Source organism: Marinifilum sp. D737, from assembly GCF_026672275.1.
Lineage (GTDB): Bacteria > Bacteroidota > Bacteroidia > Bacteroidales > Marinifilaceae > Marinifilum.
Map to the genome: position 1 here is coordinate 57672 of NZ_JANQCD010000008.1, position 57671 is coordinate 115342.

43 protein-coding genes and 1 riboswitch (1 of these 44 only partly in view) are annotated in these 57671 nt (G+C 36.3%); of the genes, 21 read left to right on the forward strand and 22 right to left on the reverse strand.

Going from position 1 to position 57671, the window contains the following annotated elements; all coding sequences use genetic code 11:
- Positions 1-38: 38 nt before the first annotated feature.
- Together NQ163_RS07035 and NQ163_RS07040 are read right to left on the reverse strand one after the other, a co-directional pair.
- Positions 39-902, reverse strand: a complete 864-nt coding sequence (locus NQ163_RS07035) for an ABC transporter ATP-binding protein (RefSeq protein ID WP_268189589.1) — start codon at positions 900-902, stop codon at positions 39-41.
- 191 nt (positions 903-1093) lie between these two features.
- Positions 1094-1777: a hypothetical protein gene (locus tag NQ163_RS07040; protein ID WP_268189590.1), complete on the reverse strand. Its 684-nt coding sequence runs from the start codon at positions 1775-1777 to the stop codon at positions 1094-1096.
- A gap of 188 nt (positions 1778-1965) precedes the next feature.
- Between NQ163_RS07040 and NQ163_RS07045 the strand changes: the two genes are divergently transcribed.
- Together NQ163_RS07045 and NQ163_RS07050 are read left to right on the forward strand one after the other, a co-directional pair.
- Complete coding sequence (locus NQ163_RS07045; RefSeq protein ID WP_268189591.1) at positions 1966-3417, forward strand: sensor histidine kinase; 1452 nt, start codon at positions 1966-1968, stop codon at positions 3415-3417.
- Between the two features lie 2 nt (positions 3418-3419).
- A complete protein-coding gene (locus NQ163_RS07050; protein ID WP_268189592.1) occupies positions 3420-4106 on the forward strand; it encodes a response regulator transcription factor in 687 nt (228 codons plus the stop codon).
- Between the two features lie 111 nt (positions 4107-4217).
- Here the strand turns inward: NQ163_RS07050 and NQ163_RS07055 are convergent, their stop codons facing one another.
- From NQ163_RS07055 to NQ163_RS07065, 3 genes are all read right to left on the reverse strand, one after another.
- Entirely contained in the window at positions 4218-5063 is an 846-nt protein-coding gene (locus NQ163_RS07055; RefSeq protein ID WP_268189593.1) for an SDR family oxidoreductase, read from the reverse strand.
- A 110-nt stretch (positions 5064-5173) separates the two neighbouring features.
- The gene (locus NQ163_RS07060; RefSeq protein ID WP_268189595.1) at positions 5174-6028 is read right to left on the reverse strand and encodes an AraC family transcriptional regulator; all 855 of its coding nucleotides are present in this window, start codon (positions 6026-6028) and stop codon (positions 5174-5176) included.
- A gap of 77 nt (positions 6029-6105) precedes the next feature.
- Complete coding sequence (locus tag NQ163_RS07065) at positions 6106-6372, reverse strand: cysteine-rich small domain-containing protein (protein ID WP_268189596.1); 267 nt, start codon at positions 6370-6372, stop codon at positions 6106-6108.
- Between the two features lie 287 nt (positions 6373-6659).
- On the opposite strand from NQ163_RS07065, the gene pepF reads away from it, so the two are divergent.
- Positions 6660-8567, forward strand: a complete 1908-nt coding sequence (gene pepF / locus NQ163_RS07070; protein ID WP_268189597.1) for an oligoendopeptidase F — start codon at positions 6660-6662, stop codon at positions 8565-8567.
- Between the two features lie 283 nt (positions 8568-8850).
- Here the strand turns inward: pepF and NQ163_RS07075 are convergent, their stop codons facing one another.
- The 7 genes from NQ163_RS07075 to NQ163_RS07105 all read right to left on the reverse strand — a co-directional run bounded on the left by NQ163_RS07075 (position 8851) and on the right by NQ163_RS07105 (position 18502).
- Positions 8851-9831 (reverse strand): Gfo/Idh/MocA family protein, encoded by a 981-nt coding sequence (locus NQ163_RS07075; protein ID WP_268189598.1) that lies wholly within the window; start codon positions 9829-9831, stop codon positions 8851-8853.
- Between the two features lie 287 nt (positions 9832-10118).
- Positions 10119-11540 carry an efflux transporter outer membrane subunit gene (locus NQ163_RS07080; RefSeq protein ID WP_268189599.1) on the reverse strand — a complete coding sequence of 474 codons (1422 nt, stop codon included), beginning with the start codon at positions 11538-11540 and terminating at the stop codon, positions 10119-10121.
- Positions 11541-11554: 14 nt separating this feature from the next.
- Positions 11555-14725, reverse strand: coding sequence for an efflux RND transporter permease subunit (locus NQ163_RS07085; RefSeq protein ID WP_268189600.1), 3171 nt, complete (start codon positions 14723-14725; stop codon positions 11555-11557).
- Between the two features lie 35 nt (positions 14726-14760).
- A complete protein-coding gene (locus NQ163_RS07090; RefSeq protein ID WP_268189601.1) occupies positions 14761-15918 on the reverse strand; it encodes an efflux RND transporter periplasmic adaptor subunit in 1158 nt (385 codons plus the stop codon).
- 158 nt (positions 15919-16076) lie between these two features.
- Positions 16077-16592 (reverse strand): GbsR/MarR family transcriptional regulator, encoded by a 516-nt coding sequence (locus NQ163_RS07095; protein ID WP_120241117.1) that lies wholly within the window; start codon positions 16590-16592, stop codon positions 16077-16079.
- A 124-nt stretch (positions 16593-16716) separates the two neighbouring features.
- Positions 16717-17445 carry a LytR/AlgR family response regulator transcription factor gene (locus NQ163_RS07100; protein WP_268189602.1) on the reverse strand — a complete coding sequence of 243 codons (729 nt, stop codon included), beginning with the start codon at positions 17443-17445 and terminating at the stop codon, positions 16717-16719.
- On the reverse strand, positions 17435-18502 hold the full coding sequence (locus NQ163_RS07105; RefSeq protein ID WP_120241119.1) for a sensor histidine kinase: 1068 nt from the start codon (positions 18500-18502) through the stop codon (positions 17435-17437). Before NQ163_RS07105 ends, NQ163_RS07100 begins: the two co-directional genes overlap by 11 nt.
- A gap of 223 nt (positions 18503-18725) precedes the next feature.
- Between NQ163_RS07105 and NQ163_RS07110 the strand changes: the two genes are divergently transcribed.
- The 6 genes from NQ163_RS07110 to NQ163_RS07135 all read left to right on the forward strand — a co-directional run bounded on the left by NQ163_RS07110 (position 18726) and on the right by NQ163_RS07135 (position 27607).
- Positions 18726-19841, forward strand: coding sequence for an efflux RND transporter periplasmic adaptor subunit (locus NQ163_RS07110; protein WP_268189603.1), 1116 nt, complete (start codon positions 18726-18728; stop codon positions 19839-19841).
- Between the two features lie 29 nt (positions 19842-19870).
- Positions 19871-22999: an efflux RND transporter permease subunit gene (locus NQ163_RS07115; RefSeq protein WP_268189604.1), complete on the forward strand. Its 3129-nt coding sequence runs from the start codon at positions 19871-19873 to the stop codon at positions 22997-22999.
- 24 nt (positions 23000-23023) lie between these two features.
- Complete coding sequence (locus NQ163_RS07120; protein WP_268189605.1) at positions 23024-24277, forward strand: TolC family protein; 1254 nt, start codon at positions 23024-23026, stop codon at positions 24275-24277.
- 26 nt (positions 24278-24303) lie between these two features.
- On the forward strand, positions 24304-25176 hold the full coding sequence (locus NQ163_RS07125; RefSeq protein ID WP_268189606.1) for a DUF6268 family outer membrane beta-barrel protein: 873 nt from the start codon (positions 24304-24306) through the stop codon (positions 25174-25176).
- Between the two features lie 210 nt (positions 25177-25386).
- Positions 25387-27096, forward strand: coding sequence for a histidinol-phosphatase HisJ family protein (locus NQ163_RS07130; protein ID WP_268189607.1), 1710 nt, complete (start codon positions 25387-25389; stop codon positions 27094-27096).
- A 10-nt stretch (positions 27097-27106) separates the two neighbouring features.
- Positions 27107-27607, forward strand: a complete 501-nt coding sequence (locus tag NQ163_RS07135) for a hypothetical protein (protein ID WP_268189608.1) — start codon at positions 27107-27109, stop codon at positions 27605-27607.
- Here the strand turns inward: NQ163_RS07135 and NQ163_RS07140 are convergent.
- A complete protein-coding gene (locus NQ163_RS07140; protein WP_120241126.1) occupies positions 27599-27895 on the reverse strand; it encodes an antibiotic biosynthesis monooxygenase in 297 nt (98 codons plus the stop codon). The genes NQ163_RS07135 and NQ163_RS07140 overlap by 9 nt on opposite strands.
- 786 nt (positions 27896-28681) lie before the next feature.
- On the opposite strand from NQ163_RS07140, the gene hemA reads away from it, so the two are divergent.
- The 4 genes from hemA (at position 28682) to hemE (ending at position 33071) form a co-directional block, all read left to right on the forward strand.
- Positions 28682-29935: a glutamyl-tRNA reductase gene (gene hemA / locus NQ163_RS07145; protein ID WP_268189610.1), complete on the forward strand. Its 1254-nt coding sequence runs from the start codon at positions 28682-28684 to the stop codon at positions 29933-29935.
- An 88-nt stretch (positions 29936-30023) separates the two neighbouring features.
- A complete protein-coding gene (hemC, locus tag NQ163_RS07150; protein WP_268189611.1) occupies positions 30024-30950 on the forward strand; it encodes a hydroxymethylbilane synthase in 927 nt (308 codons plus the stop codon).
- Positions 30951-31010: 60 nt separating this feature from the next.
- Positions 31011-32003 carry a porphobilinogen synthase gene (hemB, locus tag NQ163_RS07155; protein WP_268189612.1) on the forward strand — a complete coding sequence of 331 codons (993 nt, stop codon included), beginning with the start codon at positions 31011-31013 and terminating at the stop codon, positions 32001-32003.
- Between the two features lie 42 nt (positions 32004-32045).
- On the forward strand, positions 32046-33071 hold the full coding sequence (gene hemE, locus NQ163_RS07160) for a uroporphyrinogen decarboxylase (protein ID WP_268189613.1): 1026 nt from the start codon (positions 32046-32048) through the stop codon (positions 33069-33071).
- 58 nt (positions 33072-33129) lie between these two features.
- Here hemE and NQ163_RS07165 read toward each other — a convergent pair whose 3' ends face one another.
- The gene (locus NQ163_RS07165) at positions 33130-34374 is read right to left on the reverse strand and encodes a GAF domain-containing sensor histidine kinase (protein WP_268189614.1); all 1245 of its coding nucleotides are present in this window, start codon (positions 34372-34374) and stop codon (positions 33130-33132) included.
- A 96-nt stretch (positions 34375-34470) separates the two neighbouring features.
- Positions 34471-35301 carry a metallophosphoesterase family protein gene (locus tag NQ163_RS07170; RefSeq protein ID WP_268189615.1) on the reverse strand — a complete coding sequence of 277 codons (831 nt, stop codon included), beginning with the start codon at positions 35299-35301 and terminating at the stop codon, positions 34471-34473.
- Between the two features lie 455 nt (positions 35302-35756).
- Between NQ163_RS07170 and NQ163_RS07175 the strand changes: the two genes are divergently transcribed.
- On the forward strand, positions 35757-36140 hold the full coding sequence (locus tag NQ163_RS07175) for a hypothetical protein (RefSeq protein ID WP_120241133.1): 384 nt from the start codon (positions 35757-35759) through the stop codon (positions 36138-36140).
- Positions 36141-36226: 86 nt separating this feature from the next.
- Positions 36227-36532, forward strand: a complete 306-nt coding sequence (locus NQ163_RS07180; RefSeq protein WP_268189616.1) for a hypothetical protein — start codon at positions 36227-36229, stop codon at positions 36530-36532.
- Between the two features lie 57 nt (positions 36533-36589).
- On the opposite strand, the gene NQ163_RS07185 is transcribed toward NQ163_RS07180, so the two are convergent.
- From NQ163_RS07185 to NQ163_RS07205, 5 genes are all read right to left on the reverse strand, one after another.
- The gene (locus NQ163_RS07185) at positions 36590-37255 is read right to left on the reverse strand and encodes a hypothetical protein (RefSeq protein WP_268189617.1); all 666 of its coding nucleotides are present in this window, start codon (positions 37253-37255) and stop codon (positions 36590-36592) included.
- Between the two features lie 122 nt (positions 37256-37377).
- Positions 37378-37890 (reverse strand): hypothetical protein, encoded by a 513-nt coding sequence (locus NQ163_RS07190; protein ID WP_268189618.1) that lies wholly within the window; start codon positions 37888-37890, stop codon positions 37378-37380.
- A 2-nt stretch (positions 37891-37892) separates the two neighbouring features.
- Positions 37893-38834 (reverse strand): pyridoxal-phosphate dependent enzyme, encoded by a 942-nt coding sequence (locus NQ163_RS07195; RefSeq protein WP_268189619.1) that lies wholly within the window; start codon positions 38832-38834, stop codon positions 37893-37895.
- A 118-nt stretch (positions 38835-38952) separates the two neighbouring features.
- Complete coding sequence (gene hemL / locus NQ163_RS07200; RefSeq protein WP_268189621.1) at positions 38953-40245, reverse strand: glutamate-1-semialdehyde 2,1-aminomutase; 1293 nt, start codon at positions 40243-40245, stop codon at positions 38953-38955.
- Between the two features lie 11 nt (positions 40246-40256).
- Positions 40257-40979: a uroporphyrinogen-III synthase gene (locus NQ163_RS07205; protein ID WP_268189622.1), complete on the reverse strand. Its 723-nt coding sequence runs from the start codon at positions 40977-40979 to the stop codon at positions 40257-40259.
- Positions 40980-41279: 300 nt separating this feature from the next.
- On the opposite strand from NQ163_RS07205, the gene NQ163_RS07210 reads away from it, so the two are divergent.
- From NQ163_RS07210 to NQ163_RS07220, 3 genes are all read left to right on the forward strand, one after another.
- Entirely contained in the window at positions 41280-43475 is a 2196-nt protein-coding gene (locus tag NQ163_RS07210) for a RelA/SpoT family protein (protein ID WP_268189623.1), read from the forward strand.
- Positions 43476-43932: 457 nt separating this feature from the next.
- Positions 43933-45699, forward strand: coding sequence for a DNA polymerase III subunit gamma/tau (locus tag NQ163_RS07215; RefSeq protein ID WP_268189624.1), 1767 nt, complete (start codon positions 43933-43935; stop codon positions 45697-45699).
- 240 nt (positions 45700-45939) lie between these two features.
- The gene (locus tag NQ163_RS07220) at positions 45940-48165 is read left to right on the forward strand and encodes an NADP-dependent isocitrate dehydrogenase (protein WP_268189625.1); all 2226 of its coding nucleotides are present in this window, start codon (positions 45940-45942) and stop codon (positions 48163-48165) included.
- 135 nt (positions 48166-48300) lie between these two features.
- On the opposite strand, the gene NQ163_RS07225 is transcribed toward NQ163_RS07220, so the two are convergent.
- Together NQ163_RS07225 and NQ163_RS07230 are read right to left on the reverse strand one after the other, a co-directional pair.
- A complete protein-coding gene (locus NQ163_RS07225; RefSeq protein WP_268189626.1) occupies positions 48301-49239 on the reverse strand; it encodes a sirohydrochlorin cobaltochelatase in 939 nt (312 codons plus the stop codon).
- Between the two features lie 58 nt (positions 49240-49297).
- Positions 49298-51553 carry a TonB-dependent receptor gene (locus tag NQ163_RS07230; protein ID WP_268189627.1) on the reverse strand — a complete coding sequence of 752 codons (2256 nt, stop codon included), beginning with the start codon at positions 51551-51553 and terminating at the stop codon, positions 49298-49300.
- Positions 51554-51648: 95 nt separating this feature from the next.
- Positions 51649-51863: riboswitch (cobalamin riboswitch) on the reverse strand.
- Between the two features lie 338 nt (positions 51864-52201).
- On the opposite strand from NQ163_RS07230, the gene NQ163_RS07235 reads away from it, so the two are divergent.
- The 3 genes from NQ163_RS07235 to NQ163_RS07245 form a co-directional block, all read left to right on the forward strand.
- Entirely contained in the window at positions 52202-54133 is a 1932-nt protein-coding gene (locus tag NQ163_RS07235) for a histidine kinase (RefSeq protein WP_268189628.1), read from the forward strand.
- Between the two features lie 225 nt (positions 54134-54358).
- Positions 54359-57061 carry a zinc-dependent metalloprotease gene (locus NQ163_RS07240; protein WP_268189629.1) on the forward strand — a complete coding sequence of 901 codons (2703 nt, stop codon included), beginning with the start codon at positions 54359-54361 and terminating at the stop codon, positions 57059-57061.
- Positions 57062-57155: 94 nt separating this feature from the next.
- On the forward strand, positions 57156-57671 hold the start of the coding sequence (locus NQ163_RS07245; protein ID WP_268189630.1) for a SusC/RagA family TonB-linked outer membrane protein. The gene runs 2817 nt beyond the window's last position; 516 of the gene's 3333 nt are visible here — the first part of the coding sequence; its start codon is at positions 57156-57158; its stop codon lies off the right edge, out of view.

The window sequence follows — 57671 nt, forward strand, 5'->3', positions numbered from 1 at the left end:
TTAAATTAAAACTAAGCTCTCTATTGTCAGCTTTTGGCTTACTTTATTGCAGAGAAATAAACATCTTCTAAATCAGGAGATACATTTACAAAGCCATTGTTTGGATGCTCTTCCTGAAGGATATGAATTAATGGCTTCCCTTCGTTTAAGTGAGAGGTGATTAATTGGTAGCTTGCCTGGTAATTATCAATTTCCTGTTTTGTGATGCGTTTTTCCCATATCTTTCCATTCAATTCGGTAATCAGATCGGAAGGACGACCATTGACTAATACTTCTCCATTGTTTATGATGGCCATGTCGTTACACAAATCTTTCACATCATCTACAATGTGTGTGGAAAGAATCACAACCTTGTTTTCGCTAATTTCGCTAAGCAGATTGTTAAAGCGATTTCGTTCTGCGGGATCAAGACCAGCTGTTGGCTCATCAACGATAATCAGTTCAGGTTTTCCTAATAGTGCCAATGCTATTCCAAAGCGCTGTTTCATGCCACCACTAAAGGTGTGAACACTTTTCTTTCTGTTTTTATACAGATTTACTTGGTTCAGCAGGAACTCTACCATTTCTTTTCGTTCCGATTTAATGTGAATTCCTTTTAATACGGCAAAGTGAGTTAACAATTCCTGTGCGCTAATGCGGGGATACACACCAAAATCCTGTGGGAGGTAACCCAAGACTTTCTTAACAGCATCTTTTTCCTTTAAAACATCTATACCATTAAAAGTGATGATGCCCTCATCAGGATCCTGAAGGGTTGCTATGGTGCGCATTAACGAAGATTTTCCTGCTCCGTTTGGACCAAGCAGGCCAAACATTCCACTACCAATGTTCAAATTCAAATTGTTTAATGCTTTTACCCCATTTGGGTAGGTCTTACATATGTTGTTGATTGTTAATTGCATGATTGTTTATTTTAATTTGTTAAGTAGGTTGATGAATCAGGTCGTAAGGAGACTATGGAACAATTCCTGAGAAAAGTCTCAAGCTCCAAGTTTCAAACTCATCGGATTAGGGTAAAAGGAGTGAAGCAAATTGGAATAATAAAGTGAACTTCCGAACTTTGCATTACTCATTACTCATTACTCATTACTCATTACATCTTCATAACTTTGCCACCCATGGCTTTCATTTCGCTTAGCTTCTCTTCCTGAAGATCCTGAAACTGTTCTTCAGTGATTTCTTGTGATTCAGCTGGAATTAGCTCTTTCTCGTCTATATCTTTAGAAAATGAAATGGCTTTAAAACTGAGGCGATCATTATCAACAGCTAGCACGGCTCCATTGAAAAAAAGAGATGGCATAGGAGTTATTTTTTTAGGAAAATCTTTGGCCACCCAAAAGCTAAATGCATCATCGCTGCTTTTGTATTCATCACACTTATAACCAAGAATGTTTTTCCTTCTTCCTGTTGGTTTTGCATCGGATGTTATTATTGGAGTTTCGGTATGGAATAGTTCATCATCCAAATCAATGTAATTGCGGAATACATTCTTTTCAAAGTTAAACCATGTGCTGTTTTTGCTACCACCCATTTGAATCATAACTCCCTTAGAAGAATCAGATTTTAATTCTTTCAGGCAACCATGCTTTTCGTTAAAAATGAATTGGAAGTTTTTGCTTGTAGTTTCCGGAATCATAGCTTTTAATGCTTGCTGATCAGGACCAAGACTTTTGTGGATGTTAATGATGTTCTCATACACAATGGTACCTTGCTTTTGAGCAAAAATTGCATATGTACTCAATACAATTGCCAATGCAGTAAATAATACTTTTCTCATAAATCTAATTGTTTTATAATTTGTAAATGGATTTCTTATTATCATATCAGCAAATGTATTGGGTGAGGAAGAGAATTTGGGTTAATGCTTTGTTATCTAGTGTTAACGTGTGTTAACGGAGGGAATAAGGCTTGGAATATGAGTGAGATTAATTGTACTTTAGTCGTGGAAATAATATTATAAATGTTATGAGTAAACGAATTCGAATTATTCTATTTCTGGTATTTGTATCAATCTTAGCTGTTGTGATCCTTCAAGGATACTGGATTAACAATTCATATAAGATTAATAAGGAGCAATTGCTTAAAGAGATAGACCTTGCGCTTGAGAAGAGTGTGAAGCAAGAGATGAATTTGCGGATGAGCCAAAAAGCCAAGGTAGTGTTCAAAGGACAGAATACTTCTGTGTTTTATGTGGGTGAGGAGTTGGAAAGTAATGTCAAAATAGACTCTATCGTAAAGCAAATGTATAAAGATGAAAGCTCTGGTCGTGCTGAAATTACAATGAATTTGAATGAGATTTCAGTGCAGAATGGAAATCTGGATTCTATTCCTGAAAACTTTGAGATACGGGTTAAGGAAATGATTACTGGTTTGTTGGCAAATGAACTGGCTGGTGAATTTAAAGTGAATACCAATATGATTGATTCATTATTTACTGATGATTTATCGAAACGGGGAATAGAGCTGTCTCATCATATTGAAATGGTGAATGAAAAAGATTCTCTGGTCAAGAGCTTTGCCAGTATTGCTTCCGATACCTTGAATACCATGTGTACTCGTTCTTTTCAGGTGGATATACTAGGAAAGGAGAAATTACGAATACGAATTCTCAATGAGCAGGAAGTGATTTTTGGACAGATGATGACTGGTTTGATTGCCTCACTGGTTTTGATTTTGTTAATATTGTTCTGCTTTTTGTACATGCTGAGAACCATTTTTAAGCAAAAACAACTGTCACAAATAAAAAATGACTTTATCAACAATATGACACATGAGTTGAAAACACCAATAGCAACGGTGTCAGCTATTGTGGAGTCTATGCAGAATTTTGGTGTATTGGATAACAGAGAGAAAACCAATAAATATTTGGATGTGTCTCAGAATGAATTGGGAAGACTTTCAGGATTGGTTGAGAAGGTATTAAACATGGCCAGAGAGGAGAGGGAAGCATTGAAAATGAGTCCTGAAGAGTTAAATGTTCGTGAGGTTTTTGACAATATAATCAATAGTCAGACTATTAAACAGGAAGTAAAGCAGGTTTCTTTCGATTTAAAGGTTGATGAGGATGCGGAGAAAGTTACTGCAGATCGTTTTCATATGGTTAATGTGATGCAAAACCTGATAGAGAATAGTATTAAATATTCTGATGATCCTGTAATGATACGTATCGCCTGTGAGCGCAATGGTGAATACCTTAAAATCAGTGTAAGCGATAATGGAATTGGAATTTCAAAAAAGCATCAGGCAAAAGTATTCGATCAGTTCTATCGCGTTTCTACCGGAGATGTACATGATGTGAAAGGTTTTGGCTTAGGATTGCACTATGTTAGGAATATTGTTGAAAAGCATGGTGGAAAAATAGGATTAAGCAGTGAAGTGGGAAAGGGAAGCACATTTACAATTAATTTACCTCTATAGTTATGAGTGAAGCAATGAAAATACTTTTTGTGGAAGATGAAGAAGCATTGGGCATGGTGGTAAGTGATAGCCTAAGAAGTCGTGGTTTTGAGGTGGATTATCATACCGACGGGGAAAGTGCTTTACAGGCTGCGCTTGAGAATCGATATGATGTACTTGTTCTGGATGTGATGTTGCCTAAAATGGATGGCTTTAGCATGGCCAGGGAATATCGTAAAAGCAATCGTTCAACACCAATTATTTTTCTTACTGCACGTTCGCAAACCGAAGATGTGGTTGAAGGTTTTGAACTTGGTGGGAATGATTACTTGAAGAAACCATTTAGCATGGAGGAGCTAATTGTTAGGGTGAAATCTTTGGCGGGACGTGTCTTAAATCAGGAAACCCGTGAATTGGAAGAATGTTTTGTTGGCAAATATAAATTCAGCATGCAAAAGCAAATGTTGGAATTGAATGGTAAAGTAAAAAGCCTGACTCACAGGGAAGCGCAAGTGTTGTATATGTTGTTCGAAAAAAGAAATCAAGTACTCGAACGCAAACAGGTATTGGACCAGCTTTGGGGAGATGATTCTTTCTTTAATGCCCGAAGTATGGATGTATTTATTACCCGCTTGAGAAAATACCTGAGGGATGATCCAAGTATTCAGATTGTAAATATACGTGGGATAGGTTATAAGCTGATGCTCTAATAAAGTACGCTAAGTTCAATGTAAAAGCTATTTGAGTAATTCTTTTTTTTGAATATAAAAACGGGAATCTCTTTTCGGAAATTCCCGTTTCTTTTACTTATTGATTTGTTTTTATTGCAAAGCCACTTTTACTGATTCCGCAATTGGAGTTGTTGGTCTTCCCAGAATAGAAGAAAGTGTGCGTGAATCATCGAATAAAGCTCCAAAAGAAGCACTTACATCCCAACTTGCCAATCCAAGAGCCAATCCCTCCGGTAGGCCAATGTTTTTTAGAATATTGGCATAATCTTCCTCTGGCAGATTGTTGTATGGGATTTTTTTTCCAGTTTGTTCCGATATCATAGCAGCCAAATTGCTTAAGGTGTAAAAATCATCGCCAGCTAATTCATAAACTTTGCCCTTGTGTGTTTCATCTGCAAGAACAATTGCGGCAGCTTCGGCATAATCAGCTCTTGCTGCCGATGAGATTTTCCCATTTTTGGCACTTCCTAAAAATGCACCTCCGCCAACTGCTCCCGGAACCGATGCAGTATAATTTTCGCTGTACCATCCATTTCTTAAGATGGTAAATTCAAGACCTGAATTTGTAAGGATTTCTTCTGTTTCTACGTGCTCTGTAGCAAGGTTTAGGTGCGAAGTATTGGCACGAAGTAAACTGGTATAAACGATCCATTTTACTCCAGCCTTTTTAGCTGCATTAATCACATTTTTGTGTTGGGTAGTTCTTTGTCCAAATTCAGTACCCGAAATCAGCAACAGATGATCTATACCATGAAGTGCCTTCGAAAGATGATCTGGTTTACTGTAATCAAACTCACGTGCCTCAACACCTAAATTTGCAGCCTTTTCAGTATTTCTTACCAACGCTACAATATTTTCATTTGAAACTCTGCATTTAAGTTGTTCAATAACCTGGCTACCTAGTTGACCTGTAGCTCCTGTAACTGCAATCTTCATATCTTTTGTTTTTTTAATGATTTGTATTCTTAAATCTTATACTACAAAAGTATAGGAGCGTGCAGCTGTTGAAAAGGTAAAAAAGTTCTCTTGAATGGTAAAATCAGACTTTATTGCTGTTTTTGATATTCTGAGGGAAGCATGTTTACTCTTGCTTTAAAATATTTTGTGAAGTTGGTAGGATCATCAAAACCAATTTCGTAGGCAATTTCCTTAATAGAAAGATTTGAATATACCAACAGTCGTTTGATTTCCAATAGAATTCTTGCATCGATAAACTGTTTTGCATTGGAATGAGCAAATAATTTTACAGCTGCATTTAATTGCTTTGCTGATACATTTAACTGATCACAGATGTCTGTAACACGAAATTTATAGCTAATGTTGTCTTCTAATGCTTTTTTAAATCTGATATACAAATTAAAGGAATCATCGCAAACAATATCTACATGTTCACGTTTGTTTCTTTCAATTTGAATCAGGAAGTTTTTTAGAAGATTTCGTTGGTACTCAGCTGTGTCGAATAACTGCTTTTTATTTTGTTCGGCAATCATCTCGTTTAGAAGGGTATATACTTCTTTATTTGCAAAATTACTGACTGGCTTTATGCTATGGGTAAAAATGGTGTAGTCATAAAGATATTGATAATCGATTCCACCTTTGATCAAAAAATCAGGAGTAAATAAAACGGCATAACCATCTAATTGTTCGTTATCAGAAAATCGCTGAACTTGTCCCATTGCAATTGGAATTACCGTATGTTCTGAGTAAGCTATCTTTTCGAAATCAACCTCGTGTACACCTACTCCTTTTTTGATAATTAGGATCTGGTAAAAATTTAATCGATGAGGCTTATGATTAGACTCATGTGAGTGTTTTAGAATTCTTTCCAGAGGAACGATTTCCAAGCCTAATTTAGTACTCTTGTTGTTGAAATTATACTTGGGAATACTGGATTCATTCATAGGTTAGCACAGTGTTTGATTAGTGGCTTAAAAATAATAAAGAGTCAGCTAATGTGACTCTTTTATTATTGGATTTCTTAATCTTCTTTTTTTCTACCCCTTTCCATTACCAGTCCCATTTTACTCATTACATGATCATAGCCATTCTTTGAGTGCGGTAAGGTGCATTCGCTACAGTTTTTAATGCCATTATCGGTATAAGTAAAGTTTCCACCGCATTGGTTCCCTAACATATACAATGGGCAAAAGCAGAACAGGCAATTGAACTCACTTTCGCTTTTTACCTTATGGCAAGGGAAATATTCACATTTTGTATTCTGAACGAATTTATAATTTTCTGACATGATTTGTTGTGTTATTTTACTGTTGACAATATTAAGATTTTTGTTTTAGAGTTTTACTTTATCAGATAAGTTTAATAGCATATCTAAAATACATGTAGGGTTTTTATTTCAAAGACATATTATAAAACCAAAAACATTATTACATCCAGCTAAATCCATTGCTTATCGGAGAATAAGTGCAATGATCTAAAAATCGCAAGATTCCAATCTGTTTAGGCATGTAATCATTCAATATCACTATATATTTGCCTTAAATGGGAAAAAATTAACTATTAATAACTTAAAAAATGAACACTAAACTAGGGAGTATAGGAAGAATTTTTACTTTGGCTCTTCTTATTTCATGTACTGTGTGGCAAGCTACTGCACAAGTAAATTACAAAACGCGCGAAGAAATTCCAGCGAAATACAAATGGAATTTTTCTGATATCTACGAAAGTTGGGAAGCTTGGGAAGCTGATTTTAAAGCCATTTCGGTAGACATGGAAAAAATTCAAGGCTTTAAAGGCAAGCTGGGAGAGAGTTCTGAGAATTTGGCAGAAATGCTGAAAATTCAGGAAGATTTAATGAAGAAGGCTTACAAAGTGTACCAATTTGTTTCATTCCAGAGTACTGTTGACCAAAAGAATATGGAGCTAATGGCTAAGCTTCAGCAGGTTCAATTGCTATTCGCTCAGTTTGGGGTGGCTACAGCATGGATTTCTCCTGAAATGATTCAGATTCCGGAAGCTACCATGAAAGAGTGGGTTGATTCAAATCCTGCTTTGAAAGATCATAAATTCGACTTAATGGACATGTATCGTTTACAAAAGCATGTTCTTAGCGAAGAAATGGAGCAATTGCTATCATATTACTCACAGGTAACTGGTACTGCCGGGAATGTATTTAAAGCGATTTCTACGGCTGATATCGAATTCCAGGAAGTAGAATTGTCTGATGGTAAAAAGGTGAAAGTTACACCAGGTGTTTACTCACAAATTGTAACCAACAACCTTAAGCAGGAAGACCGTAAGAAAGCTTACGAAGCATTGTACGATGTGTATTACAAGAACAAAAATACATACGCTGCCATTTACAATGGTATTGTTCAGGCAAACTGGGCAGGTGCTCGTGCTAAAAAATATGAATCATGCCTGGATGCAAGATTGGAAGGTAATAACATTCCTAAAGATGTTTACCTGAACCTGATTAAAACAGTGAAGGAAAACACAGCTCCAATTCGCAAGTATATCGAATTGAGAAAGAAAGTTTTAGGTCTTGAAAAATACTATGGCTTTGATGGTTCTATCAGCTTGACAGATTATAGTAAGAATTATCCTTATGAAGATGCTGTTGAAGTGGTTACTGAGTCAGTTCTTCCGTTAGGTAAAGAGTACCAGGCTAAATTGAAGAAAGCAACTGAAAGTGGCTGGTTAGATGTTTACGAGAACCCTGGTAAAAGATCTGGAGCTTTTTCTGCTGGTGTTTATGGCGTTCACCCATACATGCTATTGAATTACGATGGAACCTTGGATTATGTGTTTACTTTAGCACATGAGTTGGGACATACAATGCACACAACTCTTTCTAACGAAAACCAACCTTTTGCAACTCATAGGTATACTATTTTTGTTGCTGAGGTGGCATCTACTTTTAATGAGCGTTTGTTGTTGGATCATATGATGGAAAATACCAAAAATCCAAACGAAAGAATTGCTTTGTTAACACAGGCTATTGAAGGTATTATTGGTACTTTCTATGCTCAAACCATGTTTGCTGATTACGAATATCAGGTACACTCGATGGCAGAGCAGGGAAAACCAGTTAATGCCGAGATTTTAACTAAGGTTTGGGGTGGTATTGCTAACGAGTATTATGGCGATGCAACTGAAAAAACAAAATATTCAAACTATCCATGGACAAGAATTCCTCATTTCTACAATTCACCATTCTATGTATACCAGTATGCAACTTGTTTTGCATCATCAGCTAAATTGTACAAGGATGTAATGGAAGGTAACAAGAAGGATAGAAAAGATGCTTTGGAGAGATATTTGACTCTATTGAAATCAGGAGGTAATGATTTCCCAATGGAGCAATTGAAAAAAGCAGGTGTCGATTTGTCGAAACCAGAAACCATTATGGCTGTTATCAACCAGTTAGATGAATTGGTTGATCAATTGGCTGCGGAGCTTGAAAAAGTGAAGAAAAGCTAATTAATTAGCATTCTAAATATAGAAAGCAGCTCATTTGAGCTGCTTTTTTTGTCTGCTTATATAAATGTCTAATTAGTTACAGGCTATTGTAAGATTTTCAATACCCTTGGATCTTGCCTTTTTACTTTGTTTTTATCGATTCCCTACCACAGGTCAGCCCTTCCTGACCACCTGGCAATGTCACATTCCTGTCCGGGAAGCACTTCCTGCTGTCCGGGAGCTCATTACTTGTGTCCGGGAAGTTATAAGTCAGGCAATTAAGAGGTCAGGTTAGATCTTTCTCTTACTTTATGCCACCTAAAATTTTGTCCATTACCCATGCGGTATGGCTGGCTGACTTTCCGGTAGATGGATGATTCATTTTTCCAAGCAGGTGTTCCCTCATATTTTGTACATGGTAAAGTTGAATGTTTTCAGGATTCTCGATGAATTCTTCTTGAATACCCTTTTCATTTTCCAATAGAATAGCGAGCTCATCGAAAACCGAAAATGTCAATTTTCCTTTGCTTCCATATATTTCAACCTTATCTTCTCGTGTGTTACAGCCAAAATTCCAGCTTCCACTACCTGTAATTCCATTTTTGTGTATCCAACAAGCAGCAATGGCATCTTTGGCAGGATAAAGTTTTTGTTGATTTGTTGCAATTCCTGACGCATTTTCAATATCACCAAGCAAATAAGTGAACAGGTCCAGGCCATGACTAGCCAAATCGTCGAAATATCCCCCGGGTGCAATTTGATTATTGGTGCGCCAGTTGTATTCTCCCGATAGATCCAATGGGTTTGGTGCTTTGCTCAAATGCCAGCTAATGTGTCTTATTTCACCAATAGAATTGTTGTTGATCAGTTGTTTTACTTTATTAAATCGTGGAAGAGAACGTCGGTAATAAGCTACAAAAAGAGGTAAATTCTTTTCTTCGAAAGCATTTGTAATTTCAATACAATCGGAGTAGGATGGAGCCATTGGCTTTTCGATGCAACAAATCTTTCCGGCTTCAGCAACTTTTAAAGCATATTCTTTGTGAGAATCTGGAGGAGTGGCAATGTAAATCGCATCAATATCATTGTCATGAATTATTTCATTGGCATTTGTAGTGTACTTTAAGATATTATGTCTTTGTGCATAGCTGTGCAATAAATTTTCATTGCGGCGCATTACGGCTAAAAGTTCAAATCCTATGGTTTTCTGATAAGCTGGTCCGCTTTTGATTTCAGTAACTTTTCCACAACCAATAATTCCCCAACCTATGATTTTATCTGACATATCTTACTTTTTAATCTCACGAAGATAAATGTTTTTTGGATATTGAAGAGTATAGGGATTATACTAAAACAGCACCGGTTCAAAACGAACCGATGCTGTAGTTGATATGCTAAATGAAAGGTAAATACGATAAAAGTGTGACCAGGTCATTTGATTGAAGAACCACCTTCAACTACAATACCCACTATAACCCAAGTCCAACTATAAATATCTTCACAGTTAAACCCTTTAAAAAGTCCTATATTTATAGCTGAACTTGGGTTTTGACCTGGTCACTTCATCCCACTTTATTCTTTATTCCAACCTCCGCCTAAAGCTTTGTATAGCTCAACGATGGCATTTAGTTGTTTAAATTTTGAATCAATCATGTTAATTTCAGAAGAAAGAGCATTACTTCTGGCAGTAAGAACTTCCAGGTAAGTTGTATTTTGGTATGCATTGTTTAGCAACTCTTCCGAGTAACTTACTGCTTCTGTCAATGCTTGTAACTCTTGTTTTCTGATTTCATATTTGTTTTGCTCACTCTCATAGCTGTATAGTGCATCAGAAACCTCTTTGCTGGCAGTTAATACTGATTTTTTGAAATTGTGCCTGGCTTCTGCTTGCTGTGCCTTGGCAACTTCATGTTGTGTTCTAACTCGTCTTTTGTTGAACAAAGGTTGAGTTAGGTTTCCAACAATATTGCTGAAGATTGCTCCTGAATCAAACCAATCATCAAAATTCATGCTTTCTAATCCAGCAGTAGCACTAACGCTAATGGTAGGATAGAAGTTGCTTCTAGCCACATTCGTAAGTTCAAAGGCATTCATCAAACCATATTCAGCTAGCATCACGTCAGGACGGTTTCTTAGCAATTGAACAGGAAAACCTGTGTTCAACTCAATTTTGATGTCTTGGTTTGTAAGTTTACCTCTTTCAATCATATTAGGATTGCGTCCCAATAAAAGTGAAATTGTATTCTCAAGAAGACTCACATTTTGTTTTAAATCCAAAAGCAAAATCTGAGTACTGTACAATTGTGCTTCAGTTTGCTTTACTGCAGCTTCGGTAACCTGTCCGGCATCTTTTAAGCTCTTCATGGTCTCCAGACTTTCCTTTCTGGTTGTAACGGTTCTTTCAGCTACTTCAACCTGAGCATCCAATGCTAACAGTTGGTAGTATGCAGATGCCGTATTGGCTATCAAAGAACTTTCAACTGCTCTTTTCGAAGCTTCACTCTGTAAAAATGAAGCTTGAGCCGCTCTTTTATTACTTCTGATTTTACCCCAAATATCAGCTTCCCACGAGATGGTTCCATTCAATTGGTAATTCTCGTAGTTTGGTCCATTTCCACCAGCAGCTACTCCTGATTGGCTATTATCTGACAATTCATAGTTTCCGCCATTCGCACTTAGATTCAAGCTAGGCAAGTAACCCATTTTTCCTTGCTTGTAATATGCTTCTGCGGCATTTACACGCTCCACAGCCATTTGCAGATCAAGATTTGAATCCAGAACCTCATTGATGAGCTTCTTTAGCTGCTTATCGGTAAACAATTCTTCCCATGGCATATTGGCTAATGTGGCCGAATCAGTTGTTGATACATTTCTGTATTGATCCTGAATTTCGATATCAGGTTGTTGGTATTTTTTAGCTACAAAGCAAGACTGCAGGCTTGTTGTAGCAAAAGCTAAAAATACCACTCCATATATAATTTTCTTTGTTCTCATTGATCGTATTCTAATTATTGAACCTTAGACAGTTCTTCTACTTCAATTTCTTCCAATTCCTCTTCTTTTGGAGCTCCGCTAATTTTCTCTTGAATCATTTGGAAAATCACAAAGAAGGCAGGAATTACAAATACTCCAAAGACAGTTCCTATCAACATACCACCAACGGCTCCTGTACCAATGGAACGGTTCCCCACAGCTCCGGCACCACTTGCCAGCATCAATGGCATCAAACCAAGAATAAAGGCAAAGGATGTCATCAGGATCGGACGCAAACGTGCTTTTGCACCTTCAGCAGCAGCTTGCAATATTTCCATTCCCTGTCTGCGACGTTGAAGAGCGAACTCTACAATCAGAATGGCATTCTTCGCTAACAGACCAATCAACATGATTAAGGCAACCTGGAAATAAATGTTGTTTTCCAGACCAATGAGCTTTACAAAGAATATGGCTCCAAAAATCCCGATAGGGAGTGACAATAGAATTGAGAATGGAAGAATATAACTTTCGTACTGCGCAGCAAGAAGGAAATAGACAAATATCAAACTCAATACAAAAACAACCACTGCCTGGTTCCCTGCTTTTTCTTCCTCGCGGGTCATTCCTGAGAACTCATATCCATAAGTTGAAGGAAGTGTTTGTGCTGCTACCTCGCGAATGGCTTGAATCGCATCACCAGTACTGTATCCCGGGTTTACGTTTCCGTTAATGGTTGCTGAGTTAAACAGGTTGAATCGATTCACCACATCGGGACCATTCACTTTTTTCATGTTGACAAACTGGCTCACTGATACCAACTCATTGTTTGCATTACGAACAAATACATTGTCCATCGATTCAATGGTTTCCCTATCCTCAGGAGAAGCTTGAAGCATCACGCGATATTGCTTACCAAATCTATTGAAATCGGCAGCATACCAGCTTCCGTAGTATCCCTGAAGGGTTGAAAATAGTCCGTTAACAGAAATACCAGCCTCTTTTACCTTTTCAACATTCACTTCCATTTCGTACTGAGGGAAACCTGTGTTGAAAGAAGTAATGGCGTATTTAATTTCTGGTCGTTGATTTAGTGCGCCCAGGAATTGTCCGCTTTTTGCCATTAAGTCGTCAAAAGATCCATTTGATTTATCCTGTAGTCTCATCTCAAAACCATCGGAGTTACCAAAACCACGAACGGTAGGAGGGGCAAAGAATAGAATTCTGGCTTCATTGATTCCTGCAGTACGACCAAACAATTGTCCAATAATTGCATTTACCTTCTGGTGATCTTCTTTTCGCTCATGCCAATCTTTAAGCTTGATTACGGCAAAAGCCTTCGATCCACCATTTGTTCCACTCATCAAACTAAATCCAATCACGAACATGCGTTCCTGTACAACGTCAATCTCCTCAATAATGCTTTCTACCTTTCCGGCAACCTCAGTAGTTCTGTCAAGGGTACTTCCCGGAGGCAAAGTGATATCACAGAAGATGATTCCCTGGTCTTCATTTGGAATAAATCCTGTTGGAGTCGTTTTAAAGAACCATCCTGCCAATAGGGTAAAGCCAATAAGTATTGCTCCCGCTAACCATTTTTTGTTGATAAGGAATTTTACAGATTTGGTATACCTGTCGGTGATTGCATCAAAACCTGTATTGAAAGACGTATAGAATCTATTCATCAATCCTTTTTTGTGATCTTCACTTGGATTATGAGGTTTCAAAAGCAAGGCACAAAGAGCAGGACTCAATGTTAATGCGTTGATTGCTGAAATAACAATGGCTACTGCCAAGGTGATTGCAAATTGCTGATAAAAAGCACCAGTTGGACCTTTCAAAAAGGAAACCGGGATAAATACAGCAGACATCACAAGGGTGATAGAGATAATCGCACCCGTGATTTCATTCATTGCAGACACTGTAGCTTTCTTGGCACTTTTTGCTCCATTGTCTAATTTGGCATGAACCGCTTCTACAACCACAATGGCATCATCAACTACAATACCAATGGCCAAAACCAGGGCAAACAAAGTCAACATGTTAATCGAGAATCCAAATAGATTCAGGAAAAAGAAGGTGCCGACAATCGCCACCGGAACAGCAATTGCTGGAATCAAGGTTGATCTAAAGTCCTGTAGGAAAAGGAATACCACAAGGAATACCAAAAGGAATGCCTCAATAAGGGTTGAAATTACCTTTGAAATAGAGGCCTCAAGAAAGTCGTTGGTATTAAAAGGAATCACATATCCAATTCCCTTAGGAAAATCGACACTAGCCTTTTCCAGGGTACGTTCCACTTCCTTGATAATTTCCTGAGCATTGGAACCTGAGGTTTGGTATACCGCGATGGCAACAGATGGATTTCCATTTGTAATGTTCTTTGTTGCATAGCTAAATGCTCCTAGTTCCACTTTTGCTACATCTTTCAATCTTAGAAAGTCGCTGTTTCCTTCAGAGCGAAGAATAATGTTTTCATACTCCTCTTGAGTAGAAAGTTTCCCTTTGTAGCGAATTACATATTCGAATGACTGGCTTGAGTTTGCTCCAAATTTACCGGGAGCAGCTTCAAGGTTTTGTTCGTTTAAAGCAGCTACAACATCCTGAGGTGTTAAACCATAGGCAGCCATTTTTTCAGGTTTCAACCAGATTCTCATAGAGTAATCTCGTGATCCAAAAACATTGGCATCACCAACCCCGTTAATCCTTTTAACCATCGGGATTAGGTTGATACGAGCATAGTTTTCAATAAAGGTGGCATCAAAGTCATCATTCTCTGAGAATAGAGACAAGAACATCAATACACTAGTCTGAACCTTTTTGGTGGTTACACCGGATTGAATTACCTGCTGTGGCAGTTTACTATTTACAGTTGCTACACGATTTTGCACGTTCACCGCTGCAATATCAGGGTTGGTTCCCAATTCAAAGTATACGCTAATGGTTGCGGTTCCGTCATTACTTGAGGTTGAAGACATGTAGGTCATGTTTTCAACACCATTTACTGCCTCTTCAATGGGAACAACAACACTTTTTAGCAGTGTTTCAGCATTTGCCCCAGGGTAGGTTGCAGAGATTTGCACGGTTGGAGGTGCAATTTCCGGGAACTGCTCTCTTGGCAGGGATGTAAGTCCCAAAACCCCTAAAATTAGGATGAGTATGGATATTACGGTCGATAAAACCGGCCGTTCAATAAATCTTCTTAACATGATTTTTGTTTAATTTTTAAAACTGAAAGAACTGCTTACTTTTGAGAAAAGGCAACATTACCATCTGCTTTCGATTGCCCGCTTTGAGGGATGATCTGCATACCATCGCGAAGTTTAATCAAGCCATCAACAACATATTGCTGCCCTGGATTTACTCCACCTTTCACAATAAAATGGTTGTCCACAGTACTGGCGATGATTACCTCTTTCGATTCTACTTTGTTTTCTTTTCCTACCAGGTAAACGAATTTTTTTCCTTGTAATTCGTAAGTAGCCTTTTGCGGCAGTAAAACAATGTCGTTCATATCAGATGGCATTTTCACTTTTCCGCTAATACCACTTCTTAGAAGATTATTAGGATTAGGGAAGATGGCTCTGTAGCTGATACTTCCTGTTCTAGGATTTACCATGCCATTAATGGTTTCAATTTTCCCTTTGAACTCGTACAATGAACCATCGGCTAGTACAAGCTCAACTTCAGGCATTTTCTTGATTTTCTCATTTGCAGTATTACCATTTAATTGACGATTAAATTGTAATAATTGCTTTTCATTCAATGTGAAATAGGCATGTACATTTTTAATGTTTGAAACTGTGGTTAAAGGTTTTGCTTCAGTACGTCCAACCAAACTTCCTACTTTGTAAGGTAAGCTACCAACAATCCCTTCTACAGGACTTTTAATCATTGTATATTCAAGGTTCTCTCTGGTATTTTGATATTGAGCTTCTGCGGCAGCTAACTGTGCTTTTGCAGCATTCAAGTTACTTGTGGCTGTTTTAAGCTGAATTGAGCTAATGATGTTTTTTTCAACGAGAGGAGTAATTTTGTCAACTTCCACCTGTGCTGAAAATACTTGAGCTTCGGCTACCTTAATATTTGCCTTAGCAGCTTTAACTTGCTGGCTTAAGGTTTCTGCGCTAAGTTTAAAAAGCAATTGACCTTTTGTTACCTGATCACCTTCGTCAATATATATTTCATCGATAAATCCATCTACTTTAGGTCGAATTTCGATATTTTGTACCCCCTCAATATTGGCTGCGTATTCAGTATATGTTGTCACATCTGATTTCTCTGCAGTTTTAACAGGAAAAGGCATTGGGCCATGTCCCGCTTGAGGTTGATTTCCTTTTTTGCATGACGTAAATCCTAGTAGGAGGATTATAATACCAGCGAATAAATAATTTTTTTTCATTTGATATTCTTTTAGTTCTAATAGTTCGGATAGAAACGAACTATAGGGATGTTGATTTTTATGCTTTGTTCTAAGTATTAATTAATATTGGTTCTGTAGGTTCGGACAGAAACGAACTATTAGGGTGTTGAGTTTAATAAATATATTAATGTCAAAATTTATTTAGTAAAATGATCAAAACGAGAACATTTGGCCTCGATATCTTTGTGAAGTTGTTCTAACAGGTTGATAGTGTTTGTTAAAAAGCCTAAATAAGGCATATCATGATCGATGGTGTACTTTTTGTCATTAGACAGCTCATTTGCCAGTTTTTTGTATTCTCGAACTTGAATTAATAATTTCTGTTCGGTTCTATACATTTTAATGCTCTCATTAATTCTGGTCAAGAAACCTACAGGGTTTAATGTGAAATATTTTTTTCTATCACCAGGTTTTGTGTGATAGGTGATAATTTCATTTTTCTGAAGAGTTTTCAAATTTGTAGAAACTGTGCTTTTACTAGCTCCTATGAAATTCACCAATTCCTCAAAAGTAGAACCATTTTCCTTATTAATAAGGAGTGTCGCAAAGATTCGTGCCGCTATAGGAGCAAGTTTTTCTTGCTTCTCCATAAATAGTCCATAGCTTTCGACTAATACTTTCTTCTTGTGTTCTAAATCTTCCTGATTCTTCATTTTATTTACTTTAACGCTGCAAATATAGCTTTAGTTCGGATTGATCCGAACTAAAAAATGTTAAAAAACTTAAAAGAATATTTAGTTATGGTTTTCTAAGTTTTGAAAATGATTGTTATTGGCACTATTTTTTTAGATGTTCATTTATTAATTCCATAAAAGTTTGCCTGTAGATTTGTCCGATTGGCACCTTCTGATCACTAATTTCAATTTGATTTCCCTCTATTGCATTAATTTGGTTTAGTGCAATAATAAAGGATTTATGGACACGAGGAAATTGCTTTTTAGGGAGTAATTCCTCCATTCTTTTAATTGTCAGTTTACTTACAATACTCTTATCCTTGAGATGTATTTTAATGTAATCTCCTAATCCTTCTACATAAATAATATCATCAAAATTTAATTTGATTGTTTTTTTGTCTGCCTTGATAAATATAAACTCTTTCTGCTTGTTTGGATTTGGACTTGAAAAAATGTTGGTTTGTTCTGTTTTTGATTTTAATTTTTCTTCAATTTTAGAAACAGCTTTTAAAAACCTTGGAAAGGGAATGGGTTTGTGTAGGTAGTCAATTACATCTAGATCGAAAGCTTCTACAGCATATTCTCTATAAGCAGTAGTTATCACTACAGCAGGTGGATGTCTTAAATTTTCAAGGAAATTCAAGCCTGTCACTTTTGGCATATTGATATCCAGAAACATTGCATCGATATTTTGTTCGTTTAATACCTGCATGGCTTCCAGAGCATTTTTACAAGACTTTACAAGCTCCAGATGAGGAATATCAGAAATAAACTTCTCTAAAACTTTTCTTGCGTGTACCTCATCATCTACGACTATACATTTAATGTTCATATTCCTTGTTTAAAGTGATACAGACTAATGTTTGATATTGAGTCTCGTTTTCCGTTATAATAAAGCTGTGATTTTTAGGATATAATAAATTTAACCTCTTTTTTACATTTTGAATTCCCAGTCCACCAGGTTTTTCATTTTTAGGCTGATTAGGATCGATAGGGTTTACAATTTTCAGTTCTATTTTATCTGAATAAAAATGCAAATCTATATTGATTTCCGATTTTCCGGATTCACTATGAATTCCATGTTTGAAAGTATTTTCAATGAGCGGAATAAATAGGAGTGGAGGAAGCTTATAGTTCTGATCCTCTCCTGAAATATTAAGGTTGATATTGGCGGTGTCCTCAACACGCAGAGATTCTAGTTCGATATAATTGTTTATAAATTGCACCTCTTTTTCGAGTTTTACCTTTTCATCTTTACACTCATATAGCATGTAGCTGATTAATTGACTCAGCTTTAGAATCATCTCCGGAGTTTTTACAGAATCGTACAAACTCATAGAGTAGATATTGTTTAAGGTATTGAAAAGAAAGTGCGGATTAACTTGTTCCTTAAGTAAGTTCAATTCTGCCTCGAGTTGCTCCTGTGCTTTGGCTGTAAATTTGAGATTTTCATCTTTTAACGCGATCCACTCTTTTACAAAATGGAATAGAGTGGTGGATAAAGTAAAAATATTTAATTTAAAGAAACTAAACAGAATTAATCGCTCAGGATGCTCATAAGCCATCTTTTTGAAATGGACTTCAGGGAACAGATAGAATGTTATACTTAGAAATGAAATCATTACAATTTCACTGATTACAATTAATAAGATGTATTTTAAGTAATTTCCTTTATTCCAGTATTTGGGAATCAGAAATCTAAGGTTGAAGTAGACGAAAATTACAATTGAAAGTAATTGGAAACTTCCAAATATAATTTCATTTGGTACACGTGATGGTTCCATATCAACAAAGCGACCTAATTCCAAGAGAACAAATACGGTCCAGAAGGATAGGTGTTGTACCAATCGAATGGAGAAAAAACGGTATAATCTGTCCTTAATATTCATTTTTTATCAAATTTTAATCTAAGGAATAAATAAAAATCCTTGCCTGCATAAAATATCGACAAACTCTGTCTGTTCGTCGGCAAACCTACACAAAATTAAAGTTAACCAATAGAATCTGCACTTTGGTATTGATTAACGATGATTCTTTTTTGTTGATCGATAAAACTTAATAGACAAATAGTTAGTGCTTAATATTGTTTTGAACTTTTAAACGAAATCCATCATGTTAAAAAGAAAAAGTATCCTTTGGGGCATAGCAGTTATTATAGCCTGTGTTGCACTAAGTGTTTTATTTGCAGGGATGAAAAAAGCTCCTAAAGAAAAAGAAGCTGTAAAAAAAGAAATTGTTCTTCCTGTTCTGGAAGTTAGAAATAGTGAATTGGATCTTCATCTTTCAGTTGTAGGTAAGCTAGAAGCTTATTCAAAAATGGAAGTGTATGCCGAAGTAAGTGGAATATTGGAAAATTCCCCAAAAGCATTTTTAGAAGGAATTCGATTTCATCAAGGTGAAGCATTGTTATCTATAAGTAAGGATAAGTTCGAAGCGGAAGTGTTCTCGAATCGAAGCAGCTTTATGAATAAGATTGCGAATATCCTTCCTGATCTAAAGTATGATTACCCTGATAGTTATTCGGTCTGGGAAAAATATTTAAAAGATTTCGATGTTGAAAAGTTCATTGGTCCAATTCCTGAACCGCTCAACGAAAAAGAGAAATATTATCTGGCAGGAAAGAGTGTTTATACTGACTATTACAATTTGAAAAGTCAGGAAGAACAGTTGAGAAAATATACCATTAAAGCACCCTTTAATGGAGAGGTTATTGAATCGAATATCAAACCAGGAACTTTGGTCATGTCAGGTCAAAAGCTTGGAGAATATGTAAATACGAATGTATTTGATTTGGTTGTAGGTGTTGACTTGAATAACCTGCATGGTATAGAAGCAGGAAATGAAGTGAAGCTTTACTCGAATGCTACCAGCCAAAAATGGAATGGTAAGGTAAGACGTATTAGCAACAAAATTGATGACAAGACCCAAATGGTAAACGTGTACATATCGGTTTCAGGAAAAGGATTGAAAGAATCGATGTTTCTAAATGCTGATATTTCTTTGTCTCACAATGTGAATGGGATTGAAATTCCTAGAAAATTACTTGCCGATTCAGAACATGTATTCATTGTGAATGATAAAAAAGTTCACCTTCAGAAAATTAATGTCATCCAAAGAAAAGAGAATACAGTAATCATCGAAGGATTACCAAACGGAAGTTTATTGTCTTTAAAAACATCTGCTATCCACGAGGGATTAACAGTAGTTCCTGTTAAGAATATGCAATAATAATCACTAACGATTAAGCGAAATTAAGTATGAAATCATTGGTACAATACTTTATCAAATATCCCTTTGCTGGTAATTTGCTAGCAGGAGTATTTATCTTGCTAGGAATTTTTGGATTATTCTCCTTAAATTCTTCGGTAATGCCACAAATCGATCCTGGAATGTTAACCGTAACGGCATCTTATCCTGGAGCATCGCCAGAAGAAGTTGAAAAAGGAGTTACACTGAAAATTGAGGATAACATCAAAGGAATTAGTGGAATTGAAAAAATTACCTCTTCATCAAAAGAAAATTTCTGTACGGTAACAATTGACCTGGAAACTGGTTATGATGCGAATATTGCTTTACAGGATGTTAAAAATGCGGTGGATGGCATTAGCTCTTTTCCAGTTGGGGTGGAAAATATCAGTACAGAGAAGAGAGAGTTTACGGTTTTAGCCGCTTCTATGGCATTAAATGGAGATTTGGATTTACGTGATCTGAAAAAATATGCCAGGTTGATTGAAAATGATCTTCGTGCCATTAACGGAATTTCAAAAGTTGCTTTGTCAGGTTTTCCTAACGAAGAGATAGAAATCAGTGTAAACGAAGATGCATTAAAGGCATACAATATTAGTATAAACGAGATTTATTCGGCGGTTGGAAATGCTAATATTGAGCTGACAGGAGGAACCATTCGAGGCGAAGACGAGGAGTTGAGAATTCGAGTAAGAGAGAAGGAATATTATGCTGAAGGATTTAATGATATTGTATTGCGATCGCAAGCGGAAGGCGGAACGGTTTACTTGAGTGATGTTGCTAAAATTATAGATCGTTGGGCAGAAGATCCCAACCGAAGCTATGTGAATGGTCATTCGGCTATAAAAATATCTATAACTCAAACTTCCCGTGAAGATATTCTATACATTTCCGAAACCATCGATAAGTACATCAAGGATTTTAACAAATCTCATGAAACGGTGAGTTTGGAGTTATTGTACGATAATTCAGTATCTATAAAAGTAATGCAGGATATTTTGGCTAACAATGGAATCATTGGCTTTCTACTTGTTTTGTTGTTCTTGTCATTGTTTTTAAATCATCGTTTATCGTTTTGGGTGGCTTTGGGAATTCCTATCTCATTTATGGGAATGTTTATGGTTGCTGGAATGTATGGCTTAACACTAAATCGCCTATCCTTATTTGGGATGATTATTGTTATTGGTATCCTGGTTGATGATGGAATTGTAATTTGTGAAAACATATATCAGCATTACGAAAAAGGAAAATCTGCTTTGCAAGCTGGTATTGATGGAACAATGGAGGTATTACCAGCTGTTTTTTCGGCTGTACTGACTACAATTGTGGCTTTTGTTTCCTTCTTTTTTATCGATAGTGTAATAGGTGAGTTCTTTAGAGATTTAGCTTTTGTAGTAATTTTTGCACTGATATTTTCTTTAGTTGAAGCGTTCTTTATTCTACCTGCACATGCGGTTCATTCCAAGGCTTTGAAAAGGGATAAGAAAGAATCTAAAATTGAGAAAATATCAACTTCTGCCATAAGAAAGTTGCGCAAATATACTTTCGAACCATTGCTAAATTTTAGTCTTGAAAATAAGCTGGTAACCATAGGACTTACTATTGGTCTTTTCTTTGTTACCATTGGTGGACTGCTAGGTGGAATTATCAGAACCGGAGATAGTTCGGTAGATAATACTAACTATGCTACAGTGAAGCTGGATATGCCGGCAGGTACTCCTGAATCGGAAACCATGTATTACATATCGAAAATAGAAGATTTGGCCATTCAGTTAGGAGAGAAATGGAAAGAGAAAAGTGAAACGGGAGATCCAATAATAACTTATACGTCTATTGATATTAGTTCTTCCAACAATGCCGAATTGACCATTTACCTGTTAAGTACTGAACATAGGGATTTCCTATCTTCGGAGTTTAATGAAGAGCTGAAACAAATGGTTGGTGAGATACCCCAGGCGGAAAGATTGAATTTTGTACAGGAGAATCGTTTTGGAAAAGCAGTGAAAGTATCCTTACAGAGTAGTAACCTGGATGATTTGTATGCAGCAAAAAATGAATTTAAGGCAAGCTTAAATAAACTGGAAGGCCTAACCAATGTGATGGATAATGACCAGTTGGGAATGCGCGAAATAAAACTGACTTTAAAGGAGAGTGCTTATAAGCTGGGATTAAATTTAAGCGAAATTACAAGTCAGGTTCGTTCTGGATTTTACGGTAAAGAGGTTCAAAGATTACAGAGAGGAATTGATGAAATTCGCGTTTGGGTTCGTTATGCAAAAGAGGAAAGGTCTTCAATTGGAAATCTGGAAAATATGCGAATCAGAACCAGTAATGGAGGAGAATACTATCTTAAAGATATTGCCTATATCGAATTCGAGAGAAATCTGGTGCAAGTAAATCACCTGGGTGGACAGCGAGAAATAACCATAGAGGCTGATGCAGCCAGTACAAAGGTGAATATGACCGAAATCAATGATGAAATTGACGAGGTGATTCTTCCTGAATTGATGAAAAAATATCAGGGACTAAGAATTCGATATGGCGGTCATGCCGAAGAATTAGGTAAGGCAAAAGATTCCGGAATCATGATTGCGCCGGTAATCCTGATATTGTTGTTTTCCATCGTGATTTTCACTTTCAGATCATATACACAAACCATGTTGGTGTTTATTTTAATTCCATTTGGATTTATTGGCGTGGGATGGGGACACTGGTTGCATGGAGTAGCTTTAGATATGCCTTCTTATTTGGGAATGGTAGCACTTATGGGAGTTATGGTGAATGATTCTATTGTTCTGATTAGCACATTTAATGAAAAACTTAAATCAGGAGCAGAATTTATGTTGGCTCTAAAAGAGACTGCTTTGTCACGATTCAGACCAATTATACTTACTTCATTAACCACTATAGTTGGTATTGCTCCTTTGATAGCATCCAATCAACCAGAAGCAAAAATGGTAATTCCGATGGCAATATCGATGGCATATGGATTGATGGCCGCGACTTTTTTAAATCTGATTGTATTGCCAGTTCTATTAATTGTGGTGAATTCAAGTAAGCGTTATTTTAAATTGTTAACTAAAGGAGAGTTAGCATCTCGTGAAAGTGTTGAGCCAGCCAATAAAGTGCTAGTTGTGTAGTAGAATATCAAAAAAATAAAAAAGATGTATAAACAATTCATATTTATCGCATTAATAGTATTAAGCAGAGTTTCCCTGCTTAATGCTCAGGAAGCATTGACGCTTGAGTCTGCTATACAAATTGCTTTAAGTAATAATTACGATATAAAGGTGGCTAAAAATGGTTCTGAAATTGCCAAGAATAATGCTACAAAAGGGAATGCCGGCTTACTGCCTTCTTTAAATGCAAGTGGGGGAGTAAATTACTCGGAACACAATGAAGATGAGGTCTACTCATCGGGAGCTTTGAATTTCTCATATACCTTATTTAATGGTTTGGGAGCAAGACACACTTATCAAATTTTGAATCTGCGAAAGCAACAAGGGGAATTGACTGCACGCTTTAATATTGAGAATACAATTGCAAATGTAATTTCTGGTTTCTATCAGCTAAGTAAAGCCTATGATGAATTGGATGTGGCCTCTGAAAATTTACAGATATCCAAAGAGCGATTGCTACGAAACGAATCAAAATATGAATTTGGAAATATTAATAAACTGGAAGTTTTGAACGCAAAGGTAGATTTTAACCGTGATAGTAGTGTGTACTTGAAGTCACAGCAAAGCTATGAGGAAGCAATTAGAGAGATGAATGTTTTATTGGGGCGAAGTGCAGAAAGTAAAATGCAGTTGATAAAGGAAAAATCTAATTTTCAGGAATTTAATATGATGGAATTGAAGCGTAAGACCTTGGAAGAAAATGCGGAATATCTACTAAAAACAAGTGAATTGCGAGAAGATGAAATTGCCGTAAAGAAGGCAAAGTCAGGGCAATTACCATCACTAAGCTTAAAATCCTCATACTCTTATTATGAAAATGAAATAATGGGAACAAATTCGCATACTCAATTAACTGGAGGATTGACTTTGAGTTTCAATATTTTCGATGGAAAGAGGAAAAAAACGGAGATTGCGAATGCTAAAATTCAAAAGCAAATTACTGAATTTGAGTTACAGGATAAAAAATTGAATTTGGAAAAAGACCTGGTAAATGCCTATGCTGATTACCAATACAACCTTAAAGTTTTGGCTTTGGAAGAAGATGCATTGAATGCAGCAAGTTTAAATTTTGAACAGACCAAGGAATATTATCAATTGGGGCAAGTAACATCAACAAGCTTTCGAGAGGCACAGCTAAATTTAGTAGAAGCTAAAAATAATAAGGCAGCTGCGGGCTATAATGCAAAGCTGTCTGAATTAAATATTAAAATAGTAAGTGGCGTGTTGCTGGAGCAATAGAATAGGGTTTAATTCAGGAGAAATATATGGATCGAAAGCAAAGGAAAATCGTTATACTTCTTTTTACTCTTCTTATTTCCTCATCAGTACATGCACAAATGGAAAAAGAATTGGCAGGCGTCGATTTTGTAAGGCTTGGAAGTAATAATTCAGCCAATAGTGTAAGGTTTGATAGGTTTAGTATCAGGTTTGCCATGCCTTTAAGGTTGAAGAAAGAAGGAAGCTTGTTGATAAGTAAGTTTGAATATGCTCTAACAAATGTCGATTACCCGTTTGTTGATGCAAATTTAAACGAGTTAGAGCGTTTTCACACAATATCCTATTTGATAGGATATATGAGGAAATTAAAAAACAATTGGGCCCTGATGGCGATGGTCTCCCCGAAGATTTCATCGAATTTAACTTCTTCAGTTCAATGGAAAGATGTTCGATTAATGGGGATGTTAATGTTTATAAAAAAAATAAATCCCAATATGAACCTTCAAATTGGAGCCATGTATTCTGAGACGACAGGGATACCAGCACCTTTACCCATGTTTAGTTTCATGTGGAAATACAAGGAAAAATGGTCATTTAACCTGGGTTTCCCAAGATTTCAAATCAAATACAAAGTGGGAAAGAGTACAGAGATTGGAACCAATTTGACAATGGTAGGAGACAACTATACACTAAGCAAAACATTATACAATGAAGAAAAGAAAATGGATAATGTTCGAATCATGAATATGGGTGGAGGTTTGCAGGTAAATCAAAAGCTTTATAAGATGATAAATCTTAAGCTAAGTTCTGGATTTACCTTTAACAGACGATTTGAATTTCTGGATGATAGAGATAGAATTATGAAGTTTGATTTAGATAATGACTGGTACATGAAGCTTGGTGTTTCCATAGGTCTGTAATAATCAGTTTATAGAAATTACGAATCGGAAATGATGCTGCTATGATTTGTAAAATTAGAATTGGTGAGTCGAAGTTTTTGTAGTGGGGAACCTCGACTGGCCCGTCTTTCCTGGCTGGAAAGGCGGGTTTTTTATGCATTCTGTTTTAAACTGCTTTTAAATCCTAATCAAATGATTAATTTTACTCGACTATTAATCAAAATGACATAAATGCCACTAAATGCCAAAAATAGTCCCGAATATTTTATTTGGGAAACTCACGGAATACACGTTGGAACAGGAAATGATCATGTGAAGCATGGTGTAGATGAACTGGATAAGATTATTGAATTGGCCATTAAAAATGGACATCCCAACATTACATTTATTATTCATACACCTCGACTAACCAGGTATAGGTATGAGGCAGAAAAAAGATTGGATGTAAAATTCATTCGGGGAGATAAAGCATATTTCAACTATCCAAATCAAATTGAGGAGTTCAAAAGAAAGTATAGTGATAAGATCAACATTCGCTATGGAATTGAATTGGAATGGTTAGGACCCGATTTGGGAATGCAATGGAACAGATCTAAAATTTTTCAGGCGCAAGATGCTGATTTTGTGATTGGTTCTTTGCACTTTTCCCGAGAAGGGATACCCTACGACGGATCAAAGGAAGAGACCAATAAGCTTATAAAAATAAGAGGAGGAGTTGAGAATTATTGGTTAGGATATATTGAGGAGTTGATTGAGATGATTGATACAAGTTGGGAGATGATTCAAATTGTTGGTCACCTGGATTTGCCTAAGTTGTATGCGCCTATTCCAAAACCACTGTTGGAACTTGAAACTTCAGATCATATTCTTGCGAGAAGAATGCGCTTTCTTTTGGAGATGATTAGTGAATACAATCTGGCACTTGATGTGAATTTGGCTGGTATCAATAAAGGTTGTGGAATTTATCCTGATATGTACATTTTAAATAGAGCAAAACAACTGGATATTCCTATTTCTTTAGGTACAGATACTCATACTACACAAAATTTGGGTAATCACTATCAAACCGGAATTGAATATGCATATGATGCAGGGTACAAACATTACGTAAGTTTTTCCAAATCGATACCCGAGAAAAGACCTTTGAGAAATTCGGGATATAAAGAGGAGCAATATAAAGTAATGAATCTGGGAATTGAGATGTTAAACCTAAGATTCGAAGATCGTAAGCAAAGAAGAATTCCTAAATTCTCTTTTGGTGGAGAATACCGAACTTTTCTTGAACATCATAAGAATGCTACCTTATTAGGAGATTTTGAAGCTATTCGCATAAGAAAAGGTGATAAATCGATTACAATTAGCAATTCTTTACCTGAAAATACAAATCAAAAAATAAAAGGATTGTATTCCCACCATGAGGATAATCCAGGAGTGCTTTCGATGATTTTTAATGCATTGGCTTCTGAAGAAATTAATGTTGAAACGGCTTATTTAAATTCTAATAATGATGGAACCGCAACAGCATTTTTAACATTATCAGGAAAAGAGAAAGCTATTAATGAAGCAGTGGAATTTGTAAAAGGAACGGGAGGAGATAACTTTTTCGAAATTCATGTATGCGATAAGTTTGATATTCCAGAGCTTCAAAAAGGAAAGAATTACCTGTTGGAAGTGGATGGTGTTAATTTGCCAATTGCTATTAGTGAGCAGATGATATTATCGATTCATAACAATTCTTCCGGTATTTTATTGATTTTATTATCTGCATTGGCATCTAGAAATATAAATGTAAAAGATTTAAAATTAGGACAAAGAGGCAATAAAGGATATGCAATTTTGGGTATTGATGGAAATTCTCAATTGGTGTCTGATGTGCTAAAGAAATTAGGCCCTCAGTTTTTTGAAACTACACATTTGCAATTAACAAGCGAAGGAATTTAAGTATTATATTTTGGAAACGATAAGCGAAAAAAGAAATCAAGTTTTACAAGAAATTATAGAATTCTATAAAATACAACCAGGTGTAAGTTCTGAAATTCTTGAGAAGCTTGAGGAGTATTTACTTTTAATGAACTCAATAACTATCGAGGCCTTAAACGATTTGGAAGAATTGTCTTCTTATGAAGTTAATCTTACAGATACAATAGATGTTTTAAATACCTTTATTAATTCTATTATAGAGGAGAGTGAGAAAATATTTCCCAATGAAGATATCGAAATATTGCCTTTAAAATATACCGACGAGATGGCATTAAATGAATTACAAGTTCTGGAATACCTTAAAAACTTGAATCAAGCTGATTTGAATCGATTCAAATTAATGGATGCTTTACAAGAGTTGGATGAAAAGTTATACGAAGATGAGTTTCCAGATTTGATTATGGAGCTTGTTGAAAAACTAATATTGGCAATCAATTCAGAAAGGATTGTAAAAGTGGAAGATTTAATGTAATTGTTTGATATATTTAGAAATACCTTGTTTGTTCAGTAACTTAATGGTAAGAGGTTCGTTCACTTCAAGTTCTTTAATCATTTCAAATGATTGAGATTCAAGGAATTCTGTTACATCATCCATGCTTCTCCATTCCGATAGAACAATTAATTCATTTTTCTTACGTGGAGTTTGATAGATCTTGCAAGACAATTCTCCTCCAATTTTTCGATATTCCAAAAATCGGTCAAAGGACTCTCTCCAAGAGTTAATGTTTTTTGTTGGTTGTTTTAGTAGCAGATATACCATTACTTCATGACTATTTGTCTCAAAATTAGTTAAAATAATAAAGTGCCTAGTAATAAATTGATTATAGTCATAAAAAATAGGATGATCTTATCTTTTTTTAGTTTAAAGGTAAAATTTAATTAAACTTTTAAACTATCGATAGATTCTTGGTATTTAAATGAATAAGGCAACAGCTTAAATTTATCACAATTAATAATTTTCTTAACCTTCCATAAAATTCTGGCGTTCAAAACCATACATTTTACCGGCAATTTTATAGATATCTTTTCGTATTGGATGTAGTACAGCAAGCTTTAATCATTTCTCCAAAAATCGAATAACGATGCTTAGAAAATCATTCTCCCTAAAAAATCATTCTTCTAATTTGTATAATGGTTTGCCACTGTATTTAATTGGATTTTTTATAATTTCCTTAGTAACTTCATTAATAATGTAGGTATAAAAAAGAGGTGGAGCTTATAAATAATTCCATTTATATGTATTTTGAAACGCTTTATTCATTTAAAATGATCTAAAAATATCGTTGCTTTTAATTAAATTTATTTTGAATGATTAAATATATTAGGAATAGTAAGATTATGAAAGAAACTTGAATTATTTTGGTATTAAAGATATTAAAATCCTTTTAGAGTTTTTGGATTTTCCATAATAATTAAAGTGGTCAATATCTATTTATGTACTTACTGAAATTAGGAGGTTTTTTGAATAATTACCTTTATATTTGAATCGGTTTGTTGCATCTAGATTTAAGGATATGTAACAAATGAGTAAACAAATTCCGTTTTTATGTCATTACAAATTCGAGAAAATCTACAAAAATTATTTGTTCTAGGAATTAGCTATAGAAAAACGGCTCTGGATGTTAGGGGGATGTTTTCTTTATCTTCAGAAGATCAGGAAAACTTATTGAAGGAGGCAAAAGAGCATCAAATTGAAGGTATGGTAATCATATCTACTTGTAATCGTACCGAGATTTATGCACATTCTTCAGAGGTCGAAATCATCACAGATCTGTTTTTAAAATACTGCAAAGGAAATAGAAATGATTTAAATTATAACGGATACACTCTACATGGAAATGAATGTATTCGTCATTTATATAAAGTAACCGCGGGTTTGGATTCGCAAATTATTGGCGACTTTCAGATTGTTGGACAGGTTAAAAATGCCTATCAGCAATCAGAGCAAATGGGAATAGTTAATTCATTTTTGAATCGATTGTTTTCCTTTGTATTTCAGGCAAGCAAAAAGATAAAGAACGATACAGATATTAGCAAAGGTGCAGCTTCTGTGTCCCATGCTGCAGTTCAGTATATCAAGGATAAAGTTTCAACACTTGAAACTTGTAATTTCCTTCTTTATGGAACTGGTGATATTGGAAAAGATACTTGTGGCAACTTATTAAAACATATGAATAATCGTTCGCTTACGCTTGTAAACAGAACGATAGAAAAAGCCGAATCTTTGGCAAATAAGTACAATATTCAATTTCAGTCTATCGAAAAATTAAATCAGGAAGTTGATAAAGCTGAAGTTATTATTGTTGCTACTGGTGCAGCAAAACCAACCTTAACGCTTGATCATTTTAAAGGGGTAGAATCATGCAAATTGGTTCTGGATCTTTCAGTACCTCGTAATGTGGATACTGCCATTGATGACTTGGAAAATGTATTGGTGATTACAGTAGATGAATTATCAAAACATATTTCGGCTGCCATTGATCAACGTAAAGCTTGTATTCCTGAAGCAGAGAAAATCATTCAAGCCTCAATAGGAGAGTTTTATGGTTGGTTAGAGGTGAAATACCTTTCTCCAGTAATTGTGGCTTTGAAAGAGAACCTGCAAAGTGTGCAAAGAAAGGAGCTCGATTACCACAAAAATAAACTGTCGGAAGATGAGTTGAAAAAGGTAGAGCATATTACCAATAACATTGTGAACAAGATTGCCAGAGCATGTATCAATCACCTGAAAGATCATCACAAAAAGCAATCGAGCCCAATGGAAACACTAAATATGATTTTTAAAGATATGGATTCGTAAAGCCATTCGAGCTTTCGATAAAAAGCTGTATAAACAAGTTTTATATAGCTTTTTTATTTCCTAAAATAACTACGAAATACTATCCTAAATGTCAGCTAAGAAGAAAATAAGAGTTGCAACTCGCCCAAGTTTGCTTGCTTATACTCAAACAATGCAAACTGTTGAATTGTTGCAGAAAGCCAATCCTGATGTTGAATTTGAGGTAATTAAATTTAGCACGCAAGGTGATAGAGTTTTGAACCGATCGTTAACAGAATTTGGAAGCACAGGTTTGTTTGTAAAAGAATTGGAACATGCGCTTCTGGAAGGTGAGGCTGATATTGCCGTTCATAGTTTAAAGGATGTCCCAAGCTTTCATCCTGACGGATTAAAATTGGTTGCTTTTCCTGAGCGTGAAGATGTGCGCGATGTATTCTTAAGTCGCGACGGAAGTACAATTGATCAAATGCCTGAAGGTTTTGTTTTGGGAACGGGAAGTCCTCGAAGAAGAGTTCAATTGGCAGATTTGAGACCTGATACCAACTTTAAAGAGATCAGAGGGAATATCGATACCAGAATGCAAAAGTTAATGGATGGCGAGTATGATGCCATTATTCTTGCTGCTGCAGGTATGAATCGATTGGGGAAGGAATTTCAGGAGAAATTACTTTTAGATGTCGATCAGTGTATTCCAGCAATTGGTCAAGGAGCAATTGCCATTGAATGTAGAGACAATGATGAGGAAACCATTGCCGTTGTAGAAAAGGTAAATCATGAACCTACCAAGTATGCAATTTTAGCGGAACGTGCTTTTATGGCAGAAATTGAAGGAGGTTGCAAATTTCCATTGGCAGCACATGCTGTGGTGAGCGAGGATCATTTGACAATGATTGCGATTGTTGGCGATTTAAAGACCAATCAGTTCATTGTTGAGCAAATAGAAGTTGCAGTAGAAGATTCTGTTGAGAAGTCGACAAAATTGGCGCAACAAATGAAAGATACTTGTAAGGCAAAAGGAATAAATTTTTATCTTTAGGAGTCTTACAGTTAAACAGAAAATAATTTCAATATATAAAAATTACAAAATACACACACTATGAGTTTACGTCCACTTTTTCCTGATACACGAATGAGAAGATTGCGTTACAGCAAAGTTGTTCGTGATATGGTTGCAGAAACGTCACTTTCTGCTGATGATTTAATCATGCCACTTTTCGTTTGTCCGGGAGAGAAGGTTAAGAATCCGATAAAAAGTATGCCAGGTAACGACCAGTTGTCAGTTGATTTATTGGTTGAAAAGTGTGGCGAATTATTGGAATCAGGTGTTAAATCTGTATTGTTGTTCGGTATTCCGGAAACGAAAGATGCTGATGGAACGGTTGCCACCCACGATCATGGAATTGTACAGCAGGCTACTCGAGCAATCAAGGCAAAGTATCCTGAAATGTATATTATTGCTGATATCTGTAATTGTGAATATACAACACATGGTCACTGTGGAACCATTGTAGATGGTGATGTAGATAACGATCAAACTTTGGTTACGCTTGCTGCACAAGCTGTATCATTGGCCGAGGCAGGTGTTGATATGGTAGCACCAAGTGATATGATGGATGGTCGTATAGGATATATGAGAAAAGCTTTGGATGAGAATTGTTTCGAGAAAATTCCTATCATGGCTTATTCGGCTAAATATGCCTCTGGATTTTACGGTCCGTTTAGAGATGCTGCTGAAAGCGCACCACAATTTGGCGATCGTTCAACTTACCAAATGGATCCTAGAAATAGTGATGAAGCAATACGTGAAGTGGAAATGGACATTGCTGAGGGAGCTGATATAGTAATGGTAAAACCAGCCTTAAGTTATTTGGACGTGATTTATCGCACAAAGCATGAATTTAATGTGCCAGTTGCAGCTTATAACGTAAGTGGAGAGTTTTCGATGGTAAAAGCAGCAGAAGCTAACGATTGGATTGATGGAAAACGTGTAATGATGGAAATCATGATGTCAATTAAAAGAGCTGGAGCTGATATTATTATTACTTACCACGCTCAGGATGTAGCAAACATCTTAAACGGGAAAGCATAAGTTACCACAAGCTAGTTATGAATCACTAACGACTAATTTCACATGAGCCTATTTTTAGATACAATTAACGGAGTTAAAAGAGAAAGACCACCGATGTGGTTTATGCGTCAAGCGGGTAGAGTATTGCCATCGTACATGAAACTTAGAGAAACCTATGGTTTTAAAGAGATGATGGAAACTCCGAATTTGGCTGCTGATGTTACCATGTTGCCAATTCACGATTTAGGAGTTGATGCTGCAATTCTATTCTCTGACATTCTTGTGATTCCTGAAGCTTTGGGAATGGAGTTAAGTTTTGAAGGGAAAGGCCCGAGTTTTGCAACCGCTTTGAAAGATGTTGCGGATCCTTTGTCATTCTTAACCGAAAAGCCTGAGAAATTGGATCATATTTATGCTGCTATCGATAGAATTCTTGAGATTAAGCCTAAGGATATTCCATTGATTGGTTTTTGCGGAGGTCCTTTAACTACGCTTTGTTACATGTATCAGGGTTTTAGTAGAAATCAAAATTTTCCGGATTTTGTTCCGGCGATTTATCGCGATAAGGAATTGATGAAGAAAGTGGTGGCCAAGATCACCGAAATGAGTATTCATTATGCACTAAAGCAGGTTGAGCATGGTGTTCAGGCATTTCAGTTGTTCGAAACTCACGCAGGTTTAATTCCTGTTGAATTGTATAAGGAAGTATTCTTGCCATCGGTGAAAGCTATTTTGGGTGCAGTTCGTGAAGCCGGAGTAAAAACCATTTACCTGCCTAAAGGATTAGGAACAGGTATCAATATGGTAAACTACGACTTGTGTGATTGTGTTAGCGTTGATTGGCAAATGCCATTGCACGAAGTGAGAAGTATTGTAGGTGAGGAGATGATTCTACAAGGGAACTTCGATCCGAGAATCCTGGAATCGACTCCAGAAGCAATCGATCGTGAATTCGAATACTTTTTGAACTATGGTAGAAAAGATCACAAATGGATTTTCAACCTGGGACATGGTTTATTGCCATCAATTCCTGTTGAGAATGTGGAATATCTCGTGAAGAAAGTAAAAGAATCTGACTGGGGCAGATAAGCAGATGAAATAAATTGAATAGAGGTGGGATTTATATCCCACCTTTCTTTTTCCTATTCTATTGATTTGGCAGTGTAAAATAGAAATTAGTACCTCTGCCAACTTCTGATTTTAACCAAATTTCACCACCTAGCAACTCAACAAAAGCTTTAGAAATGGAAAGCCCTAGACCAACTCCTCCATACAAATCACTTATTGTTTCGTTGGTTTGCGTAAATCGATTAAAGATTTCATTCTGCATATTTTCAGGTATGCCAATGCCACTATCTTTTACGTAGAATTCGCAAACATCATTTTTAAGCTCAACTCCAAATTCGATAGAACCATTATCGGTGAACTTGAATGCATTGTTTAGCAAGTTTGTGATAATTTGGTTCACCTTTGTTTTATCTGTTTTGATTTTACGTCCTCTAAGACTTTCTGGAATTTTCTTAATCAATTCAATTCCTTTTCCATCATATTTTTGGCGGTAAATGTCTTCAAGATCTTGTAATAAAGAATCCAGACAAGTATCTTCTATATTTACCTTTTGCTGATCTGTTTCAATGGCCGAAATAGTTAATATATCAGATATAATAGATAGCAATTGATCCGAATTTTTTTGAATAATTGAAGCAAAATAATCTCTTTTCTCATTAGTTAAATCGGGCATAGTTAATAGCTCTGAAAACCCTACGACTGCATTTAGGGGAGTTCTTATTTCATGAGAGATATTTTGCAGAAAGGCTGATTTTAAGCGACTGCCTTCTTCTGCTTTTTCTTTGGCTATTTGTAGTGCTTTGTTTTGTTTTTTTAGTTTATCCTGTTGTTCTTTAATGGTCTGAATCATTTCTGAGGATTGAAACTCAAATGAAGTAACCAAGGCCAAATCTAATTCAATTACTTGCTTAAACTGTAAAAGAATTTTTTCATGAAGCACAGAAAAATGATTCTCCTTATTGTCCAGAATGCAAATTGTACCAAAAGGTGATTTATTCGGATAGAATATTGGATAGCCAAGGTAGGCAACCATTCCCAATTCAATGTCTGGATTTCGATCCCAATCCTTATCTGTTAATGCATTTGCTACTAATAATTTTTCTTTCGATTTGATTACCGTTTCGCAATACAATCCATGCCAATCTTCTTTATCGCCAACATGATATGGATTGTTATCGGAGTTACTGGTAATAAACACTTCCATTTGTTGATTTGCTGCCCTCATGATTAAAGCAGCCGGTATTGTGAGAGTCTCTGCCAGCAAATCGGCAATTCCTTGCCATTTGTCCAACATCCATTGTGGCATTTGTTCTGGTATTTTCATCATTCTTTTTTTCGTGCCCAATAAATTTAAGGAAATAATTTGTTTAGTGATAGTATGATTTAATGAAATATTTGCCTGATTTCTAATTTGTATTGATCAAATATCTATTGGTAAATTACCGTAAATGCTATGTGTTAGAGCTAGAACGTTACCTTCTTTATTGATTTTGCCAATAACAGCATGTAGTTGTTTCTGATCCGATCCAACATTAATACAAATCGTATTACCTATTTTTTCATACCACTTTCCTGTAAGATATGGAGATTCGTGCACATGGCCGTGTAGGCTTAAGTTAGGCTTTAGCTCCAGTATTTTGTTTCGAATTGCCCTGCTGCCAATATGTTTGTTTGCATTACACAAATCAAGGTACTCGCACATTGGAGGTGTATGGGTAATCAAAATTCTACATTGCGGATGAATGTGCTGCAAGTCTTCCTCAATACTCGGCTTTTTGTTAAAATACTCTGGTTGTATATAAGTTTTATCTCCTGTTTTATCGGTAACATATGAATCGGTAATAGGAGTATGTTTATCGGTTTTCATATCTCTTAATTCGAAATCCTTTCTATGTAATGGGCCAGGCGGAACAAAAGGATATCCAGCAAGTATCATGTTGTTTTCTACCGGCATTCCATTGGACTGAATCTCGCGAATGCCATATTCATTGGGCAGTTTATTGATAAGGTGAATGGCTCCCGGCCAATCGATATTGCCGGGAATGAAAAGGGTTTTAATGCATATCTCTTTTAGAAAATCTTTTAGGTATGAGTCAATAAAATTGATCTGATCCTGTAGTTCTTGCGTATGCGCAAACAGATCCCCACCAAGAAACAGGTAGTCGATATCCCCACTGTTATCAATTAACATTTTAAGTTCTCGATAAAGTGAAGTGTTTCCATGTAGATCAGATGTAAAAATAAACTTCATGATTTTTGGCTTTACAATTTAAAGGTATTGTATTTTGATCTTGAAGTCAATACACACACGGAGTGAGCTTTTCCATACATTAGGCAGATGCATGCACACTGTAACGGATGTTTTCCATACCACACGGCATTATCCCACAACCAAATCATGAAAAGGGGTTGTTTGATGAAACCGCATTATTGATGAAAAAAAACATCGAAATTAATTGATCGTTACAATTTAAACATCGAACAAATCGAATATTATTTCTTAGTTAAAATACTTTATGATACAAAGAAAATATCCGATTATTCAAATTTGTTGAAATAATTATTATCTGTCTTAAATGTATTGATTTTAGACTGTTGGATGCTTTAGAAAAGTAAAAATATACAATTATATATCTCCTGTTTAATTTGGTCAACTTTGTATAATGGTATAAATTTATATTTAAAAGCAATTAAAAACAATAAGTAATGAAAAGGAATCTTATTTTATTAGCTATTATGGTATTGTGTATACCTGCGTTTGTAGGCTGTGACAGTGATGATCCTGTTGCAAAAACTTGTGAATTAAGTGCGGGGGACCGACCTACCGTAGAAATAGATATAACTTTTACTGCCACTAGTACTGGCGATGGCGAGATAACACAGCTTACATATATAGTAGCTGGAGAAGAAACTGTTGTGAGTAATCCGAATTTGCCTTGGGAAATTGATGTCCTTATACCCGCTGAAACTGATTTTTCAATTTCAGCTAATGGTTCTACTACAAATGGTAGTATAACAGTTGCATATTCTGGAACTGCCATATCATATGAAATTTCAGGATCGGATAGTTGTTCCCATGAAAACGATTAGTTTGAGTGTTTAAATATAGAGTTCCTGTATACTGATTGAAGATGCTAAAGTTCTGTACAATAAGTTTGGTCAATTAAGTGAGTTTTATGGATACAAACAATGCCCTTATGAATACTGAAATGCTTGCCCATGAAGATATTCATGCGAGAAATATGATGTTTGAAAGTTATATTTTATGGTTTTCTCAGCTTGTTGATGTATCCATGCAGCTCTATTTTAAGCAGGATTGCCATTTTGAATCAATTGAGGATGTAAAACTTCCTAATGAGCCTGCATTTACTGATATAATTGAAAACGAATTGTCATTTACTAAGTTTGGTGACTTTAATGGAAGTACACATGGAGGCTTTTCACATACTTGTGGGAATTGCTTAAAAGAGATATGGGGTTAGATAAAAATAAATTTTTAATCTTCCTTTGGGAATTGAGGTGTTTTGCATGCTTTAAAATTAAAAGGCTAGTATGTAATTGTCTTGTAAGTTGATTGCGCCCGTAAACTGTTTACTCTTTGAATATCCATAGAAAGGTCCAATTCTGTATTTGTGATACTCATCTTGCTGTTGATAGCTCAACCAAATAAAATGATCTTTGAATGATTCCAAAAAATCTTGATTGTAGGCTCCCAACTGAACGGTGTATTTGTAAGGGTAACTATGCGACTGAAGCTTGTTTTTTGTTCTTTTGGTTGTTTCGCTAACAATAATGGTAGCAGGCAAGTTCATTTTGCTCATCACCTCACAAAACTTCAATGCATTTTGTTTCGACTTAAATTGTGCCAAAGCATGCTTGCTTTCGTTTAAAAAAAATACAGTGAAATAGATGGATGGCTTAGCAACTTTTGTATCCGTTGTTTCTGTTTGAACCATTGTGTCAGTTTGGATGGTATCCTTTTTATTCAATGATAACTGTTTTGATTCTTCATTTTGAAATCGAATATTGTAATACAATATCGAGAAACCGATAAGTGTGGTAATTAGAGCAATTCGATAAAAGCTAATGATTCTACTCTTGGTTCTAAGATGTTTTGTTAATCTTTTAAACTCTTTATCTATTGCATCTTTTCGGAGAATTTCCTTTTCTTCTTCAGTAATGAAATCTTTATCATTTAACTTCATTTGCTTGTAGCTTATTGGTTCTAAAGATAAAATTGCAAGTTAAATGTTTTTATTGATAAATGAAATTCCAAAAGGTAATTTTTAAGTTAATTTTAAAATCGATTTAAGGGGGAGGTTATGCTTTATCTTAATACTCTTAATAGTTTCCTTGCCCTGGCACAAAATCCTGCTGTTCCATGTTCCATTTGTTCTTCCAGAATAAGAGCAAGTTCATTTTTAATATCGGGCTCTATGATAGAGAAGTTGTAAAGAATTTGCATGGCATGCACCTTAATTGCAACTGCTGTTGTAGCATTAATCAGTAAATCGAAACATCGGTTGATAAATTCCCCTGATACATCTTTTGGAATCGGTTCGCAACTAATTAATTTTAGATATTGCCTTTGTTTGCTTTCATTTTCCAATGTTGGAATTAAAGCTATCATTTTGGGAATGTATGGACGAACCAAGTTGGGATCAATATCATAAACCTTATCCATTAACCAGCTGGCACGCCAGGAATGCTTCTCATTGCTGATACACCATTCCCACAATTGTTGAACATGCTTAGGGTCCTCTGCAATGCTTCGTGCCACCAACTCAGCTTCCTTTTTTATGGGAAAAGGATCTAAGAGTTTCTGTAAATCCATATTCATTCTTAAAATGGCAATTTGTCCAGTTGAACATTGCCACCCGAAATGATGATACCGATCTTCTGATTTTGATACTTTTCTTTCTCTTTGAAGAGCGCAGCAAGAGCGACGGCACTTGAGGGTTCTACAACAATCTTCATTCGCTCCCAAATCAATCGCATAGCCGAAACAATTTCATCTTCTTCTACTCTGATAATGTCTTCAACATGTTCTTTGATGATAGGAAAAGTTTTGTCGCCAAGAGATGTTAACAAACCATCGGCAATCGTATTGGGATTGGTTTGAGGAACAATTTCTCCTTTTTGAAATGATTGCCAGGCATCATCGGCACCCATAGGCTCACCGGCAATTATTTTTGTACTTGGAGAGAAATGATGTGCAGCCAAAGCAGTTCCTGCCAATAAACCACCACCTCCAACAGGAGCAAAAATGCAATCCAAATCGGCATGCTCTTCAATTAACTCCATGGCAGCAGTTCCTTGCCCTTGAATTACATGATAATCATTGTAAGGATGAAGAAAAATAGCTCCGGTTTTGTTTACCACCTCGTTTAGTGTGCTTTCGCGAGCCTCTAAGTTTGGTTCACATTCAATAACTTCACCACCATAACCTTTTACTGCAGCTTTTTTTATTTCCGGCGCGCTCGATGGCATTACAATGTAAGCCTTAATGCCCTGTAGTTTTGCAGCCAGTGCCAAAGCTTGTGCAAAATTTCCCGACGAGTGAGTTGCTACACCAAACTCTTTCTCGGTTTTGGATAGTTGGAGAATGGCATTGCTGGCACCACGCATTTTAAATGCGCCCATTTTCTGAAAGTTTTCACACTTAAAGAACAGTTCAGCTCCTACCATTTCGTTTATTAGTTGTGAGCTTAGGATAGGGGTTCGGTGGATGTAATCTTTTATTCTCTTGTGAGTTTCGAGTAAGTTCTGTTTGGTGATCATCATTTTGCTGAGGTATTTGCTTAGTTAAGATTCTTTTTTGGGTTCCGAGTTTAATCAGATGTACCAAATAAAGAGTAAAATTTATTGAGAGCCTCACTTGAAGTGAGACCCTCAAAATATTTTATTTCATAGCCTCTAAAGATTCTTTAGCTGCCTGAATTGTTTTGTCTAACATCTCGTAAGTAAGAGAATTTGATAAGAAATAACTTTCGAATGATGAAGGAGGAAGGTAAATGCCTCTTTTCAACATTTCGTGGAAGAACTGAGGGAATTTCTCATTATTAGCTGTAGCAGCCGTATCAAAATCTACCACATCAACATCGGTAAAGAATACGCTAATCATCGATCCGCAACGGTTAATCTTGTAATCGAATTCTGATTCTGCAAATACTTTATCCAAACCTTTGTGCAGGTATTCAGTTTTATCTTCCAGTTCAGTAAAGTACTGAGGATTCTCGTTCAACTCTTTAAGTAGTGTGTAACCAGCAATCATGGCAATAGGATTTCCTGATAGTGTTCCAGCTTGGTATACAGGTCCAAGAGGAGAAACAACTTTCATGATTTCATCAGGACCGGCATAAGCCCCAACAGGCATACCACCACCAATTACTTTACCGAAAGTAACCAAATCAGCTTTAATACCTAAATATTCCTGAGCACCACCTTTTGCCAAACGGAAACCATTCATTACCTCATCGAAGATCAATAAAATTCCTTCCTTGTCGCAAAGTTCTCTCAAATCTTCCAAAAACCCTTTTTTAGGAAGAACACATCCCATGTTACCCGCAATAGGCTCGATAATAATTGCCGCAATTTCATCTTTATTTTCAGCAACCAACTGTCTTACATTATCGATATCGTTGTACTTTGCCGTTAGGGTATCGTTAGCAGTTCCCGGAGTTACACCCGGAGAATTTGGTACTCCAAAAGTACTGGCACCACTACCTGCTTTAATTAGGAAAGAATCCGCATGGCCGTGATAACATCCTTCGAACTTGATGAATTTGTTACGGCCAGTATAACCTCTGGCAACACGAATGGCACTCATACATGCCTCAGTTCCCGAGTTTACCATTCTTATCTTATCGATATTAGGAACCATTTCAACAATTAACTTGGCGATATGGATTTCCAATTCAGTTGGGGCACCAAATGAGGTTGAATCTTCAACTTTTGCTTTAATTGCATCAATCACCTTTGGGTAAGCATGACCTAAGATCATTGGTCCCCATGATGAGATATAATCGATATACTCATTGCCATCGGCATCTGTTAAAATGCTACCTTTTGCTTTTTCGATAAAAACAGGAGTTCCTCCAACCGATTTAAAAGCTCTTACCGGAGAATTTACACCTCCGGGAATGTATTTGTTCGCTTCATCGAATAGTTCGGAACTTCTTTTGTATTGATACATAGTGTATGGTTTTAAGAATTTAAATATTCATTACAAATTTCAAGCATCGAATAAATGTTTGTCCTTTCCGACATGGCCACGTTTTCGGTGTAATCTAACAGTTTAACAGCAGTGGTATTTCCAATGGCAATACATGGAATGTCTTCTCTGATTTGATATTTTGAGAAGAAACTATGCACTGCACTTGGACTGCAGAAACAAATCGCATCAAACTGATCGATTTTCAAGTCAGGCTGAATTAAATGGGTAATATAGCATTCAATTTCCTGATACTTGATTTCATTTTCATTAAAAAAGTTGGTGATTGTTTTCCTGCGCATATTTCCAGAGAAATAGTAATACGGAATTCCTGAAGATTCCTGCTCTAGTCTGTCAACTAATGAGAGTGCATTGTGATGCTCGGGAACAACTACTTCAAAATTGAGTTTTCGCAGTTCTTCCGCAGTTTTTTCACCAACAGCGAAACATTTTCGGTTCGAATAATTCGAAATATCAGGGAATGATTTTAGCAAACTCTTCACGGAATTCTTACTGGTAAATATCCAGGAAGCATTCTCATTTGTTTTAAGATTCTCTATCGTTTCCTTAGGTAAATCACTTAACTCAATATCAATGAAAGGATAATCTTGTAATGATAGTCCTATTCCTTTTCCGAACTCATAATGATTCTCGGTAAGTTTTCGGGTAAAGAGGATGTGCTTTAATTTACCAGTGTCCATTAGCTGTTTATTCATTTGCTGAGCTAACAAATTTAAGAAATCCGAGCAGTTTTTTATACTCAATTGGCAAGAAATTAGCAATGAATTGATAATGAGTTGAGACCTGCCATGTCATTATTTTTTCGTAAATTCTTTTAGCATTTAAATACGTTAAAAAGTATTAATCTTCTTGTCTGTTTTTAATAGCTTTTATACTTTTATTGAGCTTTAAAAAAGCAATGGAAATAAATATTTCATAAAATATAGAAGCAGGACTTAAAAACATTTTACGTTACGTGCCGATATGAGTAAATCTCTTGATTAAGTGAGACAATTATGACAGAATTAAATAGGGAAGAAGAAGAAAGAAGGCAAATATTATTAAGATACAAACGCTTACTTAAGACCTGTAAAAACATCGTTACCAGAGCGGATATCAAGCTGGTAAGAAAAGCATTTGATTTAAGTTTACAAGATCACGAAGGTGAGAGAAGAAGTAATGGCGATCCGGCTATCTACCGATCATTGTCTGTGGCCCAAATTGTAGTTGAAGAACTTGGGCTTGGACGTACTTCTGTTATCTGTGCCTTGCTATATGACCTTGTTCAAAAAGAACAAGTTGATATTGATGAGATTAAAGAGCTATTTGGAGAAAAGGTAACCCATATTATCACTGGATTGGTTAAGGTGACAAATATCTATAATCAAAACCTGACCCAACATACCGAGAATTTTAGAAAACTCTTGCTTAGTTTCGCCGATGATGTTCGAGTGGTTCTAATCATTTTAGCGGATCGATTGTTCCATTTGCGAAATATGGACCATAAATCAAAGGAAGAACAAACTTCCGTGGCAAAAGAAATAGAGTTCTTATACATTCCATTGGCTCACCGTTTAGGTATGTACAATGTGAAGTCGGATATGGAAGATTTGGCTTTGCGTTACCTTCAGCCTGATATTTATTTCGAAATTGTTCAAAAACTAAAGGATTCGGAAGAAGAACGAGAAAAGTTTATTCAAGATTTTGTGGATCCGATAAAAAAAGAGCTTGATCAGTTAGGTGTAAAGTATAAGATTAAGGCCAGAACCAAGACCATTGCTTCCATTCTGCATAAGATGAAAAAGAAGCAGGTGGAGTTCGAAGAAGTGTATGATATTTTTGCCATTCGTATTATTTTAAAAGCTTCTCCTAAGAAAGAAAAATCAGAATGTTGGAAAGTGTACTCTGCGGTTAGTGATTTGTATAGACCAAATCCTGAGCGTTTGCGCGATTGGATTACCATTCCGAAATCGAATGGTTATGAATCATTGCATACCACTGTTTTGGGGCAAAATAATAGATGGGTTGAAGTTCAAATTCGTTCCAAACGAATGAATAAAATTGCCGAGCAAGGTTTCGCTGCTCACTGGAAATACAAAGGTGGTAAAGGCGAAGGTGGATTAGACAATTGGTTGCAGGATATTCGCGAGGTATTGGAGAGTCAGGAAAGTGATTCAATTGACTTGATTGACAAATTTAAAGCTGATTTATACAACAAAGAGATATATGTATTTACGCCAAAAGGGGATTTAAAGCAATTGCCTTTAGGCGCAACTTTATTGGATTTTGCTTATTCCATTCACTCTGATTTAGGTGGGAAATGTATTGGAGGTACAGTAAACCAAAGAAACGTTTCCATTCGTCAAGAGCTAAAAAATGGAGATCAGGTTGCTATTACAACTTCCAATACACAAAAACCAAAGTCTGATTGGTTAAATTTTGTTGTTACCACAAAGGCAAAGAACAAGATTCGCCAATCGATGAAAGAGGAAATGCTCAAGGAGGCCGATCTGGGCAAGGAAACCTTAAAGCGAAGAATGAAGAACTGGAAAATTGATTTCTGCGATGAGAATATCCGCAAGTTAATGACAGAATACAAGTACAAACTTGCCGTTGATTTGTATTATGGTATTGCAACAGAACTACATGATTTGTCAGAAATCAAGGAGATATTGACCAGAGAAGAAGTTGTGGAGGAAAAGGCACCTGAAGAGATGCCTGACTACAAATCAAGAACGACTCAAACAACTGGTGAAGATGTATTGATTGTAGATCAGAATATTGCTAATGTAGATTATACCCTTTCAAAATGTTGTAATCCAATTTTTGGAGATGATATTTTTGGTTTTATTACCATCGGAAAAGGAATTCGAATTCACAGGGTGGGATGTTCCAATGCCAAAGAGATGATGAGCAGGTATCCTTATCGTGTGGTGAAAGCCAATTGGACAGAAAAAGGAGCAGCTTCATACCAGGCAGTACTTCACATTACAGGTGATGATGAATTGGGAATGGTTACCAATATTTCAGAGGTAATTACGAAAGATTTGCGCGTGCAGATGAGATCCATTTCTGTTGAAACCAATGCAGGAAGTTTCGAAGGAAACCTTACTGTTGTTGTATCGAACATTGAGCACTTGAATACATTAATGGTGAAACTTCGGAGAATTAAAGGTGTACATCGTGTTTCGCGTTACGATACGGTGGCATAATTTATCAGTTATCAGTTATCAGTTATCAGTTGCTGGAAAAAAATGAAAGCACAAAGGCAAGTCAGGGGTTGACTAATATCGAAGCTGTAAATCAGTCACCCCCTCACTGAAAAATCTAGCTACTGACTCTTGACGGCCGGGAAACAAGGTGCAGCGCACCGTAATATTTGTAGCTTGCATGTTAACAATCGCTTTCGCAGATTAAAGATATTTATCACAAATTCAGCCAACCCAAGAGCTGACAGCATCGGCGAAACCGAAGCATGGAAAATCATTTAAACAGCGATCAGTGATCACTCCTCGATAATTGCTAAAATATTGTGTGTTCGGGACTAACAAAAGCGATGTGAAATTGCTTCAAAAATCTTCATCAATAAGTGATGTTTTATTGCTATTGATTCTGTATATTTGAAGTTCGAAAAAAGAAAAACGACCGTTTATTGGTCCTATTATATATATGGAAAATTTTATTGTTTCAGCTCGAAAATATCGTCCCTCAACATTCTCAACAGTTGTAGGGCAGGAGTCTATTACCGTTACCTTAAAGAATGCGATTAAGAACAGTCATTTGGCACATGCCTACCTGTTTTGTGGTCCCAGAGGTGTAGGTAAAACCTCTTGTGCACGTATTTTTGCTAAAACCATAAACTGTTCGAATATTACTTCTGATTTTGAAGCTTGTAATGAGTGTGAATCCTGTAAGGCGTTTAATGAAAACCGCTCATACAACATTCACGAATTGGATGCTGCTTCGAATAACTCGGTTGATGACATTCGTACCTTAATTGACCAGGTAAGAATACCACCTCAAATCGGAAGTTATAGCATATATATTATTGATGAGGTTCACATGTTATCTGCATCGGCATTTAATGCCTTCCTGAAAACATTGGAAGAACCTCCGGCTCATGCAATTTTTGTATTGGCAACCACCGAAAAGCATAAGATTTTACCTACAATTTTATCGCGTTGTCAGATTTTCGATTTTAATCGCATTAAAGTGGAAGATGCGGTGAAGCATCTTAAGAATATTGCCGGGAAAGAATCTGTAAATATCGATGAAGAAGCTTTAAATGTAATTGGTCAGAAAGCCGATGGCGCAATGCGTGACGCTCTTTCTATTTTTGATCAGATTGTGAGTTTTTCAGGGAAGGAAATCACATTCGAAAATGTAATTCAGAATTTAAATGTACTGGATTACGATTATTACTTCCGAATTGTGGATGCTGCATTGGAAGGAAAGGTTACTAATGTATTGGTAATGCTTAATGAGATTTTTGAGAAAGGTTTCGATGGTCATCACTTTATTGGAGGATTAAGTGCTCACATTCGTGATGTCCTAGTTGGAAAAGATGCAGCTACCATACAATTACTGGAAGTGAGTGAGAGTGTGAAACAGAAATATGTCGATCAGGCAAAGAAATGCCCGGTAGATTTCTTGTATGAGGCTCTCGCCATACTAAACCAATGCGATGTCAGTTACAAATCCAGTCAGAATCCACGTTTATTAATCGAGCTAAGTTTAATTCAATTGTCCCAGATAATTGAATCAAAAAAAAAAGGAGCTAGTTTAAAAAAGAATTCCAAGAAATTATTGAGGATTGCGATTGATGGGAGAACTCTTGCTCCTGCTCAAAATGTACCGAAAAGTGTAGGCAAGGTATCAACCACTATACAGAACAATGGCAATCCTTCCAAAGCCGAATACAAGGCAAGTATTGATACAGGAGTAGCCAGAAATACATATACTTCTACGGTATCGATTAAGCAAGCACTGAAATCTGGTATTCAAAGACCACAAATCGTTAGCAAACCCAACAGCGAGAATAAAACGGAAGTATCTGATATAACAGGTGCTTATTTGAATGCTGAGTACAACAAAGCTGGTGTTTTTATGCAGCTAAAGGAGTTTGCCAAAATCAAAAATAAAAGTGAACGTGTAAGGTTGGCACTAACAGTAAACCAGCCTGAGCTTACCGATAATAAAATTGTTTTAAAGGTGAGCAACCCACTTCAGGAAGACGATATCAATAGTGTATTGATGGAATTGCAAAATTATTTCAGAAGAATATATAATAACAATTCAATATCGGTGGAGACAGTAAAATCTGCAACTACAAAAACCAAAAGGGTGTTTACAGATACCGACAGATTCAATTATTTGTGCAAGAAAAATCCCGCTTTGGCAGTGTTGAAACAGAAATTCTCCCTCGATTTTGAGTAGAAAAGCATAAATAGGTTATAAAGCATATGACATTTAGTCTAAATAAGGCCCTTGATTTTATTCATGGGCCTTATTTATAGTTACTTATAATTAAAGAAAAAAATCGTTAAAAAATAAGCGCTTTTAAATTGGGAATTAAAAAAAATATCTATGTTTACCAAGAGTTTGAATTGTGCTTAATTCTTACGAAAAAGAGTTAAACAGACTATTTTAATTAAAACACACAAAACAACAACCAACATGGCACAGACAGCAAAGATAATCTATACCAAGATTGATGAAGCTCCAGCCTTGGCAACATATTCACTGTTGCCTATTATCAAAGCCTTTACTAAAACTTCAGGCATTGAAATTGAAACTAAAGACATTTCTTTAGCAGGTAGAATTATTGCTAATTTTCCTGAGAATTTGACCGAAGATCAGAGAATTCCTGATTATTTGGCAGAGTTAGGAAAACTATCATTAACTCCAGAGGCTAACATTATTAAGTTGCCTAACATTAGTGCTTCAATTCCACAGTTGCAAGCTGCAATTGCAGAATTACAGGAAAAAGGGTATAACATTCCTAACTATCCTGAGGAAGCAAATACTGCTGAAGAGAAAGAACTTCAAGCACGATTCGCAAAAGTATTGGGTAGTGCAGTAAACCCTGTGTTACGTGAAGGTAACTCAGATCGTCGTTCTGCTGCTTCTGTTAAGAAGTTCGCTCAAAAGAATCCACACAGAATGGGAGCATGGTCGGCAGATTCTAAATCTCACGTGGCTCACATGACTGAAAAGGATTTCTATGGTTCTGAAAAATCAGTAACTCTAGAGAAAGACACCAATGTACGTATCGAGTTTGTTGACAATGCAGGTGCTGCAACAGTATTAAAAGAAAAGCAAGAATTGTTAGCTGGTGAAGTTATTGATACTTCAGTAATGAATGTGAAGGCTTTACGTGCTTTCTACAAAAAGGAAATTGAAGCTGCTAAAGAAGAAGGACTACTTTGGTCTTTACACCTTAAAGCAACTATGATGAAGATTTCTGATCCTGAAATGTTTAAGCATGCAGTAGAAGTATTCTACGAAGAAGCTATTGCCAAGCACGCTGATACAATTAAGGAATTAGGAGTGAACTTCAACAATGGTTTGGGTGATCTTTATGCTAAAATTGAAAAATTACCAGCAGACAAGAAAGCAGAAATCGAAGCTGATATCATGGAAGTGTACAAAACTCGTCCGGATATGGCTATGGTTGATTCAGATAATGGAATTACCAACCTACACGTACCAAACAACGTAATTATCGATGCATCGATGCCAGTTGTTGTTCGTGATGGTGGTAAAATGTGGAACCCAGCGGGAGAGCTTCAGGATTGTGTTGCTTTGATTCCAGATAGATCTTACGCTAAAATGTTCCAGGTTTGCTTCGATGATTGTAAGAAAAACGGAGCTTACGATGTAACTACTATGGGATCTGTATCAAACGTTGGTTTGATGGCTAAAAAAGCAGAAGAATACGGATCACATGATAAAACTTTCTACGCACAAGGTGAAGGTACAATTCGCGTTGTAGATTTCGACGGAACTGTTTATATGGAACAAGCTGTTGAAACTGGCGATATCTTCAGAATGTGTCAGGTGAAAGATGCTCCAATTCAGGATTGGGTTAAATTGGCTGTAAACAGAGCTAAAGCAACTGGTTCTCCAGCAATTTTCTGGTTGGATGAAAACCGTGCTCACGATGCTCAGTTGATCACTAAGGTAAACTCTTACTTGAAAGATCATGATACTACTGGATTAGATATCCGTATTTTGGCTCCTGTTGAAGCTATCGAATTCTCATTGGAAAGAATCCGCAGAGGTGAAGATACCATTTCAGTAACTGGTAACGTATTGCGTGACTACTTAACTGACTTGTTCCCAATTCTTGAGCTAGGTACTTCTTCTAAGATGTTATCTATCGTTCCATTGATGAATGGTGGTGGTTTATTCGAAACTGGTGCAGGTGGATCAGCTCCTAAGCACGTACAACAGTTCGAAAAAGAAGGTCACTTGCGTTGGGATTCACTTGGTGAATTCTTAGCATTAGGTGTATCTTTCGAGCACATCGCTAACAATTTCAATAATGAGCAAGCTCAGCTATTTGCTGATACTTTAGATGCTGGTGTAACTAAATTCCTTGATGAAAGAAAATCACCATCACGTAAGGTAAACGAATTGGATACTCGTGGTTCTCACTTCTACTTGGCAATGTATTGGGCTGAAGCATTAGCTGCTCAAGATAAAGATGCTGAATTGAAAGAGAAATTCGCTAAAGTTGCTGCTGAAATGCAAGCTAACGAAGAGAAAATCGTTAAGGAATTGAATGACGCTCAAGGTTCAGCAATGAACATAGGTGGTTATTTTATGCCAAACGATGAAAAGGCTTTCGAAGCAATGCGTCCATCAGCTACATTGAATTCAATTGTAGACGCTATCTAATCACATTAGATAAATCATATAGAAAGGCCTTCCAAACGGAAGGCCTTTTTTCATAAGTGACATTTTAGAAAAGAAAAAAGGCAGAAAATAAATTTCTGCCATTAATTTTAAATGAAATATAATGATGATAGTAGTTTACTCAGCATCTTCAAGGTGATCCATCCAGATTTTGTTGATCTCGTTGTAATCGCCTAAACCTTTCATTACAGTATGAACCGTATAACCTTTTCCTTCCAATCTTTCTTTCCACGATTGTTCTGCAGGATCAGTTTCACCAGTGTTACCATTCATATCGTTATTTGCATGATCACCAGCAATAGACATTAATGGAGTAATGGTAACTTTGGTAGCTTTTGGAGAAAGTTTATCCAATTCGGCAAGAATACCGCCTATTGAAGTTGTTCCTGCATCGAAACCAATCCCTTCTACAGTACCTACAAAAAAGTTAGGATTTAGTTTTTGTAGCTCGCTCTGAAGTTTTAAGTATTGAGCATCTGCAGCATGTGGAGTACCGTGTCCCATTAACAATACAGGACCATCTTTTAATTCCTCAGAGAATTTTACAGCTAAAATATCAGCAACAGCTTTAATGTCAGCATCGCTATCCAATAAAGGGCGACCAATTTTCACGCTTACTCCTTCGTATTTTTCTTTGAAGGCATGGATTGCTTCTTTTAATTCATCAAATTCTTCACCAGGAATAACATGTAAAGATTGTACTTCGAATTTAGAAAAACCATCTTTTACCATGATTTCCAAAGCTTCCTGTGGCGTGTCATTGTCGATAATTTGTCCTTTTAAAGAACCTTCTCCATTTCCCTGACGCAATTTGTTGATAATGATGTCGGAGGTGTAACCCCATTTAATGGTTTCACCGGCAAATCGTTTTTTAGCAGCATCATCGATGTTCTTGAATGTCTCTTGTGGGTCTGGGAATGAAGATCCAAAAGTTACCAATAGGATACCTTCTTTGTCACCTAAAGTGTTCTTGTCATCATTGTCGTCATCACTACATGCAGTGAATACCATTGCTAATGCGCATAAAGCGATAGCTGATTTTTTGATTAAATTCATTTTGCCTTGTGTTTTTGTTAATTTGATTTTATTGATAAATCCCCAAAGGGATTTTAGCTTATTTGCTAAAGTTTACATTCAACCCTACAAAGAGTGTTCTTCCCGGATTTAAGGTTCCGTAATGTGAACCATATGGTCTGTCATCTACATAATCGAACAGGTTGTCGATTCCTGCAGTGATCCAAATTTTGTAGTTCTCCAATTTGTTAATGCTTAGGTTCGAAGAGAGTTTCCAAACTTGGTATGCATCTGCATAGCTTCTCTCCAAATCTTCTTCTAAATAGAAACGATCTGATTTGTAAACGCCAGATAGATTGATGTTTAGTTTCTTCTTATTCCATCTTTCTGTCCAAGATAATTTCCAGGTGGCGCTATGTTCTGATATGCCATTTAACCTGATATCCTGACTTAGGTTCTTTGCATTTACATAGCTGTAACTACCATTGAATAATAGTTGAGAAAATACAGGAAAACTAAAGTGCCAATCAGCACCAATGGTTCTTGCATCGTCTATATTGTATCTTTTTTTGGTTTCCTCAATCCCTCTTCGTGAATGATCATATGTTGTTGGAATGATTTTATAATCAATTTTGTCGTAGATTCTATTCAGGTATATATTTAGGCCCGTTTTAAACTTGTTGGCCTTAAATTCACTTGATAATGAAAAGTAATGTGATTTCTGAGCTTTCAAGTCTTCATTACCAAGATATAGGCGATACATGCCCATGCGGTTGCTTTCGTAGTAATAGTACAATTCTTTTAAAGTAGGACTTTTAAAGCCATTAGAGTAGGTAAATCTATGGGTGAATTTAGATTCTTTGTACATCATGCTTAGTTTTGGCGTTGCCGAAAATCCGGTTTTATCGTGATACAAGGTTCTAAGACCTGCAACCAAATCTAATTTTTTACTTAGCTTCATTTCATCCTGAACATACAAGGAGTAAGTGTAGGCATTAACTTTAGGTGTGGTTAACCTGTATTCCGCTTCAAGGTATTCGCCTCTAAGCTCAGTTCCAAAGCTTAGTTTGTTCTTGTCGTTGATGTTAAAAACTCCTTTTACCTGCGAAATTACGTTTACTACATCCGAATTTTTAAATCGATCACCCGGATAATAGGTCTTCTTAATTACATCGGTACTGGTAATATAGCTTTCGTTGTATTTGTAGGGATATTCCGTGTAGTACAAGTAGTTGTTTACATCAAAATTGAAACTCAGTAGATTATTTTTTTTCAATTTGTAGATGCCAGCAAGTGAAACCGCCCTGTTATTGTAATAGTAATTGTGCATTTGCGCCTTGAATGGAAAATACAGTATTTTTTCGTACCAGGACAAATCCATATTTAAACTTAACTTTTGGTTTACCTCATACTCTAAAAACTGGCTAATGGTATAAGCTTTACTTTTATTTACAGGTTTGTAGTAGGTATGAACCAAAAATGGTAAATCGTGATTGGATTCCCACTTGTTATTAAATTTCATGGAATTCAATTGGTAACCTGCTTTTTGTTTGTAGTTGAAAGTAGTTTTGCCAGATAGTTTCCCTTCACTAAAAGTGAAAGAGTTCAGCTGTTTAAAATCTCCGTAAGCACCCAGGCGGGAACTACTGCTTGCAGATCGTTTTCCTTTTACTTTTTTGGTGATGATATTGATTACTCCGGCTATGGCATCGGATCCGTATAGGGTAGAGGAAGCTCCTTTTACTACTTCTATTTGCTCAATGTCTGCTGAGTTGATTCTGTTTAAATCAGCATATCCACCAACACCGCCAGTTAATCTTTTGCCATTCAAAAGGATCAATACATAGTCTTTGCCCAAACCATTAATTTTGATATTGGAACCCATAGAGCTGGTTGTATAATCAATGGAAGAGGAGATGCCCGATATGATTTCTTCTACATTTCTGCCGGAAATGTCAGCTATGTCCTTTTTGGTAATGATTTCGGTTTGAACTGGTACATTATCAATCTTGTAATGCGTACCTGTGCCCGTAACAACGATAGGGGAAATGGTAAAAGATTTTGGCTGTAGTCCAATATCGAACTTTTTGGAAGCCTTTAAATCAATTTCCTGGCAGAACTTCTCGTATCCAAGAACCGAAACACAAAGATGATACTTGCCTTTTGTTAGCTTGCTTAAGGTATACTGTCCACCATTTTGTGTACTTGCTGTATTTAAACTGTCGAGGTAAACGTAAGCAAAATCAATTCCCTCCCTGGTGTTTTTGTTGTACACCTTGCCACTAAGGCTAAAATTTTGTGAGAATGCAGAAAAAAATACTACCTGCATTAACAACATACAAAAAATCTTATGCATAGTAAAAACATACTAATGCATTCCTGGAATATGTGAGGTGAATGAAATCAGAAAATATACCAAATCATCATTAACTTCTTTTCCCGGAAGCAATAATTAAACAATATCTCCTGGCAGGTTTCCTGACTTTCCCGATTCTCAACTCCTTCCCATCCCTATAGGACAGTGGATTTTGACTGTTGAGAACGAATTAATATCCATGGATATTAACGGGATTTACAGTAGCGGGTACTGTTCCGGATTTACACCGGATTCCCTTTTAACTCTTTTTGCTGAATGCAAACAGAGCACCAAAAGCTTCGCAAATGTATTCTTTTTTATTGATAATAAAATCTAGGAACTTGTTTTTGTCGCATGTTAATCAACATGTCTGGAGTTGACAAAAAAACATTGATACAATAAACTTTTGTTAATCAATCTTTTTCTAAATCTCATAATTGTGAGGTAAATTGATGGGAAATGATTGGTTTGATATGATCATATGTTATCTAACTAATTTGGAATCCGCTTAATGATCTCATTTATAATATTTATCAAAATTCATTTTAAACATTACTTTTGTATTCGATTTCTTCGTGATGGACATGATTTTCTGTCTGTAATCATTGGTGAGTTAATAAGTTTTGTGTTTTAAATTATCTGGGGTAAATGAATTTTCGTAACAAATCTATCATTTGGGTTGGTTCCATTATTGTTGTTGCTTTTGCAATAACTGCCTATTTTATTGGTGAAAAAATGACTCAATCCACTCGAAAGATGAGTGTAGACTTGGCTTTGGCAAAGGCGAATAATAGTTTGCTAATTGTTGAAACTGAAATTGAAAAAAGTTGCAGGCAAGCTGAACTTTTTACCGATGCAGTGGAAGAATTTGCTTATGGTCAGGAGATCCCTTTGATTAAAGAGATACTACAATCAGATTTAATTGAAAGTTCAGAAATATCTGCTCGTTGGTTTATTAGAGTTGACGAGAAAGATAAGGTAAGCGGAATTGTTTTGGAAAAATCTGCTGATTCTATTCTGGTAAAATCTACTTCTCCTATTCATGAAAAAATACTTTGGGATCAGCTGAAAAATTTAAAAGGTACGGTTTTAACTCAGCCATACAAAAACGATCATGGTAAGGAACTCATCAGCATTTTAACACCGGTAATTGTAAATTCACATATTCACGGAATCATAGGTTTTGATATAGATCTGAGAAAGTTTCAGCAGGTGTTCTATGATAATAAATCGCTAAGAAGAGCATATGTTAGTATCATTTCGAAAAATGGCATTTGTATTACACACCCTGATGAAAATCTGATTGGAAAGCAGGTAGCAAATCATCAGGATTCCAGTGTTATGCACCTGGCTTTGCGTTCGGGAGAAAAGCAACAGAAGGAAGTAATATCAGAATATTTAAACCTTCCTGTAATGAGGGTATATAAACCCATTCGAATTGCAAATGGCGATGATTATTGGCTGATAACGGTTAGTGTTCCTTTGTTTAACGTGAAGGAATCGGTAATTGAAATGCGCAATTTGGTATTTCTGATTGGATTGGTTCTGGCTCTTTTGCTTATGGTTTTCCTCTATTTTTCTCAGCGCCGTTGGCTTTACGAGTCAACCAAAAGAAGAAGAGCAGAAAAGCGCCATTTGAATGAGGTAAGCAAACTTTCCTCTATTATGGAGAGTACCGATCAAATTATGATTTTTTCAGTAGGTCACGATTACAAGTATACTAGTTTTAATAGCGTGCATAAAGAAGAGGTGCTGAGATTTGAAAATGAAGTCATTAAGGAAGGGAAGAGTATTTTGGATGCGTACCATGGAGATTTTCGCATCAAAATGAAAATGTATCTTGACCGGGCTTTAGGTGGAGAACACTTTTTAGTGGAATACCAGCGACACGGAATAGATTACCAGCAAATATTCAATGCCATTTCGGATGCCGATGGTAAAGTTGTTGGTGTTGCCAGTTTTAAGGTAGATATCAGTGAAACCCTACAGTTGAGGAAGAAGGCTCAAGAGGAAGAAGAGGAGAAGGTTAAGGCTCAGTTAAAGAATATCAAAAATCAAATTAATCCTCATTTCCTGTTCAATTCCTTAAACTCACTCTATGCTTTGGTAGATGGAGAGCCTAAATTGGCTCGTAAGTTCATTGTGAATTTGTCAAAGGTATATCGATATCTGCTCGACAGTAACAACAGTAATTTGATTCAGTTGCAACAGGAAATGGATTTTATAAAGCAATACGTTTTTTTACAAAAAATCCGTTTTGGCGAAAACCTTATCCTGGAATATGATATCCCCGAGGAGGCAATGCAATGCAAACTGCCATCTGTAAGTATTCAGTCCTTGGTTGAGAATGCCATAAAACACAATGTTATTACCAGCGATAAACCACTTAGGATACGAATAAAGGTTACTGATGACAATTGTTTGGTGGTTGAAAATCCTTATCAGCCACGTACCGATTTAAATCATTCTCCGGGAACAGGATTGAAGAATCTTGATGCTTTGTATTCTTTCCTGGGCGATAGAAAGCCGTATTACGGCATTGAGAAGGAACATTTTATTGCAATCTTGCCTTTGTTTTAGCAAAGCACTTTATTGCCTGCAATCCATTCATACCATTTTTTTTGTCTTTCACTCCCCAATATTTCGGATTCACTCCTTTCTTTTTCCTTGTGAGTTCGAAATAATTCACTTTTGTTCCGAATTCTTGCTTGGAGCTGATAATGCTGCAGCAATAATGAATGCGAAACAACAAATATGAGGAGATCATCAAGATTTGATTGATCTCTTTGAAACAAATCATTATAAATGAATTTAAATACAATTACACCTACTAAGTCGATTGGGAAGCTGATGATAATAGCTTGCATTCTGGGGGGCATGCATGCTAATTCTTTAGCATCAGAGATCCAATCGATTTCTCCTGAAGAAGGAATCTTTAATTTTTGGAAAAAGAAGAAAAAAGAAACAAAAGTGGATTCAACCACGAGCAGTAAATCTAAATCAGATTTAAAGGCTTTTGGAGAAGTAATTACTTCGGATGCCGACACAAAAAAGGGTGTCATTAACATCCACCGTGTAAAGAAAGATTACTATTTCGAAATTGCTGATTCATTAATGGGACGCGATTTCCTTTTGGTGAATAAGATTTCAAAGGTTCCTTCTCAGGTGAACGAATTGGGAATGAACAAGGGGATCAACTACCAAAACCTTTTGATTCGCTTTGAAGCAGATACCCTGGAAGAGAAAATCTGGGTGAAAACTTACCATCCTTATTACGAAGGAAAAGAAGGGGATGCAATTACCCAATCGGTAAAAGACAATTACATTCCTTCGGTTAGAGAAGCTTTCGAATTGGCTTGTATTGGAAAAGATTCTACATCCTATGTTTTTAAAGTAAACAAGGTATTTGATGGATCGGAAAAGAGTTTGAACGATTTATTTGGAGTATTGGGAATGCCTGGTAGTGCAGTTAAGTCATTGTCTAAAATTAGTGCAGCAAAAAGTTTTCCTGAGAATGTAATCATGAAATCACTTTTGACCACCAAGGCGGAAGGGATTACTGTTTCGATTGAGGTGACTTCCAATATTGTACTATTGGCTGAAAAACCAATGAAACCTCGTTTTGCAGACAGAAGAATCGGTTATTTTACTACCAAGCATTTCTACTATAAGGATTCACAGCAGGCAGTTGAGAATCGTGAATTTGTAAACCGTTGGAGACTGGAGCCTAAAAAAGAGGATGTTGAAAAGTATTTGGCTGGTGAATTGGTAGAACCTAAAAAGCCAATTGTATACTATATCGATCCATCAACTCCACCACAATGGAGACAAGCCATTAAAGATGGAATTACAGATTGGCAGGCAGCTTTCGAACAAGCAGGTTTCAAGAATGCCATTATCGCAAAGAATGCACCTGTGGATGATCCTGATTTTGATGGTGATGATGTTCGTTTTTCAATGATTACCTATGCAGCATCAAGCCAGGCGAATGCTATGGGACCTTCTGTTGTAGACCCGCGTTCGGGAGAAATTATTGAAGCAGATGTAATTTGGTGGCACAATGTAATGACCGCTCTACATTCATGGATTAGAATTCAAACAGGAAGTATTGATCCAAAAGCAAGAGATAACAAATTTACAGATGAACACATGGCTCATGCCATCCGTTTTGTTTCTTCTCACGAGATTGGTCACACACTAGGATTGATGCACAATATGGGAGCATCCTATGCTTTCCCGGTGGATTCATTAAGATCGAAATCTTTTACCCAAAGAATGGGAGGAACCGCACCATCTATTATGGATTATGCACGTTTCAATTACGTGGCTCAACCAAATGATGGTGTAAAAAACATCACCCCACAAATTGGGGTGTACGATAAATATGCCATTGCATGGGCATACCGTTGGATCCATAAGAATACACCTTGGGACGAGTTGCAGGTATTGGGCAATATGATCCGCAAACATGAAAATGATCCATTGTATCATTACGGACCTCAGCAATCAGGAAAGAATACAATTGACCCTTCGGCACAAAGTGAAGACTTGGGTGACAACTCGATGAAAGCAAGTCGTTATGGATTGAAAAATTTGAAGCGAATTGTTCCTGAAGTGGAAAAATGGACCTACGAAGAAGGTGTAAGCTACGAAAAGGCTGGTAAGATGATGATGGGAGTTATCGGACAATGGTTTACCTATGCCAATCATGTAATTGCAAATATTGGTGGTATCTATTTGGATCAGCCTGTTTATGGTGAGAGCAAAGCAGCATATACTCATGTTGAAAAAGCCAAGCAAAAGGATGCCGTTCAGTACATCATTGAAGAAGTGGTGAAGAATCCTGAATGGATTACCAATGCTGAGATCTACAAAAAAACATATCCAATTCGCGAATCGGTTATCGGAGACATTGAATATGCACCAACAACGCTTTTCAGAGATTTAAATTCTCAGCTTTTCTTTTCAATTCTTAAGGATGAGCGTTTGCAAAGAATGTTGCAAAACGAAGCAATGAATGGTAAAAAAGCTTACACGGTAACCGAAATGATGAGAGATCTGCACAATGGTGTTTTTGCCAAAACCATTAAACGCCAAAAGCTGGATGTCTTTACACGTCAGATGCAGAAAAACTTTGTGGACAACTTAATCATTACCCACAACAAAACCATGGTAAAGACTACCAAGAAATCACTTCATGATCATCACAATCATTGTGGTTGCGGGCATCACAATCGCATGCCAATGCTTTGCGATTATGCTGTGAAAAGTAAGGAGATGTTTGATACGGGCAGTGAAGTAGAGGATATGGAAAGCAAGTATGCCGACAGAAATATTTTCTATGCCACGAGCAACAGGGTATCTGATGTGGTATCGGTGAAACGAGGAGAGCTGATGAGAATCCGGGATCTGCTTAGAAATAGAACAACAATTCATGATGAAGCTACCAAGTTTCATTATCAAGATTTACTTCTTCGAATTGAAGAAGCGCTTAATATACATCTATAATTAGTTAGTGCAGGTTGGGAGAGTTTACCTTCTCCTTACCTGTTTTTTCGTATAAAATAACCATTAATTTATAACCAATAAAAAACAAAAGTTTATGAGAAGAATGTTAACCTTGCTTTTGATCTTACTGCCTGCATTTGTTTGGGCACAGGAGATGAAGCTGATTAAGGGAAAGGTGCTTTCTGAGAGTGATGGCGATGTTCTGATTGGTGCTTCGGTTTATATCGACAAGGCAACAATTGGTGCTGAAACTGGAATGAAGGGAATTATTGAAAACATTAGCTTGGGAACCATTACAGATTTCGATGGAAATTTTAGCCTTGAAGTTCCTAAACAATTAAATACCATTTCATGTAGCTTTTTGGGTTTCGAAACTCAAGTGGTAGACATTAAAGGGAAATCTTTCGTTACCATTAAATTGGGTGAATCAACCAGTGAATTGGGAGAGGTTATCGTTACAGGTTACCAAAAAATTGAAAAACGAAAAGTAACTTCAGCGGTTGTTAAGGTAAATGCTGATAACATCCGTCAGGCTGGTGTTGCCAATGTTGATCAAATGTTGTCGGGTCAGTTGGCTGGTGTTACCAGTGTTGTTCAAAGTGGTGCTCCT

Bases quoted from the DNA above. Each gene is read 5' to 3' on its own strand.
- NQ163_RS07170 (WP_268189615.1), bottom strand. From the start codon at position 35,301: ATGAAGTTTATTTTTACATCTGATCTACATGGAAACACTTCACTTTAT.
- NQ163_RS07180 (WP_268189616.1), top strand. From the start codon at position 36,227: ATGGATACAAACAATGCCCTTATGAATACTGAAATGCTTGCCCATGAA.
- NQ163_RS07130 (WP_268189607.1), top strand. From the start codon at position 25,387: ATGCCACTAAATGCCAAAAATAGTCCCGAATATTTTATTTGGGAAACT.
- NQ163_RS07055 (WP_268189593.1), bottom strand. From the start codon at position 5,063: ATGAAGATTGCAGTTACAGGAGCTACAGGTCAACTAGGTAGCCAGGTT.
- NQ163_RS07235 (WP_268189628.1), top strand. From the start codon at position 52,202: ATGAATTTTCGTAACAAATCTATCATTTGGGTTGGTTCCATTATTGTT.
- NQ163_RS07215 (WP_268189624.1), top strand. From the start codon at position 43,933: ATGGAAAATTTTATTGTTTCAGCTCGAAAATATCGTCCCTCAACATTC.
- NQ163_RS07210 (WP_268189623.1), top strand. From the start codon at position 41,280: ATGACAGAATTAAATAGGGAAGAAGAAGAAAGAAGGCAAATATTATTA.
- hemB (WP_268189612.1), top strand. From the start codon at position 31,011: ATGAGTTTACGTCCACTTTTTCCTGATACACGAATGAGAAGATTGCGT.
- NQ163_RS07220 (WP_268189625.1), top strand. From the start codon at position 45,940: ATGGCACAGACAGCAAAGATAATCTATACCAAGATTGATGAAGCTCCA.
- NQ163_RS07110 (WP_268189603.1), top strand. From the start codon at position 18,726: ATGTTAAAAAGAAAAAGTATCCTTTGGGGCATAGCAGTTATTATAGCC.
- NQ163_RS07065 (WP_268189596.1), bottom strand. From the start codon at position 6,372: ATGTCAGAAAATTATAAATTCGTTCAGAATACAAAATGTGAATATTTC.
- NQ163_RS07240 (WP_268189629.1), top strand. From the start codon at position 54,359: ATGAATTTAAATACAATTACACCTACTAAGTCGATTGGGAAGCTGATG.
- NQ163_RS07185 (WP_268189617.1), bottom strand. From the start codon at position 37,255: ATGAAGTTAAATGATAAAGATTTCATTACTGAAGAAGAAAAGGAAATT.
- NQ163_RS07050 (WP_268189592.1), top strand. From the start codon at position 3,420: ATGAGTGAAGCAATGAAAATACTTTTTGTGGAAGATGAAGAAGCATTG.
- NQ163_RS07080 (WP_268189599.1), bottom strand. From the start codon at position 11,540: ATGAGAACAAAGAAAATTATATATGGAGTGGTATTTTTAGCTTTTGCT.
- hemE (WP_268189613.1), top strand. From the start codon at position 32,046: ATGAGCCTATTTTTAGATACAATTAACGGAGTTAAAAGAGAAAGACCA.
- NQ163_RS07060 (WP_268189595.1), bottom strand. From the start codon at position 6,028: ATGAATGAATCCAGTATTCCCAAGTATAATTTCAACAACAAGAGTACT.
- NQ163_RS07035 (WP_268189589.1), bottom strand. From the start codon at position 902: ATGCAATTAACAATCAACAACATATGTAAGACCTACCCAAATGGGGTA.
- NQ163_RS07140 (WP_120241126.1), bottom strand. From the start codon at position 27,895: ATGGTATATCTGCTACTAAAACAACCAACAAAAAACATTAACTCTTGG.
- NQ163_RS07105 (WP_120241119.1), bottom strand. From the start codon at position 18,502: ATGAATATTAAGGACAGATTATACCGTTTTTTCTCCATTCGATTGGTA.
- NQ163_RS07045 (WP_268189591.1), top strand. From the start codon at position 1,966: ATGAGTAAACGAATTCGAATTATTCTATTTCTGGTATTTGTATCAATC.
- NQ163_RS07095 (WP_120241117.1), bottom strand. From the start codon at position 16,592: ATGAAGAATCAGGAAGATTTAGAACACAAGAAGAAAGTATTAGTCGAA.
- hemL (WP_268189621.1), bottom strand. From the start codon at position 40,245: ATGTATCAATACAAAAGAAGTTCCGAACTATTCGATGAAGCGAACAAA.
- NQ163_RS07205 (WP_268189622.1), bottom strand. From the start codon at position 40,979: ATGAATAAACAGCTAATGGACACTGGTAAATTAAAGCACATCCTCTTT.
- NQ163_RS07120 (WP_268189605.1), top strand. From the start codon at position 23,024: ATGTATAAACAATTCATATTTATCGCATTAATAGTATTAAGCAGAGTT.
- NQ163_RS07195 (WP_268189619.1), bottom strand. From the start codon at position 38,834: ATGATGATCACCAAACAGAACTTACTCGAAACTCACAAGAGAATAAAA.
- NQ163_RS07165 (WP_268189614.1), bottom strand. From the start codon at position 34,374: ATGAAAATACCAGAACAAATGCCACAATGGATGTTGGACAAATGGCAA.
- NQ163_RS07100 (WP_268189602.1), bottom strand. From the start codon at position 17,445: ATGAACATTAAATGTATAGTCGTAGATGATGAGGTACACGCAAGAAAA.
- NQ163_RS07090 (WP_268189601.1), bottom strand. From the start codon at position 15,918: ATGAAAAAAAATTATTTATTCGCTGGTATTATAATCCTCCTACTAGGA.
- NQ163_RS07040 (WP_268189590.1), bottom strand. From the start codon at position 1,777: ATGAGAAAAGTATTATTTACTGCATTGGCAATTGTATTGAGTACATAT.
- NQ163_RS07115 (WP_268189604.1), top strand. From the start codon at position 19,871: ATGAAATCATTGGTACAATACTTTATCAAATATCCCTTTGCTGGTAAT.
- NQ163_RS07230 (WP_268189627.1), bottom strand. From the start codon at position 51,553: ATGCATAAGATTTTTTGTATGTTGTTAATGCAGGTAGTATTTTTTTCT.
- NQ163_RS07075 (WP_268189598.1), bottom strand. From the start codon at position 9,831: ATGTCAGATAAAATCATAGGTTGGGGAATTATTGGTTGTGGAAAAGTT.
- NQ163_RS07085 (WP_268189600.1), bottom strand. From the start codon at position 14,725: ATGTTAAGAAGATTTATTGAACGGCCGGTTTTATCGACCGTAATATCC.
- NQ163_RS07175 (WP_120241133.1), top strand. From the start codon at position 35,757: ATGAAAAGGAATCTTATTTTATTAGCTATTATGGTATTGTGTATACCT.
- NQ163_RS07190 (WP_268189618.1), bottom strand. From the start codon at position 37,890: ATGAATATGGATTTACAGAAACTCTTAGATCCTTTTCCCATAAAAAAG.
- hemC (WP_268189611.1), top strand. From the start codon at position 30,024: ATGTCAGCTAAGAAGAAAATAAGAGTTGCAACTCGCCCAAGTTTGCTT.
- NQ163_RS07125 (WP_268189606.1), top strand. From the start codon at position 24,304: ATGGATCGAAAGCAAAGGAAAATCGTTATACTTCTTTTTACTCTTCTT.
- hemA (WP_268189610.1), top strand. From the start codon at position 28,682: ATGTCATTACAAATTCGAGAAAATCTACAAAAATTATTTGTTCTAGGA.
- pepF (WP_268189597.1), top strand. From the start codon at position 6,660: ATGAACACTAAACTAGGGAGTATAGGAAGAATTTTTACTTTGGCTCTT.
- NQ163_RS07225 (WP_268189626.1), bottom strand. From the start codon at position 49,239: ATGAATTTAATCAAAAAATCAGCTATCGCTTTATGCGCATTAGCAATG.